A 57,004-nucleotide genomic window follows, 5' to 3' on the forward strand; every position below is an offset into this window, starting at 1 on the left:
GGATGCGAAGGAGCCGGCCAGCGGCCGGCTCTACCGGGTCACGCGCGCGTCTGGCCTTCGCCGCGGACGACGAAGCGCTCCACGGTCAGCGCTTCCAGGCCCATCGGGCCATAGGCGTGCAACCGGGTGGTCGAGATGCCGATCTCCGCACCCAAGCCGAGCTCGCCACCATCAGAGAAACGCGAGGACGCGTTGACCATGACAACGGCGGAACGCAGCGCGTGCACGAAGCGCTCGGCAGCCTCCGCATCCTCGGTAGCGATCACTTCGGTATGGTCCGAGCTGTACTGCTGGATATGCGCCAGTGCCTGATCGAGATCCTTCACCACGCGCACTGCGATGATCAGATCCAGGTACTCGGCAGCGTAATCATCATCACTGGCCGGCCCGGCGTCGGGTAACCACTGCCGTGCCACCGCGTCGGCACGGACCTGCACGCCCTGCCCGGCCAGTGCCTGCGCCACCAACGGCAGGAAGGTCGGCGCGATGTCGGCATGCACCAGCAGCGTCTCCAGCGAATTGCAGGCCGAGGGGCGGCTGCACTTGCCATCGACCAGCAGGCCCAGTGCACGCGCCGGATCGGCGGCACGGTCCACGTAGAGATGGCAGACGCCTTTGTAATGCTTGATCACCGGCACCCGCGCGTGCTCGGCCACGAACCGGATCAGGCCTTCCCCGCCACGCGGAATCGCCAGGTCGATCAGGTCGTTGAGCTGCAGCAGGGCCAGCATGGTCTCGCGGCGCAGGTCCTCGACCAGGGTCAGCGCGGCATCGGCGACACCGGCCTCGCGCAGCGCCCGCTTGAGCGACGCCGCGATCGCGGTGTTGGAGTGGATCGCCTCCGAACCACCGCGCAGGATCACGCCGTTGCCGGCCTTGATGCACAGCGCCGCCGCATCGGCGGTCACGTTCGGGCGCGCTTCGTAGATCATCGCGATCACACCCAGCGGCACGCGCACCTTCTGCACGCGGATGCCATTCGGGCGCACGTCGTCGCGGGTGACCTGCCCGACCGGATCGGGCAACGCGGCCACCTCGCGCAACGCGGCGGCGATGCCGGCCAGCCGCTGCGGGTTCAGGGCCAGGCGGTCCAGCATCGCGGTGCCGACGCCCTTCTCCGTGGCTGCGGCGAGATCGCGCGCGTTGGCGGCGAGAATCAGATCGGTATCCGCGTCCAGTGCGGCAGCCATCGCCTCCAGCAGAGCGGCCTTGGCGGCGGAGGACAGCTGGGCGAGTTGCCGGGCCGCCTCGCGGCAGGCCAGCGCCTGGGTGCGGATGTCGGTAGTGGAGCTGGCGACCATCTCAATATCCTCGGAAAAACACGGTAGAACCACGCCATGCGTGGCTGGGGGATGTCGAACGGGCCCAGGTTGCGCAGCCACGCATGGCGTGGCTCTCCCGTGGATGTTCTTACGCGTTACAGCACCACCAGATCGTCGCGGTGGATCACGTTGCCACCGTAGTTGTAGCCGAGCACGCTTTCGATGTCGCGCGAGTGGCGCCCGGCGACGCGGCGGATGTCGCTGGCCGAGTACTGGCTGACGCCACGGGCCAGGCACACCTCGCCGGCCTCGGTGCGGTGCCGGATCTCGATCATGTCGCCACGGCGGAAGTCACCCTCCGCACCGACCACGCCGCCCGGCAGCAGCGAGGCGCCCTTGCCGCGCAGCGCATCGGCGGCGCCAGCGTCGACCAGGATCGCGCCCGGCTCCAGCGGTGCGTGGCGCAGCCAGTACTTGCGTGCCGCCACGCGGGTCTGCGCGGCATGGATGCGGGTGCCGAACAGGCGGCCCTGGCTGAGTGCGCGCACCACCTCGGCGCTGCGCCCGTTGAACAGGCAAGTCTCGATGCCAACGCGGCCCGCCTTGGCCGCGGCCTCCAGCTTGGTATGCATGCCGCCGGTGCCGGCGCCGCTGCCGGCACCCCCGGCCATCGCCAGGACATCGACGGTCAGCTCAGGCACATCGTGGATCGGCCGCGCCTGCGGATCGCGGCGCGGATCGGCGCTGTACAGGCCGTCGATATCGGTGGCGATGAACAGGACATCGGCGTCGATCAGCGCAGCAACGGTGGCCGCCAGATTGTCGTTGTCGCCCAGCTTGAGCTCATCCACCGAGACCGTGTCGTTCTCGTTGACCACCGGCAGCGCGCCCAGCCGCAGCAGCTCATTGAGCGTGGCGCGGGCATTGAGGTAGCGGCGGCGGTTGCGCAGGTCATCATGGGTCAGCAATACCTGCGCCACCGGACGTTCGAAGAAGCGCTGCCACAGCCCGATCAGCTGCGCCTGGCCCAGCGCCGCGAGCGCCTGCCGTGCCGCCATCGCCGCCCCGGCTTCCAGCGCGCGGGGCACGATCGCCCGACCGGCCGCGACGGCACCGGAGGACACGATCACCACCTCGCGACCGGCCAGCACATTGGCCGAGACGAACTGGGCCAGGCCCAGTGCGTGGCGCGGCGAGAGGCCGCCGCCATCGGCCGCCAGCAGGCTGCTGCCGACCTTGAGCACGGCACGTTTCCACTGCGGAACGGCTTGTTCGGTGAACGGCGAAGGCACGGGCTGGTTCATGTGATCGGCGCGCTCAGCGCGTGCTCCATTCGTGGATGCGGGCGGTGGCACTGCCTTGCACCAGCAGCGGATCGGTGTCGACCAGCGCCTGCGCGGCGGCCAGGTCGGCGATGTCCTGCAGCACGTACGCGCCGCCACTCTTGTCGGTGAAGCCACCGGTCAGCAGCAGCTGCCCGCGGGCCCGCACCTCATCGAGGAAGCGCACGTGCTCGGCACCGACCTCATCGCGGAAGTCCGGCGTGCGGGTGACCATCACCAGGTAACAGGTTTTCATGTGAGTCCCTTTCGCGGGCAGTGCCCGGCAAGACGTTACAAAAACGGCGACCTTGCGGCCGCCGTCGTGATTACACCAATGCGGCCCAGCGGGCGCGCAGCGCATCCAGCCGCAGGTCGGCCGCCGCGCCGGGCGACACGCGCGCGGCCAGGCTGCCTTCGGGGGTACGCCCCTGCCCGGCCGTATCCGCCGCGGCGGCGGCGGCCTTGTAGGCCTCGCGGAACGGCACGCCGGCCACCGCCGCTTCCACGGCGACATCGGTGGCATACATGCCCGAGTCGATCGCCGCACGCAGCTTGTCGTCGCGCCATTCCAGGTTGGCCAGCAGCGCCGGCAGCAGTTCCAGCGCGGCCAGGCCACGGCCGAAGCCGTGGAAGATCGCGCCCTTGCTGCTCTGCAGATCACGGTGGTAGCCCGACGGCAGCGACAGCAGCTGCTCGATTTCGGTCCGTGCCGCGGCCACGCTGGCGTGGGTAGCGCGCATCAACTCGATCACATCCGGGTTGCGCTTGTTCGGCATGATCGAACTGCCGGTGGTGTACTGCGCCGGCAGCGCGACGAAGCCGAACTCGCCGCTGGTGAACAGCGACAGGTCCCAGGCGATGCGACGCAGATCCAGGGTGGCACCGCCAAGCGCCTCCAGTGCGGCCAGCTCGAACTTGCCGCGCGACAGCTGCGCGTAGATCGGCGAGATCTGCATCCGTGCGAAACCGAGCGCCTCGGTGGTGTGCGCGCGGTCCAGCGGCAGGTTCACGCCGTAGCCGGCGGCCGTGCCGAGCGGATTGGCGTCGACCAGATTGAAGGTGTCGTGCGCGCGGATCGCATTGTCGATGAAGGCCTCGGCCCAGCCGGCCCACCACATGCCCGCCGAGGACACCACGGCGCGCTGGATGTGCGTATAGCCCGGCACCGGCAGGTCCTTCTCGGCTTCGGCACGGTCGAGCGCGACCTTGGCGATCTCGCGGCTCAGCTCGGCCACGCGCAGCAGCTTGTCCTTCAACCACAGCCGGGTCGCGACCAGGATCTGGTCGTTGCGGCTGCGGCCGGTGTGGATCTTGCGGCCGGCATCGCCGAGGCGCTCGGTCAGGCGCGCTTCGATCGCCGAGTGGCAATCCTCGAAGCGCTCATCCAGCACGAACGCGCCGCTGCGGAAATCCTCTGCAAGCACATCCAGCTCGCGCTGCAGCCCGACGCGCTCGTCGTTGCCGAGGATGCCGATGTTCTCCAGGCCCTGCGCGTGCGCCTTGCTGGCCGCCACGTCGTACAGGAAGAACTCGCGGTCCAGGATCACATCATCGCCGGCCAGGAAGGTCTGGATCTTGGCGTCTACCGCGACGCCGGGCTTCTGCCACAGAAGGTCTGCCATGTCTTGCTCCGTAGGCGGATTCGCTCCGCCGGGTTGTCAGGGCGCGCGCAGGGGCCGCGCAGCGCCGTGGGGATTCAGTGCGGGATCGAGGCCAGTTCGTCCAGGCCCAGCGCCAGGTTGAGGTTCTGCATCGCCTGCGTCGCCGCGCCCTTGAGCAGGTTGTCCAGGGTCGCCACGACCACCACGCGCTTGCCGCCCGGGGCCACGTCGAAGCCGCCGATCTGCACGCCATGCCGTCCGGCGATCTGACTGACCCACGGCGATTCGTCGAGCACCTCGATCAGCGCCTCGTCGGCGTAGTACTTCTGGTACAGCGCGATCACGTCCTCACGCTTGACCACCGTGTTGAGCCACAGGTTCACCGTCATCGTGATGCCGCGGAAGTGCGGCGCCACATGCGGCATGAACTCGACCGGCACGCGCAGATGCGCAGTGACTTCGCGCTCGTGCACATGGTTGGTCAGCGCATACGGCATCAGGTTGTCGCGCAGCAGCTCGGGGTTGTTCTTGTCCGAGGGCGTGGTGCCGGCGCCGGAGTAACCGGAAACACCGAAGCACTGCGGCGGGCCGGCCAGCTGCTGCAGCAGCGGGCTGATCGCCAGCTGCATCGCGGTGGCGTAGCAGCCGGGATTGCTGATGTGCTTCTGGCCCAGGTAATCGCCGCGGGTCAGTTCAGGCAGGCCGTAGTACCAGCTCGGCTCGAAGCGGTGATCGGCCGACAGGTCGACGATCACCGTCTCCGGCTTCGCCGCGTCCAGCGCGGCGACGAACGGTGCGGACAGGCCGTTGGGCAGCGCCAGGATCACCGCATCCACGCCCTTGGCGGCGACGGCGTCGGCATCCAGGTTTTCGAACTGCAGTTCACCCTGCCAGTCGCTGTGGTGGTCGCTGACGCGCTGGCCGGCCAGTTCGCGCGAAGAGACGAAGCCCAACTGCAGGTGGGGGTGGGCGGCAATCAACTTGATCAGCTCCGCGCCGGTATGGCCGCGGGCGCCGACAATGCCGACGGTGAAGGTCGTGGTGCTCATGCGTGTGCGTCCAGGCGGTGCTGCAGGTGGCGTTTCACCCCCTGCCATTCCGCATCGATGATGGAGAAGATGACGGTGTCGCGCGGGGTGCCGTCCGGGTGGCGCTTGTGGTTGCGCAGCACGCCGTCCTGCTTGGCGCCCAGGCGCGCGATCGCGGTGCGCGAGGTGAAGTTGAACCAGCTGGTCTCGAACACCACGCTCAGGCATTCCAGCCGCTCGAAGGCATGGGTGAGCAGCATCAGCTTGGTTTCGGTGTTGATCCCGGTGCGCTGGGCGGCCTCGCCGTACCAGGTGTAGCCGATGCTCAGGCGCGGCACCTCGGCTTCCAGGCTGTAATAGCGCGTGGTCCCGACGACCTCATCGGCCTCGTTGAGGACCGCGAACGGCAGCACCTTGCCCTCGGCCTGCGCCTGCAGCGCGGCCTGGACGTAGGCGGTCATGGTCTTCGCGCTGGGCACCTGGGTGTACCAGAGCCTGGACAAGGTGCCATCCCCCAGTGCACCGCGCAGGCCATCGATATGCGCCATCTGCAGCGGCTCCAGCCGGGCATGCGTGCCGGCCAGTGTGGGGACCTTGGTCCAATCGGCAAGATTCATCGGGTTCAGCCCTCCAGGCTGGGGGTGCGTGCGGCGCAATGCTCGACGTACGCTTTGATGCGGTCGAAGTCGTCGGCGCCGAACCAGAACACCTTCCAGTGGCCCTGCTTGTAGCAGCCATCGGATTCGGCGTAGTAGAAGTGGTTGATCGGGTTGCCATTGCGCGAACGCCAGAACAGCTGCGGGGTTTCATCCAGCATCACGTTCCAGACCGCACGGCCCAGGCCTTCGCCCTGCGCGTCGTCGAGCACGGCGAACTTGTCCAGGTATACGCCTTCGGCTTCGTCGGTGAGGATCACCGCGGCGCGGTAATTCTCGCTCACGTAGGCGCGCAGCAGCTTGGTTTTCTGGAAGTAGTCCGGCACCAGGGTACGGCCGAAGCTGGATTCGATCAGCTGCTTCAGGCGCGGCAGATCGAGTTCGTCCCACGCGGTGGCGCGCAGCACTTTCTCGCCCTTGCGCACCAGCGTGCCGGAACCCTTGTGGGTGAACAGTTCCTTGGCCAGGTCAGCCGGCCGGGTGATCGATACCGAGGACTCCAGCGGCAGCCGATCCAGCAGGTCCTTGATCTGTTCGATCTTGACCCGCATGCCACCGTGGATCCACGGCTGCTGCATCAGCTGGTCGTACTCGGTGGACAGGTTGATCGAATCGATCACCTTGCCTTCTTCATCGAGCAGGCCGCCGGTGCCGGTCAGGAAGATGATCTTGTAAGGCTGCAGTTCCTGCACCAGCTCGTTGGCGGCGAAATCGGCGTTGACGTTGAGGATCTGCCCGCAACGGGTTTCGCCCAGGCTGGTGATCACCGGGATCGAGCCGGCGCGCAGGCTGGCTTCGATCGGGGCCAGATTGACCTTCTTGACCTCACCGACCAGGCCGTAGGTGTCCTGGTCCAGATACTCGGCTTCGAACACGCCGCCGGTGATCGAGGTCGCGCGCGCACCGTTCTGCTGCAGCGCTTCGACCAGTTGCAGGTTGGAGGCCTGGAACACCCGGCGCACGATCGCCAGGCCTTCGGCCGAGGTCACGCGCAGGCCGTTGACGGTCTGCTTCTCGATGCCGGCCGCCGACAGTTCGGCGTCCAGCTGCGGGCCGGCACCATGCAGCACGATCGGGGTCAGGCCGACTTCCTGCAGGAACGACAGCGAAGAGGTCAGCGCATCGAGGTCATCGCGCAGCACCGCGCCGCCGACCTTGACCACGGCGAAGCGTTTGGCGTCCAGCTGCGAGAAACGCTTGAGGTACTGGCTGATCTCCTTCGCGCTGGCCATGCTCGAGAGCAGGCGCACGATGGTCTGACGGGTCTGGCGGTGGGGCTGGGAAGAAGGCATTTCGATATCGTCGCAGGCGGCCGGGGCCGCGATGGAGGTTCCGTCAGTGGGGAGCCACGACGGCATCATTGGATCACGCGCCGCGCGCGATGATGCGGTGCACGGACGCGGTGTAACGCTGCAGCTGCTCCAGCGTCACGAACTCATCGGCGGTGTGGGCCTGGGCGATGTCGCCCGGACCGTACACCAGGGTGGTGTAACCCCCGGCCGAGAACAGCGAGGCCTCGGTCCAGAAATCCACCGCGTTGCCGATCGGGATATCCAGGGCATCGGCCACGTCACGCGCCAGCAGGCGGCGGTTCTCGGCCTCGGCGATGTCGCCGGCCGGGAAGCTCGGCCCGCGGAAGGTCTCGGTGAACACCGCGGCCTCCGGTTCGGCGAAGCTGGAAAACGTGGCCAGCAGCGCATCGATGTCCATCGACGGCAGCGGACGGAAGCCGAAACGCACTTCGGCAGCGGGCGCGATCATGTTGGCCTTGATCCCGCCTTCCACCCGCCCGATGTTGAAGCGCAGGCCGGTCAGCCCGCCAAAGCGCGCATGGGCCAGGGTGTCCACATGGTCCAGCGCGCGGTTGCCCCAGCGCATGGCCTGGTGCAACGCGCTGGCGGCCGCATCCTGCTTGCCCGAGGCATGCCCGGCGCGGCCCTTGAACTGCATCAGCACCGAGCTGATACCACGGTGTGCGAGCACCGCTTCGCTCATCGTCGGCTCGGCCACCAGCACCGCTTCATACGGAATGCCACGGGCGAGGAAGGCGGCGATGCAACGCGGATCGTTGGCCTCCTCGTCGCTGGAGAACAGGAACGCGGCGTCTCCATCGCTGGCGTTCGCAGCCGCCACCAGGGCCGCCGCGGCGCCCTTGATGTCGCACACGCCCAGGCCGATCACGCGATCGTCCGTGCGCCGCATCAGGTGCGGATCGGCCGTCCAATGCGGCGAGTCCGGCACGGTATCCAGGTGCACGTTGAACAGGTACTTCGGCGTGCCACGCACCGCATACAGGCTGACGGCACCGTCGCCATGGTCGATCACCTCCACGTTGAACCCGGGCAGGTTCGCGCGCAGGTAATCGAAGATGCCGCCGGTGGTGATCGCACGCGGCGGATTGCGCGTGTCGAAGGACACGAGCTGCTGCAGGTGATCGAGTGTCTGTTCAAGCATGAATCGAGGATCCTTCAAAGCGGCATCTACCCGGCTGGAGGAAAGCCCCCTTGTTGTTCAAGGGGGCGCGCCAACGGCGCAGGGATAAGGTGGAATGCGCGGGCAAGTCAATCGCGGTTAACCGCGATTGACTTGCGCGTACAAGGTCGAGCTCATGCCGAACAGCTTGATGAAGCCTTCCGCTTCCTCCACGCCCCAGTCGGCCGACTGTGCATAGGTGGCGCCCTTGGTGTTGAGCAAGTGCGGCGACTTCACCGCCACCGCATCGACACGACCACCACGGGTCTCCAGCACCACTTCACCGTTGACCTTCGCCTGCGAGGACTTCAGGAAAGCCTCGATGTCGGTCTTCAGCGGGTCGTGGTAGAAGCCTTCGTACACCAGCTCCACCCACTTGCGCGCCACGTCCGGCTTGAAGCGGTTCTGCTGCTTGGTCAGCACCGCATCTTCCAGCGCGCGGTGCGCGGCCAGCAGCGAGACCAGGCCCGGCGCTTCGAACACGATGCGGCCCTTCAGGCCGATCACGGTGTCACCGGTGTAGACGCCACGGCCGACGCCGTACGCGGCGAACAGCTTGTTGAGCCTGGCCAGGATCTGCTCCCCGGGCAGCGCCTTGCCGTCCAGTTCGACGGCTTCGCCTTCGACGAACTTCAGGGTCACGGTCAGCGGCTCGACCGGCCATTCGCTGCGCGGGGCGCACCAGCCGCGGGCACCCTCGCCCGGCGCTTCCCAACGGTCGATCTCGCCGCCGGACATGGTCAGGCCGAGCAGGTTCTCGTTGATGGTGTAGGCCTGCTGCTTGGCGCGCACGCCGAAGCCGCGCTCTTCCAGGTACTTCTGTTCGTAGGCGCGGGTCTGGGTGTGTTCCTTCTGGATTTCGCGGATCGGCGCGACGATCTGGTAATCACCCAGTGCCTTCACGGCCAGATCGAAACGGACCTGGTCGTTGCCCATGCCGGTGCAGCCGTGGGCGATGATGTTGGTGCCCAGTTCGGCGGCGCGCTTGAGCGCGGCATCCACGATCAGGTAACGGTCGGACACCAGCAGCGGGTACTGGCCCTGGTAGCCTTCGCCGGCCCACACGAACGGCTTGACGAAGCCACTCCAGATCGCCGGGCCACCATCGACGGTGACGTGGCTGGTGACACCCAGCTCGGCGGCACGCTTCTCGATGAAATCGCGCTCTTCGTCATCCACGCCGCCGGTATCGGCGAACACGGTGTGCACGTTGTAACCGCGCTCCTGCAGGTAGGGCACGCAGAAGCTGGTGTCGAGTCCGCCGGAGAAGGCCAGGACGATGTCTTTCTTGCTCATGGGGGTCAGGTCCAAGTGGAATGCAATGTGGAATGCGTTTTTCGGGGCGGGTAGAGCCACGCCATGCGTGGCTGCTCCCGGGTGGGCGCCGCGAAGCCACGCATGGCGTGGCTCTACGGCCGCCGTGCTGCTTATCGTCCTGCCAGCGCCGACATGATCGCCTTCTGCACATGCAGGCGGTTTTCGGCTTCGTTGATCGCGATGCACTGCGCCGAATCCATCACGCCGTCGGTCGCCTTCACGTTGCGGCGCAGCGGCAGGCAGTGGCTGAAGACGCCGTTGTTGGTCATCGCCATCTTGGCCTCGTCGACGATGAAGTGCTTGTACTGGTCGCGGATCGGCTTTTCCGGTTCCCAGTTGCCGAAGAACGGCAGCGCGCCCCAGCTCTTGGCGTACACCACGTCCGCGCCGGCGTAGGCGCTGGCGATGTCATGGCTGACCTGCAGCGAACCGCCGCTCTCGGCGACGTTCTGCTCGGCCCAGCCCATGTAGCGCTCGTCCAGGATGTAATCCGGGGTCGGGCACAGCAGGGTCACGTCCATGCCCATGCGGGTGGCGATGGTCAGCGCCGAGTTGGCCACCGCGGTGTTGAGCGGCTTGGGGTGGTAGGTCCAGGTCAGCACATACTTCTTGCCGCGCAGGTCCTGGGTACCGAAGTGTTCCTGCAGCGCCATCACGTGGGCCAGTTCCTGGCACGGGTGGGTGATGGTTTCCATGTTGATCACCGGCACCGGCGAGTACCTGGCGAAGCTCTTGAGCACTTCGTCCTCGCGGTCCTTGGTCCAGTCGATGAACTTCGGGAAGGCGCGCACGCCGATCAGGTCGACGTAACGACCCAGCACCCGGGCCACTTCGGCGATGTGCTCCTCGGTGTCCCCGTCCATCACCGAGCCCAGGTTGAACTCGATCGGCCAGGCGTCTTTGCCCGGCTGCAGCACGATCGCATGGCCGCCCAGCTGGAACGCGCCCAGCTCGAAGCTGGTGCGGGTCCGCATGGAGGGATTGAAGAACACCAGGGCAATCGACTTGCCCTTGAGCTCGTCGCCCAGCTTGTTGCGCTTGAACAGCGCGGCCTGGGTCAGCAGGGCATCCAGGTCGGTGCGGCTCCAGTCCTGGGTGTTCAGGAAGTGCTTCAGGGACATCGATCGATCCTTTGCGGCTGGTTTTCCACCGTTTCCGGCGGAGGTTGGGGGCGCCGGGGCGCGTTCAGGGCTCAACAAACGTACAGATGAAACTTTTCAAGCAAACTTTTTACCGACGCAGAAACGAAAAAACCCAGCGCGGGGGCTGGGTTTTCCGAACAGACAGCACGAAGCTCCGGTTACCCAGCGAAAATGTGGGGTTCCGGTCGGCGGGCACGCGACGTCATGCCCGTAGCCATACGGGCGGCGCTGGTGTCGTGCTGGAAGTCGGTGAGTTTCATGGCCGCCCATCTTTGCATGCACCCGGAGTGCGTGCAAGGCCTGAATGACAATTCAGGTTGAAGGCATCCACGCCCGGGGCGATGCCGGGGGTCACGGGTTGGCGCCGCCGGCCTGCTCGTTGCCCACCCAGGGGGTGATCGACACCCGGATCTTGAGCCGGTTGCCCGGATCTTCGGGCAGGCGGGAGCGGTACTTGGTGCCCTTGTAGACGTAGTCCACGTCGTAGGCGATCGGCCGGCGGAACTCGCGGCCGACCGGGATGATCTTGCAGTCACGTGTCAGCAGCGGCCCGGTATTGGCCGGGGCAGTCTCGACGACCACGGTCTCGGAATAGCCGCTCTCGTCGGTGCTGCCGTCTTCACGACGGAAGATCGAGCGCACCGAGTCCATGAAGCGACCGAACCGGCTCTTGTCTTCCTGCGGTTCCTCACCGGTGACGTTGACCGGGGCCAGCGTGCGGGTCGAGATCGGCACGCAGTGTTCTTCGGTGCGGGTGGCGCGCAGGGTCTGGAACACCGGCTCGACGTTGAGCACCTGGGCGTAGTCGAACTTGACGTTCTCCACGATCACCACCCGGTTGCGCACCTCACCGTCCTGGGCGCACGCCCCGAAGGCGGCACTTCCGAGCAGGCAGACCAGCGTCAACAACGAAGCGGATTTCATTGGCAACAAGGAAGAGGACAAGGGGGATAGTTTAGGCAGTGCCAGGCACAAGGGGCTGAACATTACCCTTCCGTGGCGTTTATGCCCATAGGCCGGACCCGCGCGTGGCCCTGGAACCCGCGCCCACGGGCCGGATCGGCTGAAGCCTTCAGCGATCCCGCCGGCCGGCCCCGCCGCTCACCTGCCCTGCCCCGCATCCCCCCAAAGCCCCCGACACGTTCTAAAATCGACCGCTTACCCCCGCTCCCGACCCTCATGACCCTGCGCCTGCACAACAACCTGACACGCCAGCTCGAACCGTTCACCCCGCTCGATCCGACCTGTCCGACCCTGTATGTGTGTGGCCCCACGGTCTACAACTACGTCCACATCGGCAATGCCCGTGGCCCGGTGGTGTTCGGAGTGCTGGCCGATCTGCTGCGGCGCCGCTTCGGTGGCCTGCGCTATGCCCGCAACATCACCGACGTGGATGACAAGATCAACACGGCCGCGCGCGAGCAAAGCGTGCCGATCAGCACGATCACCGACCGCTTCGCCGCCGCCTACCGCGAGGACATGGCGGCGCTGGGCGTGGTCCCGCCGGACATCGAGCCGGAAGCCACCGCGCACATCCCGCAGATCGTCACGATGATCGAGCAGTTGATCGCCAACGGGCACGCCTACGCGGCCGAGGGCCATGTGCTGTTCGCGGTCGGCTCCTACGCCGACTACGGCAAGCTCTCGCGCCGCGACCCGGACGAGATGCTGGCCGGTGCCCGCGTGGACGTGGCCCCGTACAAGCGCGACCCGGGTGACTTCGTGCTGTGGAAGCCCTCCAGCGACGACCTGCCCGGCTGGGCATCGCCCTGGGGCCGCGGCCGCCCGGGCTGGCACATCGAGTGCTCGGCGATGGCCGCCGCCCACCTGGGCCCGACCATCGACATCCATGCCGGCGGCGTGGACCTGCAGTTCCCGCACCACGAGAACGAGATCGCGCAGAGCGAGTGCGCGCACGGCGGGCAGACCTTCGCCCGGTTCTGGCTGCACAACGGCATGCTCAACTTCGGCGGCGCCAAGATGAGCAAGTCGATCGGCAACATCGAGCGGGTGCACGACCTGGTCCGCCAGCATGCCCCGGAGGCCCTGCGCTACGCGCTGCTGTCGGCCCACTACCGGCAGCCGCTGGACTGGTCCGATGCGCTGATCGAGCAGTCGGTGCGCACCCTGGACCGGCTGTACGGCACCCTGCGCGACCTGGTCGACGTGGACGCCACGGCGGTGATCCCGGCCGAGATCGAGGCCGCGCTGGATGACGACCTCAACACGCCGCAGGCGCTGGCCGAACTGGCCCGCATCGCCGGCGAGGCGCGCAAGGCCGTCGACGCGGACAAGGCGCACTGGAAGTCCACCCTCCTCGGCGCCGGCCTGGCACTGGGCCTGCTGCAGCAGGATCCTGGCGCGTGGTTCGGCACGGCGGTCGGCCACGATGACGATGCCGCCATCCAGGCCCTGATCGACGCGCGTGCGGCCGCCAAGCACGCCCGCGATTTCGCCCGCGCCGATGCGATCCGCGACCAGCTGGCCGCCGACGGCATCGTGCTGGAAGACACCGCCCAAGGCGTGCGCTGGTCGCGCAAGCGCTGAAAGACCGCCCGGCCGACCGCCGGGCGCTGCGAGATACTGCCCGACCCATTGGGCGTTGCCACGACACAGACCCGGCCACGGATGGCCGGCGCCTCCTTCGAACCATCACGGCCAGACCAAGGAAGGCGCATGACCGGCCTGGAGTACCCCATGACCCCTGCATCCCCGTTCCCGCTCGAACCCACCCCGGCCGAGGCCCAGGCCGCCATCGCCGAGGAATTCGCCTTCTTCGGTGACTGGTCCGAGCGCTACCAGTACCTGATCGACCTCGGCCGCAAGCTGCCGACCTTCCCGGACGAGTGGAAGACCGAAGAGCATCGCCTGCTCGGCTGCCAGTCGATGGTCTGGATCGTGCCGGAGGGCAATGCCGAGGCGCTGCGCTTCCACGCCATCAGTGATTCGGCGATCGTCTCCGGGCTGATCTACCTGGCCCTGCGCGTGTACTCGGGCCGTTCCGCGGCCGAGATCCTGGCCACCGAGCCGAGCTACATCCAGGACATCGGGCTGTCGCGCCATCTGTCGCCGACCCGCAGCAATGGCGTGGCGGCGATGCTGGCCTTCATCCGCGACACCGCCCAAGCACAGTCGTGACGGTCTCCGCCGATCCGCAGGAGCCCGACAGCGCCCTGCAGCTGCTGGCGCGCCCGGGCTTCTCGCTGGTGCTGGCGTACCGCATCTTCGCGATGCTCTCCTACCAGATCGTCGCGGTGACGGTCGGCTGGCACATCTACGAAGTCACCCGCAATCCGTTCTCGCTGGGCCTGGTCGGCCTGGCCGAGGTGCTGCCGTTCTTCTGCGTGGCCCCGTTTGCCGGCTACCTGGTCGACCACCTGCCGCGCCGCCGGCTGGGCATGGTCGCGTGCAGCGGGCTGGTGATGACGGCCCTGGTGCTGACCGCGGTCGCCCAGGGCTGGCTGCCGTTTCACGGGGTGTGGCCGATCTATGCGGCGATCGCGCTGACCGGCATGGTCCGCGCGTTCCTGTCGCCGATCTACAACGCGCTGTTCGCGCGCGTGCTCGAGCGCACCCAGTACGCGCGCGGCGCGGGCCTGGGCGCGGTGGTGTTCCAGGCGGGCATGGTGCTCGGCCCGGCACTGGGTGGCGCACTGGTGGCCTGGGGTGGCAAGGGCGTGGCCTATGGCGTAGCGGTCGGCGTGTCGCTGATCGCGCTGGGCTGCCTGGCGGCGCTGCGGGTCTCCGAGCCGGTGCACACGGGCCCGGCGGCACCGATCTTCAAGAGCATCGCCGAGGGCGGTCGTTTCGTGCTGGGCAACAGGATCATGGTCGGGGCGATGGCGCTGGACATGTTCTCGGTCCTGCTCGGCGGCGTGGTGGCGATGTTGCCGGCGTTCCTGCACGAAATCCTGCACCACGGCCCGGAGGGGCTGGGGGTGCTGCGTGCGGCGCCGGCGCTGGGCTCGGTGTGCGTGGGGCTGTGGCTGGCGCGGCGGCCGCTGCAGCGCAATGCGGGGCGCGTGCTGTTGTTCGCGGTGGCGGGGTTCGGTCTGTGCGTGATCGGGTTCGGGCTGTCGTCGAATTTCTGGCTGTCGGCGGCGATCCTGCTGTTCTACGGTGCGTTCGACGGGGTGTCGGTGGTGGTGCGTTCGACGATCCTGCAGTTGGCGACGCCGGAGGAGATGCGTGGCCGGGTGTCGTCGATCAATGGCATTTTCATCAGTTCGTCGAATGAGCTGGGTGCGTTCTATGCGGGCACGATGGCAAAGCTGCTGGGGCTGGTCCCGGCGGTGGTGCTGGGGGGCTTTGCGGTGTTGAGCGTGGCCGGCATCACGGCCTGGAAGAATCCGACGCTACGGCGGTTGAATCTGCGCGATCTGCATTGAGGATTTGGCCGGCTGGCCGCTTGGGGCTCCCCAGCTGGAGCCCGGGCTGGCTGGCTGGCGCTGCGCGGTTGGGTTGCGTGCGCTGTCGGCTCGGCGCCTTCCTGATCCTGCGGTTGGGCGGCCGGGCAGCGCAGTGCAGGACCCGCCGTAAACCCATCCATGGGGGCTCGTAGTGCGGCTTGCTCGTGCGTGCAGTCCTGCACGCACGGCAAGGCCGGGGTTGGGCGTCCTGCCCAACCCGTCCGGCGCATGCGCCGGACCCATGCCGCACACGGTCCTTCACTGCGCTACCCGTCCACCCATGGACAGTAAGTTGCTTGCGCGGGATTAACGGCGAAGAGCGACCGGCAGATAGCTGACGCCTGACGGCTTTTAGGACTCCGGCACGGCTTCGGCTGACGGCTGACGGCTGACGGCTGACGGCTGACTGCTGACGGCTGAGTGCTGACTGCTGACGGCTGAGTGCTGAGTGCTGAGTGCGGACTGCGGACCGCGCAATTTCTGGCGTGCCCGCCACACCTGTAGATGCACGCCATGCGTGGATGCCGCGCAAAGCGCGGGACAAACATCCGGACCAGCACCCGGCATGTCCCGACGATCCAGCCGGCACTGGCAGCCTGCCGAAACAGCGTCAGAAGCGGGAGTCCAAGCTCCTTCCATCCGCCCACCCATGAACCTGTCGGGAGTGGGTCGGGCAGCCCGGTCCGGGACCGTGTGCGGCATGGATGCCGCACTACGAGCCCCCATGGATGGGTTCACGGCGCGTCCCGGACCGGGCTGCCCGACCCACTCTAACGCCAGCCTCCAAGGCGCCTACGCCCTTCGCGACCAACACAAACCAACACAACCCAAAAGCGAACAGCCAAAAAAAACCCGGCCGAAGCCGGGTTTTCCTTGGAACAGCAACACCAACAGCGCGATCAGTCGCCCTGCTGCTTCTGCAGATGCTCCCAACGCTCCTGCGCATCGATCGTGCGCTCAGCGGTCAGGCGGGCTTCCAGACGATCCAGGCCGATTTCTTCGCCCGTATCAACACAGAAACCGTAGTCGCCGTCTTCCAGACGCTTCAGCGTGCTGTTGATCTTGCCGATCAGCTTGCGGTAACGATCACGGGTACGCAGTTCCAGCGAGTTCTCGGTCTCGCGGGTGGCGCGCTCGGCCTCATCGCCGATGTCACGCACTTCTTCCTGCAGATTCGCGATGGTCTGCTTGGATTCTTCCACCAGATCATTGCGCCAGTGCTGCAGGCGCTGGCGGAAATACTCCAGCTGCAGCGGGCTCATGTATTCCTCTTCCGCGCTCGGCTTATAACCGTCGGGCAGGATCGGACGACCGGTGGCTTCGTCAGTCTTGTATTCCACCACCTTCACCTTGGTGCGCGGGGCCGGGGCGGCCGAACGCGCTGCCACGGCAACGGCGACCTTGCCGACCGGACGGGACACCGGCTTGGGGGCGGACTCGGACTTGGCGGGGGTTTTTGCAGGCGATTTCGAAACGGGCACGGGATTCTTGTTTTGCGGGGCCTTGGAGGCGGGGGCGGCTGCGACCGGCGCCGGCGCGGAGGCCGGAGAGGTGACAGGTTTGGCCGCGCTCTTGGCCGGGACAGACTTGGCCGGCGCCGGCGATGCCGGCTTCGGTGCGGACTTCACTACGGGTGCTGCAACCGGCTTGGCAGCCGGCTTGGATGCCACGGGCTTGCTGGCGGTCTTGCTGGCCTTCACCGGCGTGGCCGGTGCCTGCTTGACTGCGGTCTTCTTCGCCGGGGCCGGCTTGGCCGCGGGTTTGGCGGCGGCAGGCGTCACGGTCTTCTTGGCCGCCGGCTTGCCGGCCGCGGTTTTCTTGACGGGCGCCTTGGTTACCGGCTTGCCTGCCGCGCGCTTGGCGGGCGTGGCAACCGGCTTGGCGACCGTCGACTTCTTGGCAACGACCTTCTTGGCGACGGTCTTCTTGGCCACCACCGTCTTGGCAGCAGGCTTCTTGGCGACAGCCTTCTTGACGGCCTTGGCGGGCGACTTGCTGGCCGCCTTTTTAACGGGTGCCGTCCTGGCCGCCGGTTGTTTGGATGCAGGCTTGCCAACCGGCTTGGCAGCCGGCTTCTTGGCAACGGTCTTGGCCGCCAACTTCTTTACAACAGGCTTGGCGGTTTTCTTGGCGGCCTTGACGGCCTTCTTTGCAGTTTTTTTAGCAGCCACGAAACGCTCTTCCTTGGATTCCCCGGGGCCCGGGAAAGCGGGCCTTTATAGCCTACCCGACCAGCAGCAGCAACCACACCGCCTACTCCGTTCAGCCCCGGAGTCGCAAGGCGTGCGACCGGTCCGCCTGGCAGGCGGGCCAACGTGCGCAGTTCGGTACCTGACCCGGCGACACCGCCGGGGCGGCCCGTCGCGCGCGTGGGTGCGGACGGGTCCAACGCCCCATCCTGCGACAAATGCGACCTTCATGCCAACTGGAATAAGATTGGGGGGTGATCTCACGCCTGCTCATCGCCCTGCTGCGCTTCTACAAGCGCTTCATCAGCCCACTGCTGGGGCCGCGTTGCCGCTTCATGCCCAGCTGTTCTGAATACGCCATGCAAGCCATCGCCACCCATGGCCCCGCGCGCGGCAGCTGGCTGGCCGCGCGCCGGCTGGGCCGCTGCCATCCCTTCCATCCCGGTGGTATCGACGAGGTGCCTCCGCGCGCCGCGCATGACGCCACCCGCCGCTGCACAGGAAAACACTGAATGTCCTCCACGCTCATCGTCAACGCCCGCCTCGTCAATGAAGGCACCATCACCCAGGGTGACCTGCGCATCGAAGACGGCCGTATCGCGCAGATCGGTCCTGGCCTGGAGGCACGCCCGGGCGAGACCGTCGTCGACGCCGCCGGCCGCTGGCTGCTGCCGGGCATGATCGACGACCAGGTCCACTTCCGTGAGCCCGGCCTGACCCACAAGGGTGACATCGCGACCGAATCGGCCGCGGCCGTCGCCGGGGGCCTGACCAGCTTCATGGACATGCCCAACACCAACCCGCCCACGCTCAACGCCGAGATCCTGCAGTCCAAGTACGACGCCGCCGCCGGCCGCGCGCGCGCCAACTATGGCTTCTACATGGGTGCCAGCAACGACAACCTGGCCCACATCCAGTCGCTGGATCCCAAGACCGCACCGGGCATCAAGGTGTTCATGGGCGCCTCCACCGGCAACATGCTGGTCGACAACCCCGAAACGCTGGACGCGATCTTCCGCGACGCGCCCACCCCGATCATCACGCACTGCGAAGACACCCCGATGATCGATGCCAAGGCCAAGGAGTACGCCGAGAAATACGGCGACGCCCTCAGTGCCGAACAGCACCCGGACATCCGCTCGCGCGAGGCCTGCCTGAAGTCTTCCCAGCTGGCCGTGTCGCTGGCGAAGAAGCACGGCACCCGCCTGCACGTCCTGCACATCTCCACCGCCGACGAGCTCGCCCTGTTCGAGCGTGGCCCGCTGATCCGCGCCGATGGCAGCCGCAAGCAGATCACCGCCGAAACCTGCATCCACTTCCTGCGTTTCGACCGCAGCGATTACGCGCGCCTGGGCAACCTGATCAAGTGCAACCCGGCGATCAAGGAAGCCAGCGACCGCGAGGCCCTCACCCGCGCCGTGGCCGATGACGTGATCGACGTGCTCGCCACGGATCACGCGCCGCACACCTGGGAAGAGAAGCAGAAGCCCTATGCGCAGGCGCCGTCCGGCCTGCCGCTGGTCCAGTACGCACTGGTCGCCGCGCTGGAGCTGGTGCACGAAGGCAAGCTGGAGATCACCCAGGTTGTGCAGAAGTTCGCGCATGCGCCGGCCCAGCTGTTCGACGTCAGCCAGCGCGGCTACCTGCGCGAGGGCTACTTCGCCGATCTGGTGCTGGTCGAGGATGTGCCCTTCACCGTCAAGCGTGAAGACGTGCTCTCCAAGTGCGGCTGGTCGCCGTTCGAAGGCACCACCTTCCGCTCGCGCATCGCCTCGACCTGGGTCAACGGGCAGCTGGCCTGGGATGGCGAAAAGCTGGTGGGTTCGCCGAACGGCCAGCGCATGAGCTTCGACCGCTGATGCGGGCACGGCTGTTGAGTGCGGCCCTGGCGGCCGCAGGCGTCGCGGCGATGGGCAGCCTGCTGCCCTCGCCCGTCATGGCCCAGGCCGATGCGCGGGTGGTGTTTCCAGCCAGCGCCTCGCAGGGCGCGATGGTGATCGGCAAGGTGCCCGCCGGCAGCGTCGTGCAGTACGGCGGCCGCAGCCTGCGCGTGAGCGGGTACGGCAGCGTGGTGTTCGGCATCGGCCGCGATGAGAAGGGGCCGCTGCAGGTCCAGGTGCAGCGTCCGGACGGCGGCAACGAAACGGTCAGCATCGCCGTCACCCCGCGCGACTGGCCGACCGAGCGTGTCAACGGCGTACCTCCGAAGACGGTCAACCCGCCGCCGGCGATCGCCGAGCGGATCAAGCGCGAGCAGGCCCAGGTCACTGCCGCGCGTGCCCGCGATGACAACCGCGCCGACTTCGCCCAGCCCTTCATCTGGCCGGTGCAGGGCCGCATCAGCGGCCGCTTCGGCAATGCGCGCGTCTACAACGGGCAGCCCGGTTCGGGCCACTCCGGCATGGACATCGCGGTCCCCACCGGCACGCCGGTCAAGGCACCGGCCGCCGGCGTGGTGACCTTCGCCGGCCCGGACCTGTACCTGACCGGCGGCACGCTGCTGCTGGATCACGGGTTCGGGATCAGTTCGAACTTCCTGCACCTGTCGCGCATCGACGTGAAGGTCGGCGACCGAGTGGAACAGGGTCAGGTGATCGCCGCGGTCGGCGCGACCGGTCGCGCGACGGGGCCGCACCTGCACTGGGGCATGAACTGGTTCGATACCCGTATCGACCCGCTGCTGGTGCTGGAACGCGGGAAATAACGGCGTGCCGGCCGCTGGCCGGCATCCACGATCAGCCGCGCGCAGCCCACCAAGTCAGCCACAGCGTACGCATCGGCGTGGCCTGGTACTGACGATCCTGCGCCCAGGTCTGCTGGCGGGCACGGGCCAACGCCGCGTACAGCCGGCGGGGGCGCGGGCCGGCCACCCGCGCCGGCCACTTCGCCAGCAACTGCTGCGCCCACTTGCGCGGCGCGGCGGTGTCATCCTCGGCCAGCAGCGAACGCGGAATGGCAGCGACACCACTCTCGTGCAGGCGCTGGGCCAGGGTCTGCACCAGCACCGGGGTGGCGACATCGCCACGCGCCGGGCTGTCGAACATCACCGCTTCGACCGCAGCCACGGCGGCCGCATAGGCCTGCAACGCGCGCAGCGCCTGCGCCGGATCGACCGGTACCGCACGCGCGTCGATCAGATCCGGCAGGGTCTCGGCCAGCTGTGCCCACGGCGCACGAACCGGCTCGAGCACCCGGCCCAGCGGATGACGCGAACGCTGCGCCGCCCAGCTGCGCAGCTCTTCCCCCCACCACGCCAGTTTGGCGTCCGACGGCATCGGGTCGCCGGCGGTGTTGAGGATGTCGTCGAACTCCTGCAGCAGCGAGAACCACGCCACCACCAGGGTGCGCTGGTTCTCGGGAACGAAGCGTTCGGCCACCTGCCACTCGGGCCAGCGGGTCCGCCACTTGTCCAGGAAGCTGTCCAGGGCGCTGGAAGTACTCACGGTGTATTCCTTGAAAGGCTAGAGCGTGCGCGGAAGCGGCCACGCCTTGGCATGTTGCAGGTGTTCGGGCAGATCGACGAGGGTGTCGGCACCCCAGGCCATCGGATCGTCGGCATCGAGCCGATAGCCCCACAGGGCGGCGACGGAGGCCATGCCGGCGGCGTTGGCGGCGACGATGTCGCGCTCGTCATCGCCGACGTAAACGCAGGTGCCCGGCGCGATCGCCATGCGCTCGGCCGCGGCCAGCAGCGGCAGCGGATGCGGCTTGCGCTGGGCCAGGGTGTCGCCACCGATCAGCACCTTGCAGCGCTGTTCCCAGCCCAGCTGCGGCACGATCAGGCGGGCCAGGTATTCGGGCTTGTTGGTCACGATGCCCCAGGCACAGCCGGCGGCATCGAGTGCGTCGAGCATGCCGGCGATGCCATCGAACAGCGCCGCGTGCTGGCCGATCAGACCCTCGTAGCGTTCCAGGAACTCCGGCACCAGCGCATCACGCTCGACCTGCCCCAGTTCGGGAAAGGCCACCGAAATCATCGCGCGCGAACCCTTGGAGACCACCGGGCGCAGCGCGCCCAGAGTGATCGGCCCACGTCCGCGGGCGGCCAGCATCGTGTTGGCGGTGGCCAGCATGTCCGGCGCGCTGTCCAGCAGGGTGCCGTCCAGATCGAACAGCACCGCCGGCGGGAAACCGAATTCAGACACGGGCGGCGTCGTCCGGCTTGACCGCATGGGCCAGGTAATTGATGTCGGTGCGCGTGCTCAGGCGGGCGCGGTTGCGCCACGGCTCATAGGCCATGCCGCTGACGTCGCGCAGGTTGAAATCCGCTTCGCGCAGCCACTTGCCCAGCTCGGCGGGCTTGATGAAATCCTGGTAGTGGTGCGTGCCCTTGGGCAGCAGCCGCGCCACGTATTCGGCACCGACGATCGCCACGGCGAACGCGGCCGGGGTGCGGTTCACGGTGGACAGGAACAGCTGGCCGCCCGGCTTCAGCAGGCGGTGACACGCGGCGATGATCGCGCCCGGATCCGGCACGTGCTCGAGCATTTCCATGCAGGTGACCACGTCGAAACTGCCCGGCTGTTCGGCGGCCAGGTCTTCAGCGGCCTGCACGCGGTAATCGACGCTGACGCCGGACTCCAGCCCGTGCAGGCGCGCGACCTTGACCAGCTCCGGGGCCAGATCGATCGCGGTGACGTCCGCACCTTCCTTGGCCAGTGCCTCGCTGAGCAGGCCGCCACCGCAGCCGATGTCGAGCACGCGGGCGCCCCGCAGGGTGACGCGCTGGGCGACGTACTTCAGGCGTACCGGGTTCAGCGCATGCAGCGGCTTCTGCGGGCCGTCGACATCCCACCAGCGGTTGGCGAGCGCGGCGAACTTGTCCAGTTCGGCCTGATCGAAATTGGTGGAGGCATGGGGGGTGTTCATGGGGATCCTTGGTGCATCAAGCACGGATGTGTCGGATACGCTCGCGCCACTGGCGGGCGTTGGCGACGATCGCCGCGGTATCCATGCCGACCAGTTCGCGCTGGACCAGCTTGGGCTGGCCGGCGATCCAGACATCGCTGACCTGATGGCGGCCGGCCGCGTACACGAGCTGCGAAAGCACATGGTGCAGCGGTTGGGTTTCCAGCGCGGACAGGTCCACGCAGACCAGGTCGGCCTGCTTGCCGACCTCGATCGAGCCGATGCGGTCGCCGAAGCCCAGCGCGCGGGCGCCGCCCAGCGTGGCCGCGCGCAGCGTGGTGGCCGCGTCCAGCGCGGTCGCGTCGTTGGCGACGGCTTTGGCCAGGATCGCCGCGGTGCGGTTCTCGCTGAACATGTCCAGATCGTTGTTGCTGGCGCAGCCGTCGGTGCCGATCGCCAGGTTCACGCCTGCGCGCTGCAGGGCGCAGGCCGGGCAGAAGCCGGAGGCCAGCTTGAGGTTGGATTCCGGGCAGTGCACCACACTGACGCCGCGCTCGGCGCACAGGTGGATTTCCGCCTCGGTCAGCTGGGTCATGTGCACGGCGATCAGGCGGTCGTTGACCAGGCCGAGCCGATCCAGCCGCGCCAGCGGGCGCTGGCCGTGCAGCTTGATCGAGTCGCTGATTTCCTGCGCGGTCTCATGCGTGTGCAGGTGCACCTGCATGTCCAGTTGATCGGACAGCATGCGCACGCGTTCGAAATTGGCATCGTTGACGGTGTACGGCGCGTGCGGCGCGAACGAGGTGCCGATCAGCGGGTCGTTGCGCCACTGGTCGTGCAGCTCGCCGGCCTTGGCGAAGTACTCGTCGTCGGTCTTGGCCCAGGCGGTCGGGAAATCGATGATCACCGCGCCGACCAGCGCACGGAACCCGTGCTGCTTGTAGACGGCGGCCTGGACGTCGGAGAAGAAGTAGTTTTCGTTGGCGCAGGTGGTGCCGCCGCGCAGCATCTCGGCGATCGCCAGGGTGGTGCCGTCGGCCACGAACTCCGGCCCGATCACCGCCGCTTCCACCGGCCAGATGTGCTGCTGCAGCCAGACCATCAGCGGCAGGTCGTCGGCGACGCCCCGCAGCAGGGTCATGGGATTGTGGGTATGCGCGTTGACCAGGCCCGGCATCAGCGCCGCCTCCGGGCGCGAGACCGTCTGCTTGGGCGCAAAGCGCTCGCGCGCTTCGGCACGCGGCAGGATCGCGATGATCTCGCCACCGCGCACGGCCACGGCATGGTCTTCCAGCACCACCGCATGCGGTTCGATCGGGACCACGTAACCGGCTTCGATCAACAGGTCACAGGCTTCGGGAATGCGGGCGGTGTCGGTCATGCGGACTCACTGTGCTGGGCGGCGACCCGAAGGCGTGTGCGACCGGGGCGCTCTGGAGGTAGAGCCGAGCCATGCTCGGCTGCGCGTGGTGTCGGCATCATGAACGCCGGGAAGTGCCGCCCGGCTGCGCCTGGGTGCCGACCAATGGTCGGCACTGGCAAGGGCCGGCCGATCAACGATCGGCTACCGGGTGGCGCAGCCGACCAACGGTCGGCTCTACACGTAATCCGGCTTCACCGGATTACTTGCCTGCGCGTGCGGAGTATTCGCCCGAGCGGGTGTCGACCTTGATGATTTCATCCTGGTTGACGAACAGCGGCACGCGGACCACCGCACCGGTTTCCAGGGTCGCCGGCTTGCCGCCGCCGCCCGAGGTATCGCCACGGACGCCCGGGTCGGTTTCGGTGATCTTCAGTTCGACGAAGTTCGGCGGCTGCACGAAGATCGGCTCGCCGTTCCACAGGGTGACGATGCAGGACTCTTCGCCCTTCAGCCACTTCTCCGCGCCGCCCATGCCGGCCTTGGTGGCCTGGACCTGCTCGAAGGATTCCGGGTCCATGAAGTGCCAGAACTCGCCGTCGCTGTACATGAAGTCCATGTTGGTATCCACGACGTCGGCCTTCTCCACGTCATCGGTCGCCTTCATGGTCATTTCGACCACGCGGCCCGACTTGATGAAGCGGTACTTCATGCGGGTGAAGGCCTGGCCCTTGCCCGGCTTGACGTATTCGGTCTCGGTGATGACCGCTGGTTCATTGTTGACCAGGATCTTCATCCCGTTCTTGACGTCGTTCATGCCAACAGTGGCCATGCTGAAACTCCTGAATGGGCAAACGCCGCGCAGGCGCGGCGAGCCGGATAGAATGGGAAATCCCACCGACACCGGTGGGGTGACTCGATATTTCTGACCCACATGATAACCGCAGGCCCCCATTCCATGCAGCTTTCCGCCACGCCCCTGGCCGCCCCCGTCCGCTGGCAGCAACGGTGGCGCGAGGCGATCCGCGACCCGCGCGAGCTGCTGCGGCAGCTGGGGCTGGATCCGGTGGAGCTGGGCGTCTCGGACGAGGCGGCCGGCCAGTTCGCGGTGCGCGTGCCGCAGGGCTTCGCGGCCCGGATGCGCCACGGCGACCGCCACGACCCCCTGCTCCGCCAGGTGCTGCCGATCACCGACGAGCTGAAGATCGTCCCCGGCTTCAGCCTGGACGCGGTCGGTGACGGCGCGGCCAAGAAGGCCACCGGGGTCATCCAGAAGTACCGCGGCCGCGCCCTGCTGGTCACCACCGGCAGCTGCGCGATCAACTGCCGCTACTGTTTCCGCCGCCATTTCGACTACGGCACCGAGAACGCGGCCCGCGAGGGCTGGCGCGATGCGGTGGACGCGATCGCACAGGACCCGGACATCGACGAGGTGATCCTGTCCGGCGGCGACCCGCTGTCGCTGGCCACGCACAAGCTGGTCGAGCTGACCCAGGCGCTCAGGCAGATCCCGCACCTGCGCCGCCTGCGGATCCACAGCCGGCTGCCGGTGGTGCTGCCCGAACGGGTGGACGACGAACTGGTGCAGTGGCTGGGCAGCCTGCCGTGGCCGGTGGCGTTCGTGATCCATGCCAACCACGCCAACGAATTCGATGCGACCGTGGATGCCGCGATGGCGCGCCTGCGCGAGGCCGGCGCCACCCTGCTCAACCAGGCGGTGCTGCTGCGCGGGGTCAACGATTCGATCGAGGCGCTGCAGGCGCTGAGCGAGCGCAGCTTCGCCGCCGGGGTGCTGCCCTACTACCTGTACCAGGTGGACCGGGTCGAAGGCGTGGCCCATTTCGAAGTGGACGACGACACCGCCAAGGACCTGCATGCGCAGCTGACCGCGCGCCTGTCCGGCTACCTGGTGCCCAAGCTGGTCCGCGAAATCTCCGGCGACAGCAGCAAGCGGCCGGTGTAATTGTCAATCAGCTGCCCGATTCGAGCAGCTGCACGACGTCGGTCGCGCTGACCGGATGGCTGAGCCAGTAGCCCTGGGCCAGGTCGCAGCCGCGCTGGGCCAGCAGGTCGAACTGCACTTCCTGCTCGATGCCTTCGGCGACCACGGTGATCCCCAGCGCATGGGCCATCGCGATGATGGCCGTGGTCAGGGCCAGGTCGTCCGGGTCGCGCTGCATGTCGGCGACGAAGCTCTTGTCGATCTTGACCCCGTCCACCGGCACTTGGCGCAGGTGGCTCAAGCCCGAGAAGCCGGTCCCGAAATCATCCAGCCAGACCTTGACGCCGGTCCGGTGCAGCTTGTCCAGCAGCGCCGCAGCCAGCATTTCATCGCCGATCACCGCGGTTTCGGTCAGCTCCAGGTGCAGGCGCGAGGCCGGCAGGCCGGTATCGCGCAGGCAGTCGGCGACCAGGGTCGGCAGTTCTCCGCCCCGCAGCTGGCGCGGTGACACGTTGACCGACACGAACAGGCCCTCGCCGTCCACACCGGCCGGCCATTGCACCGCCTCGGTGCAGGCCGCGCGCAGGACCTTGGGGCCGATCACTTCGATCAGGCCGCTCTGCTCGGCCACTTCGATGAATACCGAGGGCGGAATTGTGCCGAGGGTCGGGTGCTGCCAGCGCAGCAGCACCTCCACCCCGACCATGCGGCGGTCGCGGGTGCGGAAGATCGGCTGGTAGGCCAGCCGCAGTTCGCCGCGCTCCCAGGCACCGCGCAGCTCCTGCTCCATGTGCACGCGGCGCTCGACCGCATGATCCATCGCCCGGCTGTAATAGCGGTAACAGTTCTTGCCGGCCATCTTGGCCTGGTACATGGCGATGTCGCCATTCTTCAACAGCGTGGTGGCATCGGCGGCATCATCGGGGAACAGGGTCACACCGATCGAGGTGCCGAGGAACAACTCCCGGCCCTGCACCACCAGCGGCTTGCCCAGTTCGCGCACGAGGATCTCGGCCAGTTCGCGGGCCCCGGCGGCGACATCCCCCTCCCCGATCAGTATCACGAACTCATCGCCACCGAAGCGTGCCAACAACGCCTCGTCGCCGCCGGCCTGGGCGACCGCCGCGCTGATCCGCTGCGCGAACTGCAGCAGCGCCTCGTCGCCGGCCTCGTGCCCCAGGGTGTCGTTGACCCGCTTGAAATCGTCCATGTCGGCGAACAGCAGCCCCAGCCGGTGTCCGGAGGCGCGCGCGGCCATCAGGCGATGATCGAGCGCCTCGCGGAACGCCAGCCGGTTGGTCAGGCCGGTCAGCGCATCGGTATAGGCCATGTGCCGCACTTCGCGGTCATGCCGCGCGATCGCCTGGCTCATGCGGTCGAACGCACGCATCAACTCACCGACCTCGTCCTGCCGGCGGCTCTCCGGCATCCGCAGGGTGTAATCGCCCGCCTCGATCTGGCGTGCAGCACCGGCCAGCCAGCGGATCGGCGTGACCAGCGTGCGCTGCACGTAGATGATCACCACCGCGCCGATCCCGATCAACAGGCCGAGCATCAGCAGCAGCCATCCCAGATGGCGCTTGCCGACCTGCTGCAGGCGATCGCCCAGGGTCTGGTTGGCCCGCCGTTCCATGGCCTGCACGTCATCCAGCGCCATGCCCACGCGCACGCCGCCGATCCGCTGGTTGCCGATCATGATCGGCATCGCGTTGTCGAGCACCTTGGGCGAGGCCTGCACCACCAGCTCGCGCGCGCCGGCGGCACCCGCAGCGAGCGGGTCGGTCATGGGCTGGCCGAACTCCAGCACGTCCACCGTGCCATCGTGGATCAGCCGGCCCTGGTCGTCGAACACCAGCACATAACGCACCACCTGCTGCCGGGAAGTATTGCGCACCAGCGCCCCGACCTGCTCCAGGTCGTTGTAGTACAGCGGGTTGGCCAGCGCATCGGACAGCTCACGCGCCAGCGCTTCGCCCCGGCTTCGCACGCTGCGGTCGAACAGGTCATGGATGACCGTGCCACTGAGGTGCTGCACCTCATCCTGCATCGTGGCCTGGCGCCCCAGCACCACGGCCACGATCGCCACCACCACCAGCATCGCGCCGCCCATCGCCAGCACGAAGCGGGCCTGCATTCCGGAACCCAAGCGACTCATTCCACTTCCATCCGCACGCGCGTCAAGCCTTGTTTCAATTCATCCAGCCGGTGCTGCATCTGCGCATCCACCCGGTGGAACCCGGAAGTACCAAAAAACGTCTTCAATGCCGGCCGTGCCTGCGGATCGGATGCGGCGTGCAGCAGCACCTGCTGCAGGCGGTCGCGCACCTGCGGGTCCAGGCCCTCGCGCACCATCTCGACCGCCCGCGGATACGGCGCGGTGCGATGGATGACGCGGAAATCGCGCAGGAAATTGGCCGGTATGCGCTTGCCATCGGACCAGTCCACGCTGCTCACCGCCCCGGCGTCGACCAGCCCCTTGTGGACGAACGTGGCGATGTTCGACTCCGACCGCGCGAACACGTAGCCCACCGTATCCGGCGCGGCGACATCACCGATCGAGGCCAGGATCTCCGGCGTTTCGCCATGCTGCAGCAGGGTCATGACCGGCACCAGATACGCACTGGTGGACGCGACGTTCTGCAGGGCCAGGGTGTGCCCGCGCAGGTCTTCCAGAGTCTGGATGGGACTCTCGCGGCGCACGAAGAACACGGTGTGGTAGTCGCGCACGCCGCTGCGCTCGGTCAGCAGCAGCGGTCTGGCGCCGCTGCGCAGCCCCAGGGCCACGGCGGTACCGGAGGTTTCGGTCACCCAGTCGACCCGGCCGCGGCGCAGGTAGCTGCCCATCTGCTGGGCATCGCGCGCCATGAGGATGCGGCCTTCGGTGATACCGACGTCGTGCATGCGGGGGATCACGTAATCGAGCAGGGGCTGCAGTTGCGCATAGTGTGACTTGGGGTCGTCGCTGATCCGGCCCAGCACCAGGACATGGGCGGGCCCGGCCAGCGCCGGACCGGTCATCGCGGCGATGGCCAGACACAGCATTACGCTCTGCAGCAGCCTTCGCAGTCTCGACAAGCCCATCACTCCCCCCAAGGAATCGAGACAGACTACCCGAAAAAATGAGAACTGCGTCAGCTTACAGGGGCTTATTCGTCGCCAACCGCGCCATCCGCTGAGCGTCGGACAGGATGCCGCGCAGCAGCCGCACTTCCTGTTCGCTCAGTTCCGTCCGCAGGAACAGGCGGCGCAGCTTGCGCATCGCCGATTCGGGCGCACGGCCCTTGTGGAAATCGATCTCATCGAGGGTATCGCCGAGCTGGCCGAACAGGCCTTCGACCTGGGCATGGCTGGCCGGCGCTTCGCCGAAACCGGGGTCGGCCGGGGCAGCGACCGGGGCCTCGGCGGCGCCGAGGATCGCCATGCGCACTTCATAGGCCAGCACCTGGACGGCGGCGGCCAGGTTCAAGGAACTGAACTCCGGGTTGGAGGGAATGTGCACGGCCGCATGGCAGAGCTGCAGCTCTTCATTGGTCAGGCCGGTGCGCTCGCGGCCGAACACGAAGGCGACTTCGGCCGGCTCGGCGGCCTTGGCCAGCACCCGCTGGGCAGCCACGGCCGGCAGCAGTTCTTCCAGCTGCACCCGACGCGAGCGGGCGGTGCAGCCCAGCACGAAGCGGCAGTCGGCGACGGCCTCGGCCAGGGTGGCCACGACCGGGGCGTCACCGAGGACATCTTCGGCGCCGGCGGAGCGGCGGAAGGCCTCTTCATCCAGCGGTTTTTCCGGGGCCACCAGGACCAGGCGGCCCAGGCCCATGGTTTTCATGGCACGCGCGGCCGCCCCCATGTTTCCGGGGTGCTGGGTGCCGACCAGGACGAAACGGATGCGGGCGGGAGCGGTTTCAACGGACATGAACAGGCCAAATGGGAGCAGGACAGCGACAAATGGTAAACTGTGCGACCGGCCTCTGCGCCGGGACCGCTCTTTTCCCCCGCCAAACCCCTACTCTGCCTTCACGGGAGCTTTTCGCCATGCAGAAACCCGCCGTCACCGTCATGGTCAAGGCCGCCCGCCTCGCCGGCAACGTCCTGTTGCGCAACATCAACAAGCTCGAGGCGTTGAACGTCGTGCAGAAGGGCCGCATGGACTATGCCAGTGAAGTCGATGCAGATGCGGAAAAGGTCATCGTCAAGGAACTCAAGCGCGCCTATCCCGAGTACGGGATCATGGGTGAGGAAGGTGGCGTGCAGTCGGTCAACCGTTACATGTGGGTCATCGATCCGCTGGACGGCACCAGCAACTACCTGCGCGGCTTCCCCCATTACTGCGTGTCCATCGCCCTGGTCGAGAACGGTGAGCCGATCGACGCGGTGATCTTCGATCCGCTCCGCAATGAGCTGTTCACCGCCAGCCGCGGCGCGGGCGCGGTGTTCAACGACCGCCGTATCCGTATTGCCGAGCGCAAGGATCTGGGCGGCGCGATGATCCATACCGGCTTTGCCCCGCGTGAGCGCCAGCGCACGAGTGCGCAGCTGAAGGCCGTCGATGCGCTGCTGGTGCAGGCCGAAGATGTGCGTCGCACCGGTTCGGCGGCGCTGGATCTGGCCTATGTCGCCTGTGGCCGCGCCGATGCGTACTTCGAGGCCGGCGTGAAGGCATGGGATATCGCAGCCGGCGTGCTGCTGGTCCGTGAGGCCGGTGGCCGGGTCTGCGATTTCAAGGGCGCGACCCCGGCCCGCATGGACAGCCGTGGTCCGGAAACCCAGCAGATCGTCGCGGGCAACGTGAAGATCAGCGATGCGCTGCAGAAGGTTCTGGTCAATACCGGCTACGCGGCGGAGTTCGACGCGAAGTTCTGATCGGGCTGGATCTGATCTGCATGATGACGGCGCCTTCGGGCGCCGTTGTTGTATGTGGGGCTGGGTCTATGACGGCGACGGCAACGGCAGCGCTTCCATTGCTGAGGGCGAGAGGCCGCGGTGGGTAGCCTGGGCCAAGACGCGCCGTCAACCCATCCCTGGGGGCTCGTGGGCGCCATCCATGGCGCCCTGACGGTCTTGGCCCAGGCTACCCACCGGCCTCTCGACAGATCTCGATGTGGCGGATGGAAGAACTCGTGCTGCTGAGTCCACTGGGGGCACCTGCCCGCCAACAAAAACGCCCGGCGAAAGCCGGGCGTTCTGGTCAGCGCACTGCGGTGTGGGTTACACCACGGTGTTGTTGGCGGCGCGAAGCGCGGCGATGCGCTCGTCCAGCGGCGGGTGGCTCATGAACAGCTTCTTGGCAGCGCCGCCAGCGATGCCGAAGGCGGCGATCTGGGTCGGCAGGGTGCTCTGGCCGTGGTTGACCTTGAGGCGTTCCAGCGCGGCGATCATCTTCTGGCGGCCGGCCAAGTGGGCGCCGCCGGCGTCGGCGCGGAATTCGCGGTGACGGGAGAACCACATGGAGATCATGGTGGCGAACAGGCCGAACACCATTTCCAGCACGAACACGATGATGTAGTACGCGAAGCCGCGGCCGCCGCCTTCGCGGTTGCCGGACAGGGCGCTGTCGATGAAGCCGCCGACGATGCGGGCCAGGACGATCACGAAGGTATTGAGCACGCCCTGCAGCAGGGCCATGGTGATCATGTCGCCATTGGCGACGTGGGCGATTTCATGGCCGAGCACGGCTTCGGCTTCGTCTTCGCTCATGTTGTGCAGCAGGCCGGTGGAGACCGCGACCAGGGCCTTGTTGCGGTTGGCACCGGTGGCGAAGGCGTTGATTTCAGGGCCTTCATACACCGCCACTTCGGGCATGCCGATGCCGGCCTCGCGGGCCTGGCGCTCCACGGTGGCCAGCAGCCAGCGCTCGGTCTGGTTGCGCGGCTCGGTGATCACCACCGCGCCGGTGGAGCGCTTGGCCATGAACTTGGACAGCAGCAGTGAAATGAACGAGCCGCCGAAGCCGAAGATGGCCGCAAAGACCAGCAGACCGCTCATCTGGTTGGGATTGACGCCCAGTACCGACATCACGATGCCGGCCAGGATCAGCACCGCAAAGTTGGTCAGAAGGAAGAGAGCAATGCGACTGAACATGGGAAAAGGACGCTCGTGGGAGGTTGATGAGTGCAAATCTGCGGTGACTTCAGCTTGAATTCAAGTCGCAAACTGACCGACGATTCATAGTCCATGTCCGATCCCTCCTATTGCGGGCGCTTTGCGCCCTCGCCCACCGGCCCCCTGCACCCCGGCTCCCTGCTGGCGGCGCTGGGCAGCTGGCTGCTCGCGCGCCATGCCGGCGGCCGCTGGCTGGTGCGGGTGGAGGACGTCGATCCTCCTCGAACGGTGCCCGGCGCGGTGAGCGGCCAGCTGGCCATGCTGGCCGCCTGCGGACTGGTCAGCGACGGGCCGGTGGTGCATCAGAGCCAGCGCGATGCGCTGTATGAGGCGGCGCTGGAGCGGCTGCTGCGCGAGGACAAGGCGTTTGTCTGCCATTGCAGCCGCAGCGAGCTGGCCGCGCAGGGCGGCATCCACCACCGCTGCGTGGCTCGCGCCGAGCGCGCGCACCCTGCCGTGCGGCTGCGGGTGCCACCGGGCAGCGTGGTCCGCTTCGATGACGGCCTGCAGGGCACGATCGTCCAGGACGTGCACGCCGAGGTCGGTGATGTGGTGCTGCGCCGGGCCGACGGCTACTGGGCGTACCAACTGGCGGTGGTGGTCGACGATGGTGCGCAGCACGTAACCGACGTGGTCCGCGGGGCCGACCTGCTCGACTCGACCCCGCGCCAGATCCTGCTGCAGCAGGCGCTCGGATTGCCGACGCCGCGCTACCTGCATCTGCCACTGCTGCTCGGCCCCGACGGGCGCAAGCTGTCCAAGTCCGAGGCCGCGCTGCCGATCGACCCCGCCCAACCGCTGCCGGCCCTTCGCCAGGCGTGGCGGCAGCTCGGCCAGGACCCGACCATCGGCGCGGCGGTCGACGAGGTCGACCATTGGCTGCAGCAGGCCGCCGCCAGCTTTGATCCGGCACGGTTGCCACCGGGTGACATTCCAACCTTGCACGTGGCTGGCGAGGCTGCCCCTTTTGCCCGCTGATGTTGCAGAATCGTTTTCCCCCTTGTTGGCCCTGCCTTTCGGAGTAGCTGCTCATGACATCTCGCGTCGCACTGGTCACCGGTGGTACCGGCGGTATCGGTACTGCCATCTGCCAACGTCTGGCCGACCAGGGCCATCGGGTCGCCACCAACTACCGTGACGAAGCAAAAGCCAAGGCCTGGCGCGAGAAGATGCTGGCCCGCGGCTGCGATGTGGCGATCTTCCCCGGCGATGTGTCCGACCCCGGCACCGCCGAGAGCATGGTGCAGGCCGTCGAAGCGGCGCTGGGCCCGGTCGAGATCCTGATCAACAACGCCGGCATCACCCGTGACACCACGTTCCACCGCATGCGCGCGGACCAGTGGCACGATGTGATCAACACCAACCTCAACTCGGTGTTCAACGTCACCCGCCCGGTCATCGAGGGCATGCGCCGCCGCGGCTGGGGCCGGGTCATCCAGATCAGCTCGATCAACGGCCTGAAGGGCCAGTATGGCCAGGCCAACTACGCCGCCGCCAAAGCCGGCATGCACGGCTTCACCATTTCGCTGGCACGTGAGAATGCAGGCTTCGGCATTACCGTGAACACGATTTCGCCCGGCTACGTGGCCACCGACATGGTCATGGCCGTGCCGGACGAGGTGCGTGCCAAGATCATTGCCGACATCCCCACCGGCCGCCTCGGCAAGCCGGAAGAGATCGCCTACGCGGTGGCCTTCCTGGTCAACGACGAAGCGTCGTGGATCACCGGCTCCAACCTGGACATCAACGGCGGCCACCACATGGGGTGGTAAGGGCCCGGAGAAAGCGCGAATTTGCTGCACCCCATGTTGCGCAACATAAATGCGGCCCCTTGCTACCTATGGCGGTTGCATAGGCTGCTGCACTGCGCCATGCTGCGCGCCTACTGTGATGAGTGACTGCTTCATGGCTGCGACCCGCATTATCAAGAAGTATCCGAACCGCCGGCTCTACGACACGGAAATCTCCAGCTACATCACCATAGAGGATGTGCGCCAGCTGATCCTGGATGGCGAGGACTTCGAGGTGCGTGACGCCAAGAGTGGCGATGACCTGACCCGCTCGGTGCTGCTGCAGATCATCGCCGACCAGGAGCAGGACGGCGAACCGATGCTGTCCACCCAGCTGCTCAGCCAGTTGATCCGCTTCTACGGCGACTCGCTGCAGGGCTTCATGGGCAACTACCTGGAGCGCAGCATGCAGGTCTTCCTGGACCAGCAGCAGCAATTCCGCCAGCAGATGGGCAATCTCCTCGGCCAGACCCCGTGGGCGATGATGAACCAGCTGACCGAGCGCAACATGGAAATGTGGCAGGACTTCCAGCGCAACATGGGCACCGGCTTCGGCGGCCGCCCGGGTGGCACCGGAACGGGCACAGGCACAGGCACGGGTACCGGCACCGGTGCCGGCAAGAAGCCGGAAACCCCGGCACCGGGCGCGGGCAAGACCCGCCGCTGAGCCCGGGCTCCCCGCACACAGAGAAAAGGCGCAGCCCACGGGCCGCGCCTTTTTTCGTCCAGGGGCCGGGCGACGTCAGCGTCGCCGTCCGGCCGGCCCTGGCGCCGTCCCGGCCGCGCGCATCAGCGCTTGGGTTTGGCGCAGCCGGTGCAGACGCGCTCGACCTTGTAGCCCTTGGCCCGCAGCTTTTCGACCACGCCATCGTTGCCCAGCAGATGCAGGGTGCCGACCACCACCATCGTGCCGCCCTGCCCGGCCTGCAGGTGCTGCTGCAGCTTGGGCACCCAGGCGTCGTTGCGGTCGCTGTTGATGCGCTTGTAGAGCTGCGGGTACTGGCCGCGCATTTCGGTGGCCATCGAGGTCCACAGCAGCTTGTCGTCGCCCCGGCGCCAGGCATCGTGCAGCTTGCGGCCCATCTCATCGCCCTTGCCGGCCTGCTCCAGCGCCTCGGCCACCATCTGCTGCTGTTCCTTGGCCGACATCCCCGACAGCACCGCGACCTGGGTGTCGATGTCCTCCAGCCCGTCGGTCGCCTTGCCTGCGCTCGCGGCGCGGCTCATGAAATGACGATCCAGCCCGAGCGCCGGGTCCAAGCCCATCTTGGTGAACTGGCTCAGGGTGATGGTCAGGCCGACGAACCACGGCTTCATACCCTGCAACTGGGCCAGCGGCAGCTTGTTCTCCTGTGCGTAGGCCTGGAGCCTGGTCCAGGTCGCCGCATCCAGGTCGCGCTTGAGCTCCGAACCATCGGTACGCACCGCGGCCTGGACCATTTTCTGCGCCAGCTGCGGCGATTCCATGTCCTGCGGGGACAGCTCGAACACCACGCGCTGCGAGGCCGCGAACGCGGCGTCGACGTCCGGCGAGAGCGGGTAATCGCTGGGCTGCAGCAGGTGGAACGAGCCCAGCAGGTACAGCCGGCTGTCGCCGGGGCCGGTCACTTTCCACAGCAGCGGAACCGGCGGCGTGGCCTTGGCCGCGGGCGCGGCGGGTGCGGCCGGGCGTGCGGCGGCACCACCGGCACCGATCAACAGGCCCGCGGCGATCAGCATCGGGGACAACAGGCGCGACAACATCGACATGTTCAAACCTCTCCTTCGGGAGCGTGGTACGCCTGCTCACCCGCGTCCACGCGCAGGTCCAGGCGGTTTTCAGGGGGCGTCAGCGGGCAGGTCGCGAACGGGGTGAACGCGCACGGTGGGTTGTAGGCGTGATTGAAATCGATCACCACGCGGCCCTGGTCATCCGGCGCGGGCAGATCCAGATAACGACCCGCCGGATAGCTGCCGTGGCCGCTGGTGCGGTCGCCGAAGATGACGAACAGGTCGCGGCCCGGTTCGCCGATCGCTTCCAGCCGCCAGGTGCGGCCGTCGCGCTCGAATTCCAGCGCGCCGGCATTGGGCATGTTGGTGGTCAGCCCGGTGATGTCCACGATCGGCAGCGTCTTGCCGGCCGGATGCGGCACGAAGCGCGCGGTGACGCGCCAGGTGGGACCGCCCGGCCAGTAGGTCAGGCCGGTGAAGTTCGTCCGCGACGGCGCATCGGCATGCTTGACCCGCAGTGCGAAACGCTCGCCGCGATGGATCAGGCTGAGCCGGCCCTTGTCATCGTCGAAGGCGATGACCGTCGGGGTGGGATCACGATCGCTGAAGAAGCGGATGCGGCCGGTGACCGGTTTTCCGTCCACGCGCATCGGCACGCCACGCTCCGGCGTGAACCAGACGGTCGTGCCTTCACGCGCGACCATGCCGAGCTTGTCCGGGCCCACGGCGAGGCGGATGCCGCTGCCCGGCCCGCGACCGATGTAATGCGCTTTGTGCTCCAGCCAATGCAGGCCGACCAGGCTGGTCCAGCCATCGGCGGCATGCAGTTCCTCGTAGCGCTGTTGCCGCCACTGCTGCTGTCCGGCTTCGAAGGCCGGATCGATGGCGACCTTGGCCGGCGCCGCCTCGTTCCTGCCGCCACACGCGGACACGCCCACTGCCAGCAGCAACGCGGCGGCCCACACTCCCCAGTGCTTCCCCATGACCTTCCCCTCAACGTCCGCGCAGGAACCAGCGGTCGATTTCCGCCAGTGAAAAACGCGCCCAGGTCGGTCGGCCGTGATTGCACTGACCCGAGCGTTCGGTGATTTCCATGTCGCGCAACAGTCCGTTCATTTCCGGCACCGTCAGGCGCCGGTTGGCGCGCACTGCACCGTGACAGGCCATGGTCGACAACAGTTCGTCGCGGGCACTGGCGATGCGCCGGCTCTGGCCATGCTCGCGCAGGTCGGTCAGCACGTCGCGCAGCAGCGCCTCGGGTTCGGCATTGGCCAGCAGCGCCGGAATGCTGCGCACGTGCAGCGAGCCGGGGCCGGCGCGGGTGATTTCAAAGCCCAGCGAGGTCAAGGTCTCGGCTTCGCGCTCGGCGGTATCGGCATCGCGTTCGCCGACCGCCAGGGTGATCGGGACCAGCAGCGGTTGCGCATGCAGGCCCATGCCATCGTGCGCGGTTTTCAGGCGTTCGTAGCCGATGCGTTCGTGCGCGGCATGCATGTCCACCACGATCAGGCCTTCGGCGTTCTCGGCCAGGATGTAGATGCCATGCAGCTGCGCGATCGCATAGCCCAGCGGTGGCACGCCACTGTCGGTGGCGGTCACCGGCAGACCGTTTTCAGTCGGCATCGGCGGCAAGGTGCCCGCCGCCGGGGTTCCGCCGGGCGCGCCATACAGCGCTGCATAGGCGGATGGCGCATCGGCCACGCGCAGCCCCAGCGGTGATTGCTGCGGGCGCCAGTCGCCGCCCATGCCACCCCCACCGCCTGCTCCATTACCGGCCAGTGCATAGCCGGTGCCGCCGGAGGACGGCAGACCGTAGGCGGGCGCCGCAGTGGCAACACTCTCGGTGGCATGCACCTGCGGACCGGCCGCGGTCATGCCAGCGCGCGTTTCCGCCAAGGCTTCCTTGAGCGTGCGGTAGACGAAGTCATGGATCAGCCGCGAATCGCGGAAACGCACTTCATGCTTGGCCGGATGCACGTTGACGTCGACGCGGGTCGGGTCCAGTTCCAGGAACAGCACATACGCAGGCTGGCGGCCATGGAACAGCACGTCGCCGTAGGCCATCTTCACCGCGTGCGCGACGCTGCGGTCACGCACCGAGCGGCCGTTGACGTACAGGTACTGCTGATCGGTGCTGGCCCGCGAATAATGCGGCTGCGCGATCCAGCCATGCAGGCGCAGGCCGGCACCGCTGTGGTCCACGCGCAGTGCCTGGTTGGCGAAATCTTCGCCCAGCGTCTCGCCCAGGCGCGCATCGGAATACAGATCACCGGGCTTGTAGCGGCGCGAGGGTTTGCCATTGTGCGATACGCGCAGCTCGACATCCGGGCGCGCCAGCGCGAGCGAACGCAGCCACTCTTCGATATGGCCCAGCTCGGTGCGCTCGGCACGCAGGAACTTGCGGCGCGCCGGCACGTTGTAGAACAGCTCGCGCACTTCCACCGTGGTACCGGGCGCATGTGCGCGCGGGGTGACTTCGCCGAGCCGGCCGCCTTCGATCTGCAGGGCGGAGCCGTGCGCGTCGATGGCGCGGCGCGAGCTCAGGGTGAAACGGCTCACCGAGGCGATCGATGGCAGCGCTTCGCCGCGGAAGCCGAGCGTGGCCACCGATTCCAGATCATCCAGGCTGGCGATCTTGCTGGTGGCGTGGCGCGACACCGCCAGCGCGAGTTCTTCGGGTGCGATGCCACCGCCATCGTCGCGGATCCGGATCAGCCGCACGCCGCCCTCTTCGAGGTCGATATCGACCCGGGTGGCGCCCGCATCCAGCGCGTTCTCGACCAGTTCCTTGACCACGGACGCAGGGCGTTCGACCACTTCGCCGGCGGCGATCTGGTTGATCAGGATCTCGGGGAGCTGGCGGATGCTCATGCGCACCTCCCGGCAGCGGAGGTGGCAGGCGGGGCGGCAAGGCGGAGGCGGGAAACGGACGTCATCCCGTGATGATAGCGTGCGCCGGGCGATGCAACCCGCAGGGGTTACTTGCTGCCACCCGCCACGGTACCGGCGGCGTCGATTTCGGCCTGGGCGCGCGCGGCGTACAGGGTACCCGGCGGCGGCTGGCGGCTGAAGAAGGTGTGCACGCCGTCGAGCACCGCACCGGCGATCTGGCGCTGGTAGGCCGGGTCGATCAGGCGGCGCTCTTCATCCGGATTGGAGATGAAGGCGGTTTCGACCAGCATCGCCGGCATGTCCGAGGTACGCAGCACCGCGAAGTTGGCGCGTTCGATGTTGGGCTTGTGGTTCTTGCCGATCCGCTTCAGGCCGCCGAGCACGTGCCCGGCCGCGTCTTCGGAAGCCTTCATGTAGCCGCTCTGGGCCAGATCGAGCAGCACGTTGGCCAAGGTGCCTTCGGTCTGCTGCAGGCGTACGCCACCGACCAGATCGGCGGCGTTTTCCTTGTCGGCCAGCCAGCGGGCGCGCTGCGAGGAGGCGCCCTTGGTCGAGAGCACATACACCGACGAGCCGGTCGCCGCACGGTTTTCGGCAGCATCGGCATGGATCGAGATGAACATGTCGGCCTTGGCCGCACGTGCCTTCTGCGCGCGCATCGGCAGCGGGATGAACACGTCGCTGTCGCGGGTCAGGTAGGCCTTCAGGCCGGGCGTTGCGTTGATCTGGCGAGCCAGTTCACGCGCCACCGCCAGGGTGATGTCTTTTTCGCGCTTGCCGGTCGGGCCGACCGCGCCGGGATCCTGGCCGCCATGGCCCGGATCGATCGCGATCACCAGCGGCCGCATGCCGGCACGCATCTTGACCCGCGAGGCGTCGCTGGGCATCGCCGGACGCGGATTGTCCTGCGGCGTGACCGGGGTCGGCGTCGGCACCGGCGTGGGAACCGGCGCACTGGCGACAACGGCGCCGGTTGCCTGACCGGCCAGGATCGCCGCCGGCGAGGCGCTGTTGCTGGCGGCGTTGGCGGTGCCGGCGGCCGCGACATTCACGGTGGTCGCGGTGGTCGCCGTCGGGCCCGGGGCAGGCGCCGAGGTGGCGACCGTGGCACTGGCCTGCTGGCGCACCGAAGCCGTCAGCAAGGCGGTGGCGCGCGCGGCATCGCTGCGCGCCTGTGCGGACTGGGCGGCGGTCTGCGCGGGGGTCGGTGCCGGCGCGGAAGCGGTCGGCGCCGGTGAAGGCACCGCAGCCTGCGCAGCGGCCGGCATCGGCGCGGGCGCAGTGGCAACGGTGGTCGCGCTCGGCGCATCGCCCGGCCACTCGATCACCAGCCGCGACTGATCGCCCTGCTTGATCATCTGCGGACGGAACGGCGCCACCGATTCGGCCAGGTCGAACACCACGCGGAACGTGCCCGGCACCGGCTGCCCGGTGCGGACCGCGGTGACCACGCCCTTCGGCGCAGGCAGTTTGAGGTTGCGGATCGCGCTGGAGTCCGGGAAATCGACCACCAGGCGGTTCGGACCGGCCAGGGACAGGGTCTTGTACCCCCCGCTGCCGGCCAGCGAAATCTCCGCACGGGTCCCGGTCGCACCGGTCTCCACGGCCACCTGGCGGACTTCGCCCGCCCACGACAGCGCGCTCGCCAGACAGAGTCCGACGGCAGTGCAGAGGGCAGCGAGAGATTTCCCCATTGGCATAGGTCAGGATTCAATCACCGCGCTGAATGAAATGCAACTCCTTTTCCCTTAATAATCCGTAACCTGCCGGTGTTTCCTAGTGTCAGCCGACAGAAAGGGCCTGCAAGTCACCCCCTTGAGGCAGCCGTTGGAGCCATTCACGACCCGACGGGCTGGTCCCGGTGAGCCGGGCACGGCGTCCCTGGCCGTGGATGTCCAGTGCCACTTCCAGGTCGGTGGGCGGCAGCGCGCCGGCGCCCCGCTCCGGCCATTCGACCAGCCACAAAGAGGCGCTGCCTTCGTCCAGCCCGAGGAAATCCAGCTCCTGCGCGTTGCCGATCCGGTACAGATCCAGGTGCCAGGCCTCGTGGCCGTCGGCCAGCGGATAGCGCTCCACCAAGGTGTAGGTGGGGCTGCGGATCGCGCCCTGCACGCCCAGCGCGCGCAGCAGTGCGCGGGCCAGGGTGGACTTGCCGGCGCCCAGGTCGCCCTGCAGCTGCATCACCGCCTGCGGCGGCCGGGTCGCGGCCAGCCATTGGCCGAGCAGGTCGGTGTCTTCGGTCTGCGCGAGGAAAAACTCGATCATGTTTACACGTCCGGATTGACCAGCCGGCGCAGCGGCGCCAGCAGATCGGTGGGAAGCAGGCCCCGCTGGCCGTCACTGGCGGCGGCATCGCCGGCCAGGCTGTGCAGCAGCGCGCCGGTGCTGGCGGCGTCGAAGGCGCCCAGCCCCTGCGCGCGCAGGGCGGCAATGATGCCGGTGAGCAGGTCGCCCATGCCACCCACGGCCATGCCAGGGTTGCCGGCGGCCACTACCCGCGGCAGCGCGTCGGGTGCGACGACCACGGTGCCGGCGCCCTTCAGCACCACCACGGCGTGGAAACGCGCGGCCAGCGCGGTCGCCGCCGTGAAGCGGTCGGCCTGCACCTGCGCGGTGCTCAGCCCGAGCAGCCGCGCCGCCTCGCCCGGGTGCGGGGTCAGGATCGCGTCGCTGAGTGTCCGTGGCGCCTTGGCCAGCAGATTCAGGGCGTCGGCATCGATCACCAGCGGTTTGCCGCTGGCCAGCACCTGCCGCCAGAGTTCGTGCGCCCAGTCGTCCTGGCCCAGGCCAGGCCCGATCGCGATCACCCCGGCACGGGGCAGCAGGGACTGCAGCTCCTGCGCGTCCTGCACGGCATGCACCATCGCTTCGGGCAGGCGCGCGAGCAGCGGTGCGACGTGCGGTGACTGGGTCGCCACGCTGACCAGCCCGGCGCCGGCGCGCAACGCCGATTCACTGGCCAGCATCACCGCCCCGCCGCTGCCGAGATTGCCGCCCACGCACAACACGTGGCCGGATTCGCCCTTGTGGGTGTTGGCGCGGCGCGCCGGCAGCTGCGCACGCAGTCGCGATGGCTGCCAGCACTCGGCGCTGTGCTGCACGCATGCCACTGCGGCTTGAGGCAGCTCCAGCGGTGCCAGACGACGTCCGCCAACATGTTCCAGCGCCGCGCCGGTGTACAGGCCCTGGTGGCGCACGATGAACTGCAGCGTGAGCGTGGCGCGGACCGCGACGCCCGGCACGTTGCCGGTCTGCGCATCCACGCCGCTGGGGACGTCCAGCGACAACACCGGCACGCCCGCCGCGTTGATGGCCGTGATCAGATCGGCCGCCGCGCCAGCCGGGGCACGGTTCAGGCCGATGCCGAACAGCGCGTCCACCAGCAGGTCCACCGCCGGCACGCGGCCATCAAAGCGCTCCACCCCACCGCCGGCGGCGATGAAGGCCTGCTCGGCCTGCCGGGACAACGGCGTCGCCGGGGCATCGGTGTCCAGCCGCAGCACCGTCACCGGGCGGCCGGCCTCGCGGGCCAGGCGCGCCACGACGTAGCCATCGCCGCCGTTGTTGCCGGCACCGACCACCACCCCGATCCGCTGCGCCTGCGGCCAGCGCTCCAGCAGGCAGTGCCAGGCGGCCTGGCCGGCCTGCTCCATCAGTGAGGCGCCGCCATCGCCCCGCAGGGCACTGGCCTGCGCATCCAGGCGGCGCGCGGCGGCGATATCGAACAGTTCAGCAAGCTCGGGCATGCCGGGATTCTATACTTGTCGCCCAGGCGCAGCCTTGCCGCGCCCTTCCCAGGCTCCGTTTCCGCCCAGGCCATGTCCGCCGTCCCCCTGCCCGCCCCCGTCCATCTGGCCCGCGCCGCCGAACGCATCCGTGCGATCGCGCGCGTGCACGGCTTCCAGCGCTGCGGTGTGTCCGGCATCGATCTGCGCGAGGACGAAGCGCACCTGGCCGACTGGCTGGGCAAGGGCCTGTACGGCACGATGGAATGGATGGCGCGGCACGGCACGCTGCGCGCGCGGCCGGACGAACTGCTGCCGGGCACCGTGCGGGTGATCTCGGTCGGCATGGATTACGGCCACAAGGACGACGCCGAGGCCTGGAACACCCTGCACGATGGCGACCGCGCCTACGTGGCGCGTTATGCGCTGGGCCGCGATTACCACAAGTTGATGCGCAACCGGCTGCAGAAGTTCGCCGACAGCATCGCCGCCGAGATCGGGCCGTTCGGCTACCGCGTCTTCGTCGATTCGGCCCCGGTACTGGAGCGCGCACTCGCCCGCAACGCGGGGCTGGGCTGGATCGGCAAGCACACCTGCCTGATCGACAAGCAGGGCGGCTCGTGGTTCTTCATCGGCGAAATCTACATCGACCTGCCGCTGCCGGTGGATACGCCGGCCAGTGCGCACTGCGGCACCTGCACGCGCTGCATCGATGTCTGCCCGACCCAGGCGATCATCGCCCCGCACCGCCTGGATGCACGCCGCTGCATCTCCTATCTCACCATCGAACACGACGGTGCGATTCCCGAAGAGATGCGCACGGCGATGGGCAACCGCATCTACGGCTGCGACGACTGCCAGCTGGTCTGCCCCTGGAACAAGTTCGCCAAGCGCACCGACGAGCCGGATTTCCGTGCGCGCAACGAGCTGGACACCGCCTCGCTCGCCCAGTTGTTCGCCTGGGAGGAAGACGAGTTCCTGCGCCGCACCGAAGGCAGCCCGATCCGCCGCAGCGGGCATGAGCGCTGGCTGCGCAACATCGCCGTGGCACTGGGCAATGCGCCGACCCACGCCGAGACACTCGCTGCGCTGCACGCACGGCGCGAGCATCCCTCGGCGATCGTGCGCGAGCATGTGGCCTGGGCCCTGCAGCAGCACGCCGCGCGCGCCACGGCGGGATGAAGCATCCCCGCCGACGTGCGACCATGGTGTCCCGTCCGTACCGTTTGGCCTGATCCCTCCATGGACCGCAGCGCGCAGATTCTCACGCCCAGCCAGCTCAACATCCTGGCCCGCGACCTGCTGGAAGGCGCGTTCCCGCTGATCTGGGTGGAGGCCGAGCTGGGCAGCGTCACGCGCCCCGCTTCGGGCCATATGTATTTCACGCTGAAGGATGCGCGCTCGCAGATCCGTGCGGCGTTGTTCAAGCCCAAGAGCCAGTGGCTGAAGTTCGTGCCGCGCGAAGGCATGCGCGTGCTCGCGCGTGGCCGGCTGACCCTGTACGAAGCCCGCGGCGAGTACCAGATGGTGCTCGACCACATGGAAGAAGCCGGCGAAGGCGCCCTGCGCCGCGCCTTCGAGCAGCTCAAGGCACGCCTGGAGGCCGAGGGCCTGTTCGCCCCCGAGCGCAAGCGGCCGCTGCCGGCGCATGTGCGTCGCCTGGCGGTGATTACCTCGCCGACCGGCGCTGCTGTGCGCGACGTGCTGAGCGTGCTCGAGCGGCGTTTTCCGATGCTCGAGGTCGATCTGCTGCCCAGCCTGGTACAGGGCGACAGCGCGGCCGCGCAGCTCACCTCATTGCTGCGCTCGGCCGATGCCAGCGGCCGTTACGACGTGATCCTGCTGACCCGCGGTGGCGGCTCGATGGAGGATCTCTGGGCCTTCAACGATGAGCAGCTGACCCGTGCGATCGCGGCCAGCCAGACCCCGGTGGTGTCTGCGGTGGGTCACGAAACCGACTTCAGCCTGGCCGACTTCGCCGCCGACCTGCGCGCGCCGACGCCCTCGGTCGCGGCCGAACTGCTGGTCCCCGACCAGCGCGACCTCCTGCTGCGCGTGCGTCGCCTCGATGCACGCCTGGCGCAATTGCAGCGGCACAGCCTGGGGCAGGCGATGCAGCGCGCCGACCGTGCCCTGCTCCGCCTCAACGCCCAGGGCCCGCAGTCGCGCCTGCAGCTGCTGCAGCGCCGGCAGCAGGACGTTGCGCGCCGCCTGCACGCGGCCTGGACCACGCAGCATCAGAACCGACTTGCCCACCTGCGCCACGCCGCGGCCGTACTGCGCAGCGGCCATCCGCAGCGCCGGCTGGACGCCCTGCGTGAGCGCCTGCAGCGCCTGCAGCCGCGCGCGGACAGTGCGATCGGCCGCCAGCTGCAGCGCGACGGCCTACGCCTGCGTGCCCTCGCCCGCTCCATGGAAGCGGTCAGTCCGCTGGCCACGGTTGCGCGGGGCTACGCGATCCTGACCCGTGACGACGATGGCAGCCTGGTGCGCTCGCCCCTGCAGGTGCGCCCGGGCGATACGCTCAAGGCACGCGTGCAGGACGGCGTGATCGACGTAACGGTCAACGAACCGGCGCGCTGATCCAGCGCATCGCCGATAAGGCGTTGACGGTCAGCGCCCCGCGCTCTCGCAGAATTTCTGCCGGTACTCCATCGCCTTCGGCATCAACGCCTGCAGGTTCTGGATGCGCGTGCCGGGATTGGGATGCGTGGACGCGAATTCCGAGGTCGACTGCCCGCCGCTGGCCTGCCCCATCCGCTCCCACAACGGGATCGCCTCCTGCGGATCGAAACAGGCCGCCGCGGCCAGCATCAGGCCCACTTCATCGGCCTGGGTTTCATGGCTGCGCGCGTACGGCAGCAGGTAGCCGTAGCCCATCGCCGACATCATCATCTGCTGCTGTTGCGGGTCCATGCCGCTGGCGGCGCCGGCCATCTGCCCGATCTGGGTCATCTTCTGCTGGGCCATGCGCTGGGCACCATGGCGCAGCAACGCATGCGCGATCTCATGGCCCATCACCACGGCCATCGCATCCACCGTGCGCGCCACCGGGATCAGCCCCGTGTACACCGCCATCTTGCCGCCCGGCAGGCAGAACGCATTGGCCTGCTCGGAGGGAATCACGTTGACCTCCCACTCGAAATCACGCGCGAAATGCGCCGGCTTCAGTCCATGTTCTTCGGCGAGGGCGGTTTCCACCACGTCCACCTTGGCGATCAGGCGCTGGGCGATCGCCTGGATCTCGCGCGACTGCGGCGCGTTGGGATCCAGCGGCCGCTCCTGCGCCAGGATCTCCTGGTAGGCCTGCAGGCCCAGCGCCTTTTCCTGGGTGGCATCCAGCGAGCTGTCGATCAGCACGCTCTCGCCGGTATACGGATCCACGGCGCGGTTGGAGAACCAATAGAACGCCGCATAGCCGGCAAACGCCAGCAGCACCCACCAGCGGATGTTGCCGAACAGGCCCGGCCGCCGGGCGCGGCCCTGCTGCTGACCGCCGAATGGATCGTTGCGCATGCGCTTGGTTCCTGAGATGGCCGTGGCACCCTGCCCGACGCTGTGCCAATCCTAGAACGCGCGCCGTGCGGCCGGGTGAAATCCAGCCGCAGGGGCGATCGGTCAGATCCCGCGCACCAGCCGAAAGCCGATCCGTGCGCTGGTGGTGTCCGAGTCCTGCGACTGCCGCCACGCGGCGCGGGTCTGGGCCGGCGCATTGGCCCAGTTGCCGCCGCGGATCACGCGCTGCCGGCAGCCCGGGTTGAACCAGGCCAAGCCGTCGGACGGCGCGCGCCGGTAGCTGGCATGCCAGCAGTCGGCCACCCATTCGCTGAGGTTGCCGGCGATGTCGTGCAGGCCCCACGGATTGGGATCGAAGCTGGCGACCGGCGCCGGCCCCCAATACCCATCGCCATAGCCGACGAAGGCGTTGTACCAGTGCCGCCCGGAGGGCGAGACATCCTCGGCACCGGTGAAGTTGCCCGCACGCGCCGGCGGGGTACCCGCATCGCCCCACGGGTAGCGGCCGCTGCTGCCCGCGCGCAGGGCGTACTCGAATTCGGCCTCGCTGGGCAGCCGGTACGAGCGCCCGGTCTGCTCGGACAGCCAGCTGGCGTAGTTCTCCGCATCGCGCACGCTGACGTGCATCACCGGCAGATTGGCGAGGGCCTCGGCGCCGTTGTAATCGGACTGCCAGTCCACCCCGCTGCGCCGCACGAAATTGCCGCTGCGCTCGTCGTACACGATCGAATGGCCGCGCCGCGTGGCGCGGGGGCGGGCCTTGGTGGCCTGCACATAGCGACGGAAATCGGCGACGGTCACTTCGGTGATCGACATCGCGAAGCCGCGTTCGAACCGTACGTAATGCGAGGGCTTTTCGGCATCGGTCGCGCCCAGCTCGTTCTCGGCCGCGCCCATCTGGAACCCGCCATGCGGCACCACGATCATCTGCGGCCCACGGCCCCCATCGCGCAGCGCATCGCTGAACACCTGGCGCGGCCGGAAGCTGCCGTAATGGGTGACCAGTTCGATGCGCTCGCGCAGCTGTCCCACCACGGGATCGCCGGGCAAGGCGATGCGCAGCGCGTCCTCCAGCTTCTGCCGCGCCGGCTTGAGCCCCTGTGGCGTGGCCAGATCGCGCAGGCCCTCGTTGCGCAGCCGCGCCAGGGTATCGGCGCGGATTCTCTCGATGCGTTCAAAGGCATCGGCGATGGTGATCGAGGAGTCACGGACTTTGGCCGCTTCCGCCAGCCAGGTACCCGCGGTGGCGAAATCGGTGGCCCGCGCAGCCGTTTCCGCACGCCGGATCAGTGCGCTCTCGGCCGCTGCCAGTCCTTGCCGGGCACGCGAACCGTCGGCATCCAGCGCCAGCGCTTCGCGGAAATTGGGAATGGCCCCATCGCCATCCTCGCCGATGCGGTCGGCACGCAGATCCTCTTCGCCGGCGCGGTTATAGGCCACCACGCGCTGGGCGATCTCCACCCGCGACTGCAGCTCGCGCACCTTGGCATCGTCCGGCGCCAGGGTGAGCAGGACCAGGGCCATTTCGCTGGCCTCGGCGAGCGCCTCGCGCTGCCTGAGCGGGCGATCCAGCAAGGCGGAAGCCTCCTCCAGCAGACGCTGCCGGGCGCGTTTCAGGCCGGCCTCGGCCGCGCGGTCCTTCGGATCGTGCCGCAGCAGCGCGAGCCAGATCGGGATCGCGTCCTCGGCGGTGCGGTACAGCCGGTCTTCCTCGAAGGCGCGTGCGGCATCGCGGCGGGCCTGTGCGACCCCGTCCTCGACGAGGGTCACGGCGGGCGGCTCCCAGCGCTCCACGGTCTCGGCAGCGTCCTCACCGCCGATGGTCACCTGCGCCACCGGTGCGCTCGCCTTGGCCGCTGCCTTGGCCGGGGCGGCGGCAGGCGTTGCCGCGGGCGCGGGGGCCGGCGCGGGCGAACAGCCGGCCAGCAGGCCCAACAGTGCAGTGAACAGCAGCGGCAATGTGCCTGACGGTCGCAAATGAACTCCTCGGGGTGTGCCTGCGCGCAGTGCAGTCCAGGCGGCATGCCGACGGCGCGGACAGGGGATCATCATAATCGCCACCGTCGTGGGCGGCGACCGCCAACGGCCCGGGTGTTCATCACCGCGCGGCGGCATGCCGGCCGTAACACGGGGTTAGGCTATCCTCCCCGACCTGAGCATCCCCTTTGCAGTACATGGAATCCCACGTGGCTTACTGGATCAAAACCCCGGCGGAACTGGACGAGCGCTACCGCCAGCGCCCCACCCGCATCGGCCTGGACACCGAGTTCATCCGCGAACGTACGTACTGGCCGCAACTGGCGCTGGTACAGATGGCGGTCGGTGACGAAATCCTGCTGATCGACCCGTTGATCCCCGGCATGAACGAGGCGCTGGCGCCGTGGCTGGCCGATACCGCCATCCTCAAGATCATGCACAGCGCCAGCGAAGACCTGGTCACCTTCAAGGTGGCCTGCGGGGTGCTGCCGCGCCCGTTGTTCGACACCCAGATCGGCGCATCGCTGGCCGGCATCGGCGGTGGCATGGGCTACCAGAAACTGGTCACCGCGGTCACCGGCGTAACCCTGGCCAAGGGCGAGACCCGCTCGGACTGGATGCGCCGCCCGCTCTCTGAGGCGCAGCTGGAGTACGCCGCCGACGACGTCGAATACCTCTTCCAGATCCACGACACCATCGACGCGCGCCTGGAAGAACTGGGCCGCCGCCAGTGGCTGCAGGATGACGCCGAGCGCCTGCTCGCCAGTGTCGAGAACGATGAAGAGCGCTGGCCGCACGTGGCGATGCGCTCGGCACAGTTCATGGACACCCCTGCGCAGCTGCGTCTGCTGCGGCTGCTGCGCTGGCGCGACGTGCAGGCGCGTGCCAGCGACAAACCGCGCAGCTGGGTGCTCGACAACGAGCTGGCCGCCGTGCTCGCACGCACCCCGCCGGTCGATGTGGATGCGCTGTCCACGCTGATGGAAGGCTTCCCGAAGGCCCCACGCAAGCTGGCCGCGCAGGTATGGCAGGCACTGATCACCCCGCTTGCCGACGAAGCCGACGCACCGCTGGCGCTGCCGGCCAACGATGCCAACAAGCAGGCCCTCAAGCGGCTGCAGGATGCCGTCACCGCGCGCAGCGCCGAACTCGGCCTGCCCGATGGCGTGCTGGCCTCGCGCAAGCATCTGGAAAGCTATCTGGAGCGCCGCCAGTGGCCGGCCGCGCTCGCGGGCTGGCGCCAGCAGGAACTGGAATCGCGCCTGCATCCGCTGCTGCCTGCCGCCTGAGCCGGGCAGGCGCGGCACATGCTAGCGTTGGACCCGACGCGCCGGAGGGGCGCGTAGCCGCTGGCGGCAACCCGTCGCCAGCCAAACCCCACAAGGAAGTACGCCATGCCTGGACACCGCTCTCCGCTGCTGATCGCCACCCTGTTGGCCCTCCTGTCGACCCCGCCCGCGCTGGCACGCAAGCCACTGGACCCCGCGCAGGAGCACGATCTGAAACTGTTGGCGCTGATCGAAAAGTCGCTCGGAGAGGGGTTGGCAGTCGTACTGATTCCCAATCCGCACGACGCGGTGGCCAAGGGCGACCTCGGTGTGCGGCCCGGCAGCATCGACTTCTACCTGCGCGACACCATCGTCGACCGCACCCCGGTTTCCACTCAGGTCATCTGGCGCAACCGCGAAAATGCGTCGGTCGGCTTCCTGCAGTCGTTTCCGACCAATACGCTGGAAGAAAACCCCAAGGCAGTGTATCTGGGGGAGACGTTCGAGGTGCAGGTCATTCCGGCCGGCACCTACCTGTTGTCCGGGGCGGTCGGCTATCAACTGGACAGCCCGCTGCCCAAGCCCACCGGCAAGCCAGCGGCCGCCAGCAAGGGGCCGCCTGCCATCGGCACGGTGCGGCTGCGCAATGTGGATTTCGAGCAGGCCTACCTGACCCGGCAGTGGAGCCCGGGCTATGTCACTTCCACCGACCATAGCCGCACGTACTGCACGACCGTGCGTGTCGTCTCCGGAGAGTGCACGGCCACGGCCAAGGAAACCTATACCACCCAGCAGGCCCACGCGGGCATGTATGTGGACGCGGTCAAACAGCGCAAGGTGGTAGCCACCCGCCTTGAAACGGAAATCCCGGCCTTGCAGGCGCCTGCGAGCTTCACCGTGGCGGCCGGGCAACTGGTGGTGGCCAGCCATGTCAGCGTCGGCAACGGCGGCATCGGCATCGACTCCAAGCGCTGTCGCACGGGCCCGGACAAGGCTGTGGATTGCCCGCTGCAACAGCTCACCTTCCACGTCAAACCGATCAGCGCCCGCGATGCGCGTTTCACCTTGCTGCTGAACACCCCCTACCGCGCAGTCAGCAAAAAGATGCTACAGCGGATGAAGAACATCGACTCACTGCAAGTCGATCTGATCGGGACGACCGGGCCGGTCGATCCGGTGTTTGGAACGCCGGTCACCACTGTGTTCAATGCCGCCAAGTAGACCTTGATCGCGCGCAACCATGGGTATTTTCCTTCCGTACTTTCCTGCACGCCGATTGCCTAGAATGCGCGATTGATCTTCGACAAGGACGTGGTCCCCATGACCGATTCCCCCAGCGACGCGTTTGAGCTGCGCCAGCGCGCACGCGATGCGCTGCAGCAGACGCGCTACGACGATCTCGACCGGCTCCTGACCGGGCTGGAGCAGCGCTGGCTCGATGGCGGGTCGCCCCGCTACGGCTACGGTTGGCTGCTGTCCACCCTGATCGACCCGGCGCAGGCCCTGCCCGCACGACTTCAGCAGGCACAACATTGGTGCGCGCAGCAGCCACACAGCCCGCACCCGTGGGTAGCGCTGGGGGCGCTGTGGGACCGTGTCGCCAGCCAGATCCGCTCGAGCGAGACCGCCAACCTGATCCGCGACGCGCAGTGGACCGGGGCCAGCCTTGCCCGCGACCATGCGCTGGCCGCGTGGCTGCGCGCGATCGCGCTGCATCCGCGCCCGGCCTTCGTGCTGGGCAAGGTGATGCGGCTGACCTGCTACCTGGGGGAACCGCGCTGGCTGCACCAGCTGCAGCGCGGTGGGCGAGCGGAGCTGTACGCATCCCTGCAGCAGCAGGATCCGGACGGCTACGCGGCGGCACTGGCGCTGCTGGCGCCTTACGGCGCCCCCTTGGCGGAACTGCCGGCGTTGCCAGCACGGCTGGCGCAGCGCACCGAAGACGACTTCGAATACGCCGCCGATTACTGGTTGCAGCACGCGCTGGCGTTGCGCGCGGACGATGTCGACCTGCTCGAAACCTTCCTGTACTACCTGTACCCGCGCTGGGGCGGCAGCCACGCGCTGATGCAGGACTTCATCGACGGCCCGTATGCAGCCCGGCTGATGCTGCCGCATCGCAACCGCCTGCGGGTGATGAAGGAACGCGACTGGCTCTGGTTCGCGCCGGAGGCCGATGAAGAAGAGGCGATCGCCCAGCACGACACCGCCTACGCGAACCTGCTCGACCTGCACCTGGATGCGCCCACGCGCGCGCTGGTGCTGTGCTGGTGGGCGACGCTGGATTACAAGCTGGGCCGCGATGAGCCCGAAGAAAACGACGTGCGCTGGGACGCGGCACGCATGACACATGCCTACACCTGCCTGGCCGAGGCGTTCGCGCTGGACCCGGCCTCCGTGGTCGAGGAAGGCATGAACGTGCTGGAAGCCTGCGCCCTGTTCGCGCACGTCGAAGGCGCCGATGCGTTGTTCGCGCAGGTGCTGGCCAGCGTCGAGATGTCCACCGACAGCGCACATGCGCTGGCGTGGCTGTCGGCCGCGCGCCATACCGGGCTGTTCGGTTTCAGCGTCGACACGCCCCTGGCCGCACGGCATCTGCAACGCGCGATGGCGATGGCCGAGGAGGACGAGGTGAACCTCTCCACAGTGGCGGCCAACCTGTTCTGCGACGTATCCGTCCCAGCCGGCCTGCACATGATGCAGCAGCTTGCCGAAGGCGGCGACCGCCGCGCGATGGCGGCGATGGTGGACCTTCACCGCGGCCGCGTGGCCGGCCGCGACTTCCCCGCCTTCGCCGATCCGGCCCAGGCCGCGGCGTGGACCGAGCGCGCCATTGCGGCGGGCGACCTGGTGGCGATCTACAACCGTGCCTGGGAGCTGAGCGAAACCTTCAAGCACACGCCCGACCCGGCCCTGCAGGAGCAGTCACGCGCGCTGTACCGCCGTTGCGTGGACGAGGCCGCCCCCCACGACCGCGTGTGGCAGCCGGCGCACATGAACCTGGCGGTGCTGCTGTACCAAGGCGAGGATGACCGCGACAAACAGGAAGCCGTGTTCGACCTGCTCGGCCCGCTGTGGTGGCGTGGCGACACTGCCAACCGCGCCTGGGCCGCCGGCTTCCTGGCCGACGTGTTCCACTTCGGCAACGGTGTGCCCGCCAACGCGTTCCTGGCCAAGATCTGGGTGGACCGGGCGGCCGAAGCCGAGCCGGACAATGCCGACGTACTGCGCATGCGCCCGCTGATCGACGGCCAGGGCAAGCTGTTTGGCGCCACCCGGGCAGCGAGACAACAGGCGCGCGACCGCGACACCGTGGACCTGCGCAGCTGGCAGCTCACCTTCGGCCTGGACTCCGTACCGGACCGCCAGGACGTGCAGCCGGCATGAGCCGCATGTTGCGCGCCCTGCCCGTCCTGCTGCTGGGCCTGTGTGGCGCAACGGTGCCGGCCGTGGCCACGGCTGCCACCGATGCCGACAGCCGCAGTGCCTGCGCCGCCGATCCAGGCGGCTGTCCGGTGTGGATGCCGACGCAGCGAGACATGCGCGCCCTCCTGCGTGACTACTACTGCGGCCAGATCGACCGTGGACGGTTGCAGCCACCGGTGCTGCCGCTGGCCAGTGCGACCACTTCGTCGGTGAACTGCGCTGCACTCTCGCCCGCCGACAGCTACAACTACGTATGTGGCGGCGAGATGGCGTTCGTCGGCAAGGACGGCCGGCGCTACTTCCTGGGCTTCAGTCCGACCCTGCGGCGGGAGGATGACGGCCGCACGGCCGTGTATGAAGGCGACCATTGGCAGATAGTGGAACCGCTGCCCGCCACCAGCGCCTGTCCGGCTGTGCCGCGTCACTGACCCGGCTGCACAAACAGCAACGCCCCGCGATCGCGGGGCGTTGCCGGAACCACTCGCTGTCACCGGTGCCCTGCGGCACCGGTGGTCGCGTGTCTTACCAGTTCATGTTGAGCGAGACACCCACGGTGCGCGGTTCGTTGTAGACCGCGGCCATGTAGTTCTCGATCACACCCTTGAGGTTCTTCTCATTGGTGATGTTGCGCGCGAACAGCGCCACTTCCCAGGCACCGTAGTTGGCCGAGTAGCCCAGCTTCAGGCCGCCTTCGAAGCTGCCCTTGGAGTTGAACTCGGCCGAGTCGTACAGCACGAAGCTGGTGTAGCCCTGCTTGTTCCAGTCGGTGGAGACGAAGAACACATCGGCGTCATTGACCGGCATGTCGTAACGCGCGGCCAGGTTGATGTTGTACTTCGGTGCGTTCGGCAGCGGGTTGCCGTTGATCTGCGCGAAGGTGTTGGCACCGACCTTGATGGTCGGATCGTTCACCGTGCAGACCACGGCGCCGTTCAGGGCGCAGACCTGCGCGTACACGCGGTCGTCCTGGATTTCGCTGTGCAGCAGGCTGACACCGGCGCTCAGGGCCAGGTTCGGGATCGGACGCAGTTCCATGTCCGCTTCCAGGCCGTAGGCCTTGGCCTTGTCGGCGTTGAACAGCACGCCGTTGCCGTCCGAATCGTTGCCGTTGAGCTGGATGTCGTTGACCACGTAGGTGAACGCGGCGGCGTTCACGCGCAGGCGGTTGTCCCACAGGCTGCTCTTGATGCCGGCTTCCCAGGACAGGATGGTTTCCGAGTTCGCCGTGGTGAAATCGGCATTGAACACGGCCGAACGGCCCTGGATGGTCGGGCCGCGGAAGCCGCGGGCCACGCGCGCATACACGCTCAGCTGCGGGTTGAACGCATACATCGCGCTCAGGTCCCAGCTCGGCGTGGTGTCGGACATTTCCACGTAGGTGCGGCCCTTGTAGGTCACGGCACCGGCGGCGGTATCGGCGGTCTTGAGCAGACGGGTCTTCTTCTCGTCCCTGGTCTGGCGCAGGCCGGCGGTCAGGGTGAACTTGTCGGTCACGTCATAGCTGACCTGGCCGAAGCCGGCCCAGGAAGTGTTGACGTTGCGCAGGCGCACCCAGTTGTTCGGGTTGCGGGCAGCGGTGTTCAGGAACCAGCCGCGCTGGTAGAAATCGGTGGTGTCGCGGCCGTCGAAGTAGAACGCGCCGACCTGCCACTTCAGGCGATTGTCATCGGCGTTGGCCAGGCGGAATTCCTGGGTCCACTGGTCCAGGTCGCGGATCTGGCCCATCGACTGGCCGTAGCCATTCGGGACGCCGTTGACCGGGTAGTTCACCGCCGCGCCGCCGTCGGTGTCACCCCGGCTGTAGCCGGAGGTGGTTTCGTACGCGGTGATCGAGGTCAGCGAGACATTGCCGAAATCGTAGATGGCCTTCACCGAGCCGCCGTAGGTCTTGTAGGCCTGCGGGTTGTTGTCAGCTTCGTCGTAGGCGACCTTGTCGCGCGCCACGTCGGTCTTGTTGGAGCCCTTGGTCAGCGCGCTGCGCAGGAACAGGGTCGAGGTACCGTCGTAATCGCGTGCGTGGGCCGAGGCCAGCAGCGAGAAGTTGTCGCTCGGCTGCAGCAGCAGCTGCGCGCGCACGTTGCGGTCGTCGAAGCCGCCCATGGCGTTCTTCTTCGGCGACACCGTGCCATCGGCGCTCGGGCCGCTGTAGGTGTTGTCGACGTAGTCATCGCGGTGCTGGTACAGCGCCGACACGCGGAACGAGGCGATGTCGTTGATCGGGCCACCGAAGCCGCCATCGATCGCCACGCTGCCGTACGAACCGTAGCTGGCCTGCACGCGGCCGCTGTAATCCTGGCTCGGCTTGATGGTGTCGAATTTGACGATGCCGGCGGTGGTGTTGCGGCCGAACAGCGTGCCCTGCGGGCCGCGCAGCACTTCGATCTGGTCCACGTCGTAGACCGGGTTGGACTTCAGCACCACGTGCTCGAGCACCACGTCGTCCTGGATGATCGACACCGGCTGCGAGGCACCCAGGTAGAAGTCGATGTTGCCCAGGCCGCGGATGTAGAAGCGCGGGAAGATGCGGCCGGTGGTGGTTTCGGCGTAGAAGCTGGGCACCTTGCCCGACAGCGCCAGCAGGGTGTCATCGCCGCCGGCGGTGTAGTCGCGGATCTTCTCGCCCTGCACCACGCCGACCGAGACCGGCACTTCCTGCAGGTTGCGTTCGCGGTGGTCGGCGGTGACGGTGATGGTGTCCAGCGAGGTGGCGCTGGCGGACTGTGCGTCCTGCGCCGAGGCGGCGGCGGACAGCATCAGCGCGGCCGAGGCACAGGCCAGCGCCAGGGCGCGGCGGCGCGGGATCGCGCGGAAATGGCGGGACGGCGTCGACACGGGGGTGTTGCGATTGGCAGGCATGCAGGGTCTCGGGAAGTACTTAACTGGGTGGCGTGCGGTGCACGCGGATGAACAACAGCAGCACCGCTGGTTGCGCAGCGATGCAGCACGTTATTGCGTGGATGTTGCAGGTTGGTTGCAGGGTGCTGCGGGGGACGGCCGTCCATCCCCCACCCTGACCTGATGGGCTGTGCCGCCGGAGTCGTGGCGCGGATTATGCCTGCCCGGCTGGCTGCCCGGAAGGCCGCTCCGCTCCAAACGCGGCGACGGCCCGCACCGCCGCCGGACGGAACATGCCGTATCAGCCGGCGCGCTGGATCAGCGTGCGGTAGGCTTGGGTCAGCTCCTGCATCTTCACCGTCGCCCAGCGCAGCGCCTGTTCGCCCTCGCCTTGGTAGCGGTCCGGGTGGTACTGCGAACGTCGGCGCTGATAGGCCAGTTCGATTTCGTTGCGCGATGCATTGGGGCGCACACCAAGGATATCGGCTTCCGATGCAGGCGGAGGCTGGCGAGGAGGCGGGGCCGGCCGGTGCTGCCGTGCCGATGCCTGCGCCGAGGCCTGCGCCTGGTTGCGCTGCTGGATCACCGCTGACAGGCGCACCGCCAGAGTCAACATGGCCGCATGATCGATCGCCATCGCGTCATAAAAGATGTCGCCATTGACCCGCATGCGCGCCTCGGTCTCCGGTGCGATGTCGCGGATCTGCGCGATGCCCAACCGGGTGGGCTGGCCAAACCTGGGCTTGGCATGCAGTGCATCGCGGGTGACGAGCAGCCCGTTACGCGCGCCACCGAACACGGTGTCGTCCAGCAGCACCAGCACCGCCTCCGGCGCTACCTCTGGCGCGTAGGCGCCAAGGGCCCCCTTAAGCTTGCGCGCAGGAATGGCCGGGTACACATGCACGCCACCGTAGTCCCAAGTCATCCCTGGATCGCTGAGAATCCATCCAAAGTCCATTCCTTCTCCCGATGTCCTTGCCCGACCCGGCCGTGACAGCATCATGCCTGCCGAGGGGCTTCGGCCACGATAGCGGCCGCCAGCCCGGGAGCTTGAGCCGGCTCCCGGCCCGGCCACCGGCAACCTCGCGGAGACCAGCGGCGGCAACCATCGGCAGGGGGCCATCCGGCACATGCCCGCAGACCCGGCAAGGGCCAACACTGGGGCCCGTTGCAAGCCGGATGATCGCCCATGATGCGTAGCATGCTTCCGAGCCTGGCCCTGCTGCTGGCGGCCCCATTCGCCCATGCAGCTGACGCCCAGTGGTTGGTCACCACCGACCTGTGGGGAAACCCGGCCTATCAACTGCTGACCGTGCCCGACCAGCAGGGTCCACTGCAGGGTCGTTTCGACGGGGATGCGCTGCAGGGCAGCCGCGAGGGCGACACACTGGCGTTTGTCGTGACCGGCAGTGATGGGGCGACCTACCGCTTCCATGGCACACAGGCCGGCGGGACGCTGCGCGGGACCGCCGACTACCCCGACACCAACGCCAGCGAGCGGCGCGCGACGCACCCCTTCAGCGCGCGCCGTTTGCCGGATCGGCCGGCCGGAGGTCCGCGGCAGCACGACTTCGTGCCCACCTCGTACGCCAACGAGTTCTCGCCCCATCGCGCGCCGGTACTGACCGTCTGGCCAGGTGACAGCGTACGCACCACCACACTGGATTCCGGCGGCGTGGACGCGCAGGGCCAGACCCGGGCCCTTTTCGGCAATCCGCAGACCGGCCCGTTCTTCGTGATGGATGCCGAGCCCGGCGATGTACTGGCAATCCACATCAAGCGGCTGCGCTTGAACCGCGACTATGCCGACAGCCTGGACAGCATCGTCGGCCGCGCACAGACGCCGGCGCTGGCCGCCAAGGCAACGGCACTGGACAAGCCCGTGCGCTGGACGCTCGACCGCCAGCGCGGGCGCGCGCGGCCGGAAGCTGCCACCGGCAAGCTCAAGGATTTCTGGGTGCCGGTGCGGCCCATGCTCGGCGGGCTGGCGGTCGCCCCCGGCTTCGGCAACGCGCCGATCTCCACCGGCGATACCGGCCGTTTCGGCGGCAACATGGATTTCAACGAAATCCGCGAGGGCGCCACCGTCTACCTGCCGGTATCCCAGCCCGGCGCCCTGCTCTATCTGGGCGATGCGCATGCGCTGCAGGGCGATGGCGAAACCTCGCAGTACGCGCTGGAGACCTCCATGGACGTGGAATTCAGCGTGGACGTGATCAAG

Annotated in this window: 49 protein-coding genes (1 of these 49 cut by a window edge); 18 read left to right on the plus strand and 31 right to left on the minus strand. The window is 67.9% G+C overall.

All coding sequences use genetic code 11. The features are described 5' to 3' along the window. Window positions 1-38: 38 nt before the first annotated feature. The 11 genes from ABE473_RS13820 to ABE473_RS13870 all read right to left on the minus strand — a co-directional run bounded on the left by ABE473_RS13820 (window position 39) and on the right by ABE473_RS13870 (window position 11,724). Window positions 39-1,301 (minus strand): glutamate-5-semialdehyde dehydrogenase, encoded by a 1,263-nt coding sequence (locus ABE473_RS13820; protein WP_346489866.1) that lies wholly within the window; start codon window positions 1,299-1,301, stop codon window positions 39-41. A gap of 116 nt (window positions 1,302-1,417) precedes the next feature. Then, window positions 1,418-2,566, minus strand: coding sequence for a glutamate 5-kinase (gene proB, locus ABE473_RS13825; RefSeq protein ID WP_346489867.1), 1,149 nt, complete (start codon window positions 2,564-2,566; stop codon window positions 1,418-1,420). Between the two features lie 13 nt (window positions 2,567-2,579). Continuing rightward, window positions 2,580-2,840, minus strand: a complete 261-nt coding sequence (locus ABE473_RS13830) for a YciI family protein (RefSeq protein ID WP_346489868.1) — start codon at window positions 2,838-2,840, stop codon at window positions 2,580-2,582. A gap of 70 nt (window positions 2,841-2,910) precedes the next feature. Then, entirely contained in the window at window positions 2,911-4,206 is a 1,296-nt protein-coding gene (gene argH, locus ABE473_RS13835) for an argininosuccinate lyase (RefSeq protein ID WP_179458471.1), read from the minus strand. A gap of 74 nt (window positions 4,207-4,280) precedes the next feature. Further along, on the minus strand, window positions 4,281-5,234 hold the full coding sequence (argC, locus tag ABE473_RS13840; protein ID WP_346489869.1) for an N-acetyl-gamma-glutamyl-phosphate reductase: 954 nt from the start codon (window positions 5,232-5,234) through the stop codon (window positions 4,281-4,283). After that, on the minus strand, window positions 5,231-5,830 hold the full coding sequence (locus ABE473_RS13845) for a GNAT family protein (protein ID WP_346489870.1): 600 nt from the start codon (window positions 5,828-5,830) through the stop codon (window positions 5,231-5,233). The genes argC and ABE473_RS13845 overlap by 4 nt, the downstream gene beginning before the upstream one ends. Window positions 5,831-5,835: 5 nt before the next feature. Further along, a complete protein-coding gene (locus ABE473_RS13850; protein ID WP_346489871.1) occupies window positions 5,836-7,161 on the minus strand; it encodes an acetylglutamate kinase in 1,326 nt (441 codons plus the stop codon). 73 nt (window positions 7,162-7,234) lie between these two features. After that, window positions 7,235-8,323, minus strand: a complete 1,089-nt coding sequence (locus ABE473_RS13855) for an acetylornithine deacetylase (protein WP_346489872.1) — start codon at window positions 8,321-8,323, stop codon at window positions 7,235-7,237. A gap of 117 nt (window positions 8,324-8,440) precedes the next feature. After that, window positions 8,441-9,637 carry an argininosuccinate synthase gene (locus ABE473_RS13860; RefSeq protein WP_346489873.1) on the minus strand — a complete coding sequence of 399 codons (1,197 nt, stop codon included), beginning with the start codon at window positions 9,635-9,637 and terminating at the stop codon, window positions 8,441-8,443. A gap of 131 nt (window positions 9,638-9,768) precedes the next feature. After that, window positions 9,769-10,779 carry an N-acetylornithine carbamoyltransferase gene (locus ABE473_RS13865; protein ID WP_179458465.1) on the minus strand — a complete coding sequence of 337 codons (1,011 nt, stop codon included), beginning with the start codon at window positions 10,777-10,779 and terminating at the stop codon, window positions 9,769-9,771. Window positions 10,780-11,151: 372 nt separating this feature from the next. Then, complete coding sequence (locus ABE473_RS13870) at window positions 11,152-11,724, minus strand: hypothetical protein (protein WP_346489874.1); 573 nt, start codon at window positions 11,722-11,724, stop codon at window positions 11,152-11,154. 255 nt (window positions 11,725-11,979) lie between these two features. Between ABE473_RS13870 and cysS the strand changes: the two genes are divergently transcribed. The 3 genes from cysS (at window position 11,980) to ABE473_RS13885 (ending at window position 15,188) form a co-directional block, all read left to right on the plus strand. After that, on the plus strand, window positions 11,980-13,347 hold the full coding sequence (gene cysS, locus ABE473_RS13875; RefSeq protein ID WP_346489875.1) for a cysteine--tRNA ligase: 1,368 nt from the start codon (window positions 11,980-11,982) through the stop codon (window positions 13,345-13,347). A gap of 150 nt (window positions 13,348-13,497) precedes the next feature. Next, on the plus strand, window positions 13,498-13,938 hold the full coding sequence (locus tag ABE473_RS13880) for a SufE family protein (RefSeq protein WP_346489876.1): 441 nt from the start codon (window positions 13,498-13,500) through the stop codon (window positions 13,936-13,938). Further along, window positions 13,935-15,188, plus strand: a complete 1,254-nt coding sequence (locus ABE473_RS13885; RefSeq protein WP_176989406.1) for an MFS transporter — start codon at window positions 13,935-13,937, stop codon at window positions 15,186-15,188. The genes ABE473_RS13880 and ABE473_RS13885 overlap by 4 nt, the downstream gene beginning before the upstream one ends. Window positions 15,189-16,108: 920 nt before the next feature. Here ABE473_RS13885 and dksA read toward each other — a convergent pair. Next, window positions 16,109-17,380, minus strand: a complete 1,272-nt coding sequence (gene dksA / locus ABE473_RS13890) for an RNA polymerase-binding protein DksA (protein WP_176989405.1) — start codon at window positions 17,378-17,380, stop codon at window positions 16,109-16,111. Between the two features lie 272 nt (window positions 17,381-17,652). On the opposite strand from dksA, the gene yidD reads away from it, so the two are divergent. Genes yidD through ABE473_RS13905 form a run of 3 tightly spaced genes read left to right on the plus strand, consistent with a single transcriptional unit; the run spans window position 17,653 to window position 20,102 of the window. Then, a complete protein-coding gene (yidD, locus tag ABE473_RS13895) occupies window positions 17,653-17,910 on the plus strand; it encodes a membrane protein insertion efficiency factor YidD (protein ID WP_346489877.1) in 258 nt (85 codons plus the stop codon). After that, window positions 17,911-19,257, plus strand: coding sequence for a dihydroorotase (locus ABE473_RS13900; RefSeq protein ID WP_176989404.1), 1,347 nt, complete (start codon window positions 17,911-17,913; stop codon window positions 19,255-19,257). Further along, entirely contained in the window at window positions 19,257-20,102 is an 846-nt protein-coding gene (locus tag ABE473_RS13905) for a M23 family metallopeptidase (protein WP_346489878.1), read from the plus strand. Before ABE473_RS13900 ends, ABE473_RS13905 begins: the two co-directional genes overlap by 1 nt. 31 nt (window positions 20,103-20,133) lie before the next feature. Here ABE473_RS13905 and ABE473_RS13910 read toward each other — a convergent pair whose 3' ends face one another. From ABE473_RS13910 to efp, 5 genes are all read right to left on the minus strand, one after another. Continuing rightward, window positions 20,134-20,841 carry a squalene/phytoene synthase family protein gene (locus tag ABE473_RS13910; protein ID WP_346489879.1) on the minus strand — a complete coding sequence of 236 codons (708 nt, stop codon included), beginning with the start codon at window positions 20,839-20,841 and terminating at the stop codon, window positions 20,134-20,136. An 18-nt stretch (window positions 20,842-20,859) separates the two neighbouring features. Further along, on the minus strand, window positions 20,860-21,570 hold the full coding sequence (locus tag ABE473_RS13915) for a phosphoglycolate phosphatase (RefSeq protein ID WP_346489880.1): 711 nt from the start codon (window positions 21,568-21,570) through the stop codon (window positions 20,860-20,862). Further along, window positions 21,536-22,267, minus strand: coding sequence for a bifunctional 2-polyprenyl-6-hydroxyphenol methylase/3-demethylubiquinol 3-O-methyltransferase UbiG (gene ubiG / locus ABE473_RS13920; RefSeq protein WP_346489881.1), 732 nt, complete (start codon window positions 22,265-22,267; stop codon window positions 21,536-21,538). The genes ABE473_RS13915 and ubiG overlap by 35 nt, the downstream gene beginning before the upstream one ends. A gap of 16 nt (window positions 22,268-22,283) precedes the next feature. Beyond that, entirely contained in the window at window positions 22,284-23,627 is a 1,344-nt protein-coding gene (locus ABE473_RS13925) for a TRZ/ATZ family hydrolase (protein WP_346489882.1), read from the minus strand. Between the two features lie 241 nt (window positions 23,628-23,868). Then, window positions 23,869-24,438: an elongation factor P gene (efp, locus tag ABE473_RS13930; protein ID WP_019182820.1), complete on the minus strand. Its 570-nt coding sequence runs from the start codon at window positions 24,436-24,438 to the stop codon at window positions 23,869-23,871. A gap of 126 nt (window positions 24,439-24,564) precedes the next feature. Between efp and epmB the strand changes: the two genes are divergently transcribed. Beyond that, window positions 24,565-25,569, plus strand: coding sequence for an EF-P beta-lysylation protein EpmB (epmB, locus tag ABE473_RS13935; RefSeq protein ID WP_346489883.1), 1,005 nt, complete (start codon window positions 24,565-24,567; stop codon window positions 25,567-25,569). 7 nt (window positions 25,570-25,576) lie between these two features. Here epmB and ABE473_RS13940 read toward each other — a convergent pair whose 3' ends face one another. The 3 genes from ABE473_RS13940 to ABE473_RS13950 all read right to left on the minus strand — a co-directional run bounded on the left by ABE473_RS13940 (window position 25,577) and on the right by ABE473_RS13950 (window position 29,458). After that, complete coding sequence (locus tag ABE473_RS13940; RefSeq protein ID WP_346489884.1) at window positions 25,577-27,703, minus strand: EAL domain-containing protein; 2,127 nt, start codon at window positions 27,701-27,703, stop codon at window positions 25,577-25,579. Beyond that, window positions 27,700-28,590 (minus strand): phosphate/phosphite/phosphonate ABC transporter substrate-binding protein, encoded by an 891-nt coding sequence (locus tag ABE473_RS13945; RefSeq protein ID WP_346489885.1) that lies wholly within the window; start codon window positions 28,588-28,590, stop codon window positions 27,700-27,702. The genes ABE473_RS13940 and ABE473_RS13945 overlap by 4 nt, the downstream gene beginning before the upstream one ends. 94 nt (window positions 28,591-28,684) lie before the next feature. Then, window positions 28,685-29,458, minus strand: coding sequence for an RNA methyltransferase (locus tag ABE473_RS13950; RefSeq protein ID WP_346489886.1), 774 nt, complete (start codon window positions 29,456-29,458; stop codon window positions 28,685-28,687). 119 nt (window positions 29,459-29,577) lie between these two features. Here ABE473_RS13950 and ABE473_RS13955 point away from each other — a divergent pair, with 119 nt between their 5' ends. Beyond that, window positions 29,578-30,405, plus strand: coding sequence for an inositol monophosphatase family protein (locus ABE473_RS13955; protein WP_019182815.1), 828 nt, complete (start codon window positions 29,578-29,580; stop codon window positions 30,403-30,405). 345 nt (window positions 30,406-30,750) lie between these two features. On the opposite strand, the gene htpX is transcribed toward ABE473_RS13955, so the two are convergent. After that, on the minus strand, window positions 30,751-31,623 hold the full coding sequence (gene htpX, locus ABE473_RS13960) for a protease HtpX (RefSeq protein ID WP_176989394.1): 873 nt from the start codon (window positions 31,621-31,623) through the stop codon (window positions 30,751-30,753). 93 nt (window positions 31,624-31,716) lie between these two features. On the opposite strand from htpX, the gene gluQRS reads away from it, so the two are divergent. The 3 genes from gluQRS (at window position 31,717) to phaR (ending at window position 34,101) form a co-directional block, all read left to right on the plus strand. Then, complete coding sequence (gluQRS, locus tag ABE473_RS13965) at window positions 31,717-32,622, plus strand: tRNA glutamyl-Q(34) synthetase GluQRS (protein ID WP_346489887.1); 906 nt, start codon at window positions 31,717-31,719, stop codon at window positions 32,620-32,622. 53 nt (window positions 32,623-32,675) lie between these two features. After that, window positions 32,676-33,416: an acetoacetyl-CoA reductase gene (phbB, locus tag ABE473_RS13970; protein WP_152153448.1), complete on the plus strand. Its 741-nt coding sequence runs from the start codon at window positions 32,676-32,678 to the stop codon at window positions 33,414-33,416. Between the two features lie 133 nt (window positions 33,417-33,549). Then, window positions 33,550-34,101 carry a polyhydroxyalkanoate synthesis repressor PhaR gene (phaR, locus tag ABE473_RS13975; protein ID WP_346489888.1) on the plus strand — a complete coding sequence of 184 codons (552 nt, stop codon included), beginning with the start codon at window positions 33,550-33,552 and terminating at the stop codon, window positions 34,099-34,101. 122 nt (window positions 34,102-34,223) lie between these two features. Here the strand turns inward: phaR and ABE473_RS13980 are convergent, their stop codons facing one another. The 6 genes from ABE473_RS13980 to ABE473_RS14005 all read right to left on the minus strand — a co-directional run bounded on the left by ABE473_RS13980 (window position 34,224) and on the right by ABE473_RS14005 (window position 41,782). Continuing rightward, window positions 34,224-35,183: a TraB/GumN family protein gene (locus ABE473_RS13980; RefSeq protein ID WP_346489889.1), complete on the minus strand. Its 960-nt coding sequence runs from the start codon at window positions 35,181-35,183 to the stop codon at window positions 34,224-34,226. Between the two features lie 2 nt (window positions 35,184-35,185). Beyond that, complete coding sequence (locus ABE473_RS13985; RefSeq protein ID WP_346489890.1) at window positions 35,186-36,127, minus strand: DUF1684 domain-containing protein; 942 nt, start codon at window positions 36,125-36,127, stop codon at window positions 35,186-35,188. A 10-nt stretch (window positions 36,128-36,137) separates the two neighbouring features. Then, the gene (gene mutL / locus ABE473_RS13990; protein ID WP_346489891.1) at window positions 36,138-38,015 is read right to left on the minus strand and encodes a DNA mismatch repair endonuclease MutL; all 1,878 of its coding nucleotides are present in this window, start codon (window positions 38,013-38,015) and stop codon (window positions 36,138-36,140) included. A 107-nt stretch (window positions 38,016-38,122) separates the two neighbouring features. Continuing rightward, window positions 38,123-39,730, minus strand: a complete 1,608-nt coding sequence (locus ABE473_RS13995) for an N-acetylmuramoyl-L-alanine amidase (RefSeq protein WP_346489892.1) — start codon at window positions 39,728-39,730, stop codon at window positions 38,123-38,125. Between the two features lie 88 nt (window positions 39,731-39,818). After that, window positions 39,819-40,301: a tRNA (adenosine(37)-N6)-threonylcarbamoyltransferase complex ATPase subunit type 1 TsaE gene (gene tsaE, locus ABE473_RS14000; protein WP_346489893.1), complete on the minus strand. Its 483-nt coding sequence runs from the start codon at window positions 40,299-40,301 to the stop codon at window positions 39,819-39,821. 2 nt (window positions 40,302-40,303) lie between these two features. Next, window positions 40,304-41,782: an NAD(P)H-hydrate dehydratase gene (locus ABE473_RS14005; protein WP_346489894.1), complete on the minus strand. Its 1,479-nt coding sequence runs from the start codon at window positions 41,780-41,782 to the stop codon at window positions 40,304-40,306. Between the two features lie 72 nt (window positions 41,783-41,854). On the opposite strand from ABE473_RS14005, the gene queG reads away from it, so the two are divergent. Continuing rightward, window positions 41,855-42,943 (plus strand): tRNA epoxyqueuosine(34) reductase QueG, encoded by a 1,089-nt coding sequence (gene queG / locus ABE473_RS14010; RefSeq protein ID WP_346489895.1) that lies wholly within the window; start codon window positions 41,855-41,857, stop codon window positions 42,941-42,943. 60 nt (window positions 42,944-43,003) lie between these two features. Beyond that, complete coding sequence (gene xseA, locus ABE473_RS14015; RefSeq protein WP_346489896.1) at window positions 43,004-44,344, plus strand: exodeoxyribonuclease VII large subunit; 1,341 nt, start codon at window positions 43,004-43,006, stop codon at window positions 44,342-44,344. A 30-nt stretch (window positions 44,345-44,374) separates the two neighbouring features. On the opposite strand, the gene ABE473_RS14020 is transcribed toward xseA, so the two are convergent. Beyond that, window positions 44,375-45,277: a M48 family metallopeptidase gene (locus tag ABE473_RS14020; RefSeq protein ID WP_319210538.1), complete on the minus strand. Its 903-nt coding sequence runs from the start codon at window positions 45,275-45,277 to the stop codon at window positions 44,375-44,377. A gap of 102 nt (window positions 45,278-45,379) precedes the next feature. Further along, on the minus strand, window positions 45,380-47,254 hold the full coding sequence (locus ABE473_RS14025) for a formylglycine-generating enzyme family protein (protein WP_346489897.1): 1,875 nt from the start codon (window positions 47,252-47,254) through the stop codon (window positions 45,380-45,382). A 209-nt stretch (window positions 47,255-47,463) separates the two neighbouring features. On the opposite strand from ABE473_RS14025, the gene rnd reads away from it, so the two are divergent. From rnd to ABE473_RS14045, 4 genes are all read left to right on the plus strand, one after another. Continuing rightward, entirely contained in the window at window positions 47,464-48,543 is a 1,080-nt protein-coding gene (gene rnd / locus ABE473_RS14030) for a ribonuclease D (protein ID WP_346489898.1), read from the plus strand. Window positions 48,544-48,648: 105 nt separating this feature from the next. Then, complete coding sequence (locus ABE473_RS14035; protein ID WP_346489899.1) at window positions 48,649-49,743, plus strand: hypothetical protein; 1,095 nt, start codon at window positions 48,649-48,651, stop codon at window positions 49,741-49,743. Between the two features lie 99 nt (window positions 49,744-49,842). After that, window positions 49,843-51,909: a DUF4034 domain-containing protein gene (locus ABE473_RS14040; protein WP_346489900.1), complete on the plus strand. Its 2,067-nt coding sequence runs from the start codon at window positions 49,843-49,845 to the stop codon at window positions 51,907-51,909. After that, the gene (locus tag ABE473_RS14045) at window positions 51,906-52,376 is read left to right on the plus strand and encodes a hypothetical protein (RefSeq protein ID WP_346489901.1); all 471 of its coding nucleotides are present in this window, start codon (window positions 51,906-51,908) and stop codon (window positions 52,374-52,376) included. Before ABE473_RS14040 ends, ABE473_RS14045 begins: the two co-directional genes overlap by 4 nt. Window positions 52,377-52,470: 94 nt before the next feature. On the opposite strand, the gene ABE473_RS14050 is transcribed toward ABE473_RS14045, so the two are convergent. Then, window positions 52,471-54,804 (minus strand): TonB-dependent receptor, encoded by a 2,334-nt coding sequence (locus tag ABE473_RS14050; RefSeq protein WP_346489902.1) that lies wholly within the window; start codon window positions 54,802-54,804, stop codon window positions 52,471-52,473. 280 nt (window positions 54,805-55,084) lie between these two features. Further along, window positions 55,085-55,708, minus strand: a complete 624-nt coding sequence (locus tag ABE473_RS14055) for a J domain-containing protein (protein ID WP_346489903.1) — start codon at window positions 55,706-55,708, stop codon at window positions 55,085-55,087. A gap of 276 nt (window positions 55,709-55,984) precedes the next feature. On the opposite strand from ABE473_RS14055, the gene ABE473_RS14060 reads away from it, so the two are divergent. Continuing rightward, window positions 55,985-57,004, plus strand: the 5' portion of a protein-coding gene (locus ABE473_RS14060) for an acetamidase/formamidase family protein (RefSeq protein ID WP_346489904.1). Its footprint extends 291 nt past the window's final position; only the first 1,020 of its 1,311 coding nucleotides appear in the window; the start codon lies at window positions 55,985-55,987; the stop codon falls past the right edge of the window.

This window comes from Stenotrophomonas sp. TWI700 (genome assembly GCF_039673645.1).
Classification (GTDB): Bacteria; Pseudomonadota; Gammaproteobacteria; order Xanthomonadales; family Xanthomonadaceae; genus Stenotrophomonas; species Stenotrophomonas maltophilia_AA.

Excerpts from the sequence above, each read along its gene's own strand:
- ABE473_RS13820 (WP_346489866.1), bottom strand. The coding sequence starts at position 1,301 with ATGGTCGCCAGCTCCACTACCGACATCCGCACCCAGGCGCTGGCCTGC.
- proB (WP_346489867.1), bottom strand. The coding sequence starts at position 2,566 with ATGAACCAGCCCGTGCCTTCGCCGTTCACCGAACAAGCCGTTCCGCAG.
- ABE473_RS13830 (WP_346489868.1), bottom strand. The coding sequence starts at position 2,840 with ATGAAAACCTGTTACCTGGTGATGGTCACCCGCACGCCGGACTTCCGC.
- argH (WP_179458471.1), bottom strand. The coding sequence starts at position 4,206 with ATGGCAGACCTTCTGTGGCAGAAGCCCGGCGTCGCGGTAGACGCCAAG.
- argC (WP_346489869.1), bottom strand. The coding sequence starts at position 5,234 with ATGAGCACCACGACCTTCACCGTCGGCATTGTCGGCGCCCGCGGCCAT.
- ABE473_RS13845 (WP_346489870.1), bottom strand. The coding sequence starts at position 5,830 with ATGAATCTTGCCGATTGGACCAAGGTCCCCACACTGGCCGGCACGCAT.
- ABE473_RS13850 (WP_346489871.1), bottom strand. The coding sequence starts at position 7,161 with ATGCCTTCTTCCCAGCCCCACCGCCAGACCCGTCAGACCATCGTGCGC.
- ABE473_RS13855 (WP_346489872.1), bottom strand. The coding sequence starts at position 8,323 with ATGCTTGAACAGACACTCGATCACCTGCAGCAGCTCGTGTCCTTCGAC.
- ABE473_RS13860 (WP_346489873.1), bottom strand. The coding sequence starts at position 9,637 with ATGAGCAAGAAAGACATCGTCCTGGCCTTCTCCGGCGGACTCGACACC.
- ABE473_RS13865 (WP_179458465.1), bottom strand. The coding sequence starts at position 10,779 with ATGTCCCTGAAGCACTTCCTGAACACCCAGGACTGGAGCCGCACCGAC.
- ABE473_RS13870 (WP_346489874.1), bottom strand. The coding sequence starts at position 11,724 with ATGAAATCCGCTTCGTTGTTGACGCTGGTCTGCCTGCTCGGAAGTGCC.
- cysS (WP_346489875.1), top strand. The coding sequence starts at position 11,980 with ATGACCCTGCGCCTGCACAACAACCTGACACGCCAGCTCGAACCGTTC.
- ABE473_RS13880 (WP_346489876.1), top strand. The coding sequence starts at position 13,498 with ATGACCCCTGCATCCCCGTTCCCGCTCGAACCCACCCCGGCCGAGGCC.
- ABE473_RS13900 (WP_176989404.1), top strand. The coding sequence starts at position 17,911 with ATGTCCTCCACGCTCATCGTCAACGCCCGCCTCGTCAATGAAGGCACC.
- ABE473_RS13905 (WP_346489878.1), top strand. The coding sequence starts at position 19,257 with ATGCGGGCACGGCTGTTGAGTGCGGCCCTGGCGGCCGCAGGCGTCGCG.
- ABE473_RS13915 (WP_346489880.1), bottom strand. The coding sequence starts at position 21,570 with ATGCGGTCAAGCCGGACGACGCCGCCCGTGTCTGAATTCGGTTTCCCG.
- ubiG (WP_346489881.1), bottom strand. The coding sequence starts at position 22,267 with ATGAACACCCCCCATGCCTCCACCAATTTCGATCAGGCCGAACTGGAC.
- ABE473_RS13925 (WP_346489882.1), bottom strand. The coding sequence starts at position 23,627 with ATGACCGACACCGCCCGCATTCCCGAAGCCTGTGACCTGTTGATCGAA.
- efp (WP_019182820.1), bottom strand. The coding sequence starts at position 24,438 with ATGGCCACTGTTGGCATGAACGACGTCAAGAACGGGATGAAGATCCTG.
- epmB (WP_346489883.1), top strand. The coding sequence starts at position 24,565 with ATGCAGCTTTCCGCCACGCCCCTGGCCGCCCCCGTCCGCTGGCAGCAA.
- ABE473_RS13940 (WP_346489884.1), bottom strand. The coding sequence starts at position 27,703 with ATGAGTCGCTTGGGTTCCGGAATGCAGGCCCGCTTCGTGCTGGCGATG.
- ABE473_RS13945 (WP_346489885.1), bottom strand. The coding sequence starts at position 28,590 with ATGCTGTGTCTGGCCATCGCCGCGATGACCGGTCCGGCGCTGGCCGGG.
- ABE473_RS13950 (WP_346489886.1), bottom strand. The coding sequence starts at position 29,458 with ATGTCCGTTGAAACCGCTCCCGCCCGCATCCGTTTCGTCCTGGTCGGC.
- ABE473_RS13955 (WP_019182815.1), top strand. The coding sequence starts at position 29,578 with ATGCAGAAACCCGCCGTCACCGTCATGGTCAAGGCCGCCCGCCTCGCC.
- htpX (WP_176989394.1), bottom strand. The coding sequence starts at position 31,623 with ATGTTCAGTCGCATTGCTCTCTTCCTTCTGACCAACTTTGCGGTGCTG.
- gluQRS (WP_346489887.1), top strand. The coding sequence starts at position 31,717 with ATGTCCGATCCCTCCTATTGCGGGCGCTTTGCGCCCTCGCCCACCGGC.
- phbB (WP_152153448.1), top strand. The coding sequence starts at position 32,676 with ATGACATCTCGCGTCGCACTGGTCACCGGTGGTACCGGCGGTATCGGT.
- phaR (WP_346489888.1), top strand. The coding sequence starts at position 33,550 with ATGGCTGCGACCCGCATTATCAAGAAGTATCCGAACCGCCGGCTCTAC.
- ABE473_RS13980 (WP_346489889.1), bottom strand. The coding sequence starts at position 35,183 with ATGTCGATGTTGTCGCGCCTGTTGTCCCCGATGCTGATCGCCGCGGGC.
- ABE473_RS13985 (WP_346489890.1), bottom strand. The coding sequence starts at position 36,127 with ATGGGGAAGCACTGGGGAGTGTGGGCCGCCGCGTTGCTGCTGGCAGTG.
- mutL (WP_346489891.1), bottom strand. The coding sequence starts at position 38,015 with ATGAGCATCCGCCAGCTCCCCGAGATCCTGATCAACCAGATCGCCGCC.
- ABE473_RS13995 (WP_346489892.1), bottom strand. The coding sequence starts at position 39,730 with ATGGGGAAATCTCTCGCTGCCCTCTGCACTGCCGTCGGACTCTGTCTG.
- tsaE (WP_346489893.1), bottom strand. The coding sequence starts at position 40,301 with ATGATCGAGTTTTTCCTCGCGCAGACCGAAGACACCGACCTGCTCGGC.
- ABE473_RS14005 (WP_346489894.1), bottom strand. The coding sequence starts at position 41,782 with ATGCCCGAGCTTGCTGAACTGTTCGATATCGCCGCCGCGCGCCGCCTG.
- queG (WP_346489895.1), top strand. The coding sequence starts at position 41,855 with ATGTCCGCCGTCCCCCTGCCCGCCCCCGTCCATCTGGCCCGCGCCGCC.
- xseA (WP_346489896.1), top strand. The coding sequence starts at position 43,004 with ATGGACCGCAGCGCGCAGATTCTCACGCCCAGCCAGCTCAACATCCTG.
- ABE473_RS14020 (WP_319210538.1), bottom strand. The coding sequence starts at position 45,277 with ATGCGCAACGATCCATTCGGCGGTCAGCAGCAGGGCCGCGCCCGGCGG.
- ABE473_RS14035 (WP_346489899.1), top strand. The coding sequence starts at position 48,649 with ATGCCTGGACACCGCTCTCCGCTGCTGATCGCCACCCTGTTGGCCCTC.
- ABE473_RS14040 (WP_346489900.1), top strand. The coding sequence starts at position 49,843 with ATGACCGATTCCCCCAGCGACGCGTTTGAGCTGCGCCAGCGCGCACGC.
- ABE473_RS14045 (WP_346489901.1), top strand. The coding sequence starts at position 51,906 with ATGAGCCGCATGTTGCGCGCCCTGCCCGTCCTGCTGCTGGGCCTGTGT.
- ABE473_RS14050 (WP_346489902.1), bottom strand. The coding sequence starts at position 54,804 with ATGCCTGCCAATCGCAACACCCCCGTGTCGACGCCGTCCCGCCATTTC.
- ABE473_RS14055 (WP_346489903.1), bottom strand. The coding sequence starts at position 55,708 with ATGACTTGGGACTACGGTGGCGTGCATGTGTACCCGGCCATTCCTGCG.